This window comes from Enhygromyxa salina, from assembly GCF_002994615.1.
Classification (GTDB): domain Bacteria; phylum Myxococcota_A; class Polyangia; order Nannocystales; family Nannocystaceae; genus Plesiocystis; species Plesiocystis salina_A.
In genome coordinates this window covers 57,672-113,952 of sequence record NZ_PVNK01000108.1, presented here as the reverse complement: position 1 = coordinate 113,952, position 56,281 = coordinate 57,672, and the positions used below count along the sequence as shown (strand labels likewise).

Below are 56,281 nucleotides of genomic sequence, written 5' to 3'. Positions count from 1 at the left end.
GATCGAGCCCGGCACGGTCTACGCCCTCGATCAACACGACAAGCACCTGCTCGAGGCCCGAACCCAGCTGCGCATGGTCTGCGTGTTCAACCCGCCGCTCGCCGGACCCGAGGTCCACGACGCGACCGGCGCGTATCCCCTGATCGACTGAGATCCCACGGTTGAAGTCCAGACCCGGAGCGACCCCGTCATGACAGCAAGCGATCCCTACCGCTCGCGCGGTCACGGGTGGGAGATCATCGAGCGAAGCGACCCGATCTGCTGGGGTCAGCGGCCCGGGCCGCTGTCCTCCGAGCAGCTCGACAGCTTCCGCGCCCAGGGCTTCTTGGTCTGGCCCGAGCTGCTCGGCGCCGACGAAGTCGAGGCCCTGCGCGAGCGAGCCGCCCAGCTGCGCGCGCGACCGGGCCTGCGCGCCCGCGACGACGTGATCACCGAGCCCGACAGCGGGGCGATCCGCTCGATCTTCCGGGTTCATCGCGATCTTCATGGCGATGGGGCGATCTTCGCCCAGCTCGCCGCCGATCCGCGCCTCGCCGACGTCGCCCGCCAGATCCTCGCCAGCGAGGTCTACATCCACCAGTCGCGCATCAACTTCAAGCCCGGCTTCGAAGGCCGCGAGTTCTACTGGCACTCGGACTTCGAGACCTGGCACATGGAGGACGGCATGGCCCAGATGCGGGCCATGAGCGCCTCGGTCCTGCTGACCGACAACAGCTCGATCAACGGGCCGCTGATGCTGATCTCCGGCTCGCACCGCCGCTACGTCCGCTGCGCTGGCGAGACCCCAGCCAACCATTACAAGCAGTCGCTCGTGGCCCAGCGCTACGGCGTGCCTGACCCCCAGGCCCTGACCTCGCTCGCCGAGGCCGGCGAGATCGTCGAGGCCACGGGGCCCGCGGGCACGGTCGTGTTCTTCGACTCCAACACCATGCACGGCTCGACCGGCAACCTCTCGCCCTTCCCCCGCCACAACGTGTTCTTGGTCTACAACAGCGTCGAGAATCGGCTGCGCGCGCCCTACTGCGGCCTGCCGCCGCGGCCCGAGTTTCTGGCCGAGCGCGAGGCAGCCTCGATCGCGCGCCGATGACCACGATCATCGCGAGCTTCGGGCTGTGCCTGCTGGCGTTCACGCTGATCGGCCTGCTCTCGGCTCGGCGCCGGCAACCGACGAGCACCGACTACCTGATCGCCGGGCGCAGCGTGAGCCCGTGGCTGACGGCGCTGTCGAGCGTCGCGACCAACAACAGCGGCTTCATGTTCATCGGCCTGTTGGGCTTCACCTACCGCTTCGGCGTCCAGGCGGTGTGGCTGCAGCTCGGCTGGATCCTCGGCGACCTCGTGGTCTGGATGTGGGTGCACGGCCGGGTCCGCGCGCTCTCGGGTCGGCTCGAGCTCGCCTCGGTCCCGGCCCTGCTCGGGACCCGCGACAACGGCTCGGTCGTGCGCCCGACCGTGGTCGTCACGGGCGCGCTGACCTTCCTGTTTCTGGGCGGCTACGCAGCCGCCCAGCTCGCGGCCGGGAGCACCGCCTTGAACGTGCTGTTCGGCTGGGACCTGCGCCTCGGCGCGAGTATCGGGGCGGTGATCGTCGCGCTCTACTGCTTCTCCGGCGGCCTCCGAGCCTCGATCTGGACCGACGCGGCCCAGTCGATCGTGATGCTGGCCTCGATGGCCTTGCTGCTCGCGCTCGCGATGAACCGGGCCGGCGGGCCGCCCCAGCTGTTCGCAAGCCTCGAGGCCATCGATCCGCCCCTCGTCCGCTGGCGACCGGCCGAGCTCCGCTTCGGGCTCGGGCTCTACTTCCTGGGCTTCGTCGCCGGGGGTCTCGGCGCCGTCGGTCAGCCGCACATCTTGATCCGCAGCATGGCGATCTCGTCTGCCGAAGAGATCCCGCGGGCGCGGAGGATCTACTATCTGTGGTTCGTCCCCTTCAGCGTCGCGGCGGTCGGCGCCGGGCTCTACGCCCGGGTCCTGCTGCCCGACTTGCTCGTCGGCGCGGCGCCCGATGGCCTGGCCCAGGCGGCCGAGAGCGCCCTCCCGCGGCTGACGCTCGCGCTGATGCCCGAGGTCCTCGTCGGCCTGATGCTGGCCGGGATCTTCTCGGCGACCATGTCGACCGCAGACTCGCAGATCCTCGCGTGCTCGGCGGCCGTCACCCAGGACATCGCGCCAACGCTGCGCGACTCCTATCCGGCGTCCAAGCTGGCCACGCTCGCGGTCACAGCCTTGGCGCTGACCATCGCGCTGTCGGCCAGCGACGGCGTGTTCGCCCTGGTGCTCGGGGCCTGGTCGGCGCTCGGGGCGAGCCTCGGCCCGCTGTTGATCTTGCGGGTCATGGGCCGCGTGCCCTCGGCTCCGGTCGCGCTGGTGATGATGGCGGCTGGCGTGCTGACCGTGTTCTCGTGGGGCGCGTCGAGCCTGGCCGACGATGTGTTCAAGCTGCTCCCGGGCCTCGCGGTGCCCCTCGCGATCTACGCGATCTACGAGCTGGTCACGAGGCTCGGGTCGCGGCAGCGTCGCTGACGCCTGTGGGGGTCAAGAACAGCCAGCCCCCTAGCAGCCCGGGGTGCTTGCACCCCGGGCTGCTAGGGCCGCGGCTCGGGGAGCCCGGGGGGCAGGCGCTCGACGAGGAGGGCGCCATGGATCTGGCCGTCGATCGAGCGCAGGCTCAGGTCGCGGGGTTTTTCGCCGAAGCGAAGGCGGCCCTGGTTGCGGGGGGCGAAGTGATCGAGCAGCGCCTCGCCCTCGGCCGAGGTCCGGGCCGGGTAGACGATGAGCATCGGGCCGCAGGGCTCGGGGTCGCCTGTCGGGAGCTCGCCCCCCTGGGCTGGGCTCGGGACGCGGAACAGCGCGGGGGCCAAGAAGCACTGGCCGAGGGCGTCGGCCCGCTCGAGGCGGCCGCCCGGGCACAAGGTGGTCACCTGCTCGCGGGCGCGCCAGGCCGCTTCGACGGCCAAGAAGCGCTCGGCCCGGGGCTCGTCGACGGGGCCGGCGAAGGCGTGCTCGTCATCGACGGGACCCATGCGGGCGCCGATCCACAGCCGTCGCAGAGTCCGCTCGAGCCGCTCGCTCCGGCCGACCACGATCACGCGGTGAACCACGCGAGGGTCGAAGCCGGTTCGGCGCAGGCAGCCCCGCGCGAGCACGTAGGCCGCGAGCTCGCGGTCGGCGTCGGCCTGGACCAACGCGACCCGCTCGCTGCGTCGCCGGACGCCGATCGCCTGCCAATCCGCGTGGGCGTGATCGAGGATCCCCGGCGCCGAGACCGTCAGGACCCCGGGCTCGAGGCGATCCGACATGTTGCGCAGGAGACGAAACACGCCCGGGCACGCCCCGACCTCGGACTCGACGTGGACTCGACGACCCCGCCGCAGCGCTCGCCAGGCCAGCTCGAGCGCCTCGAGCGGCTGCTCGCGGAGCTCCCGAACCAGGGCCGGGTCGCCGCCAAAGCGATGAAAGCGGCGCGCGCGGAGCTCGATCAGTCGGCGCTGCGCCGCCCCAATCTGCTCTTCGCGCTCCCACGCGACCATGCCCAGGCGCTCGGCGAGATCGTCGGCCAGGCTGTCGGCCGCGAGGGCGATCTCCTCGAACAACTCGGGCATCAGCGCGGTCGCGGCCGCGGCGATCTGGCCCGGCGAAACAGCCCCGGCGCCAACCGTGTCACTCGGCATCGCTACGGCGCGAGCCCCCGGTCGAGCTCGATCTTCACTTGCTCACCATCATCATCGTGATCAGCGAGACGACCACGCCGATCACGATCCCGATCACGATTGCGATCGCCCAGGTCTTCTTGCTGGCGGCCGCGGCCTCGCCCCGGGCATCCTCGACGTTCGACGCCGCGGGCTCGGGCGCCGCCGACGGGACCTCGGTCGCGATCTCGACCGCGGCGTGGCGCGGCGGGATCTGCCCGCCGATCCTCGCCGTAATGGCCGGGAGGTGCTCGATCAGCTCCTCGAGGGTTGGGCGGACGTCGGGCCGGCGGCTCATCATCCGGCGGCACAGATCGCTCAGCGGCTCGTCGAAGTTGGCGATCTGGGTCTTGAGCACCGGGCGCTCGGCCTTGAGGTGACGACGGACCACGGCGGTGTAGTGGTCGTCGGCGCCGCCCTTGCGAAACGGCGGGCTGCCCGTGCACATGTGATAGAGCGAGCAGCCGAGCGCGTAGACGTCGGCGCTCGAGTCGACGTCTTCGCCCATGGCCTGCTCGGGCGCGAGGTAGTCGGGCGTGCCGACGAACACGCCGGTCGCCGTGATCGAGAGGTCTTCTTGCAGCGCCTTGGCCAGGCCGAAGTCGGTGACCTTGACCTCGCCGGCCTTGGTCACGACCAGGTTCGAGGGCTTGACGTCGCGGTGGACGACCCCGGCGCGCTTGGCCTCGAGCAAGCCGACCGACGACTGGCGCACGACCTCGGCCGCGTCGCCCGGATGCAGCGGGCCGTTCTTCTTGATCAGCCCGCCGATGTCCTCGCCGTCGAGGAACTCCATGGCCAGGAAGGGCCGGCCTTCGAACTCGCCGATGAAGTAGACCTGAACCACGTTGACGTGGTTCATCGCCGCCAGCGAGCGGCCCTCGCGGAGGAACCGCTCCTTGAACTCCGAAGACTCCTGGTGCTTGCGGCCCAGAACCTTGAGCGCCACTCGACGATCCAGGTTGGGGTCGCGGCCTTCGTAGACCTCACCCATCGCCCCCTTACCCAGAAGGCCCTGGATTTCGTAGTGGCCGATCCTCTCGGGCACTCGCGCCATGCGGCGTGAACCTATCACGGGAGGGCCACGGCGCCCATCGCCAGCCGCGCGTATGTCCGATCGCCTGACGAAAACATCGCGCCATTCGCGCCAGCGACTTTACTCTGAGAGCTTGCACATATGCCGGGGCATACAGCTGCTACGTGCATAGAACCCCCATGATCCAGGACAGAGCACCGCCTTCGAGGCCCCAGTGACAAACTCCCACCAGCTCCTGTGCTTTGCCGCTGCCCCCGCGGCGACCCACAGACTACTCTATCGGACCCGGTCAGCCCCGGTCAGCCATGGCCTCACAGCGCACCCTCCCCCATCGCCCCGAAGCCGAGAACGCAGTCCTCGGCGGCATCTTGTTGCGCGGCCGCGAGGCGCTCAACGACGTGCTCGAGCACGTGACCGAGGACGACTTCTACCAGCCCCGAGCCCAGGCGGTGTTCCGCGGCATGCGGATGCTCGAGGAGCGCGGCGAGCCGATCGACGTGATCACCCTCGAGGCCCAGCTTCGTCGGACCGGCGAGCTCGAGCTCGTCGGCGGGATCGAGGGCCTCGCCCGCCTCGACCGCTACGCCACCGCCCACAACATCAAGGCCCACGCCGAGCTGATCCTCGAGGCCGCCCAGATCCGCAACCTCGTCGTCACGACCCGCGAGATCTACGAGGAGGGCATGGAGGAGCTCGAGGACGCCCGGGCCTACATCGACACGGCCGAGCAGCGGGTCCTCAAGGTCAACGAGCGCGGGCGCAAGAGCACCTACCGAAGCTCGCGCGAGCTGATGCTCGAGGTCTTCCAGGGCATCACCGAGCGCCAGCGCCAGACCGACCCGATCACCGGGGTCTCGACCGGCTTCACCCAGATGGACGAGATGACCGCGGGCCTCCAGCCCAGCGATCTGATCATCATCGCGGCGCGCCCCTCGATGGGCAAGACCGCGTTCGCCCTCAACCTGGCCCAAAACGCCTGCATCCTGCCGGCGAAGTACACCAACGCGCCGCCCGAGCAGCGCCCCGGTCGCTTCCCGGTCCTGTTCTTCTCGCTCGAGATGGGCGCGACCCAGCTGATCGAGCGCGTGCTGTGCAGCGAGGCCAAGGTCGACTACGCCCAGCTGCGCCGCGGCGGCCGGATGATGGAGCAGGACTTCCGCGGCCTGATCGCCGCCGCCGACCGCATCTCCAACGCGCCGCTGTACATCGACGACACCGCCGCGCCGAGCATCCTCGAGGTCCGGGCCCGCGCCCGCCGCTGGCGAGACGACCGGACGATCTTCCCCGACCCCGATCCCGACGATCCGTCCGCCAACCACAAGGGCCTCGGCCTGGTCATGATCGACTACCTCCAGCTCGCGCGCGGCGGCAAGGCCCGCTACGACTCGCGCGAGCAGGAGATCTCCGAGATCTCTCGCGGGCTCAAGGCGCTCGCCAAGGAGCTCAAGGTCCCCGTGATCGCGCTCTCGCAGCTCAACCGCGCCGTCGACTCGCGCGCCGATCACCGCCCCCAGCTCTCGGATCTGCGCGAGTCTGGCGCGATCGAGCAGGACGCCGACGTGATCATGTTCATCTACCGCGAGGAGCGCTACCTCAACGCCGACAGCCCCGAAGAGAAGCGGCGCGAGGTCGAGAACAAGGCCGAGGTCATCATCGGCAAGCAGCGCAACGGCCCGATCGGCACGGTCCACCTGACCTTCATGAAGAAGCACACCCGGTTCGAGAACCCCGCGCCCGAGTACGGCGAGGGCGGCGGCTTCTGACCGAGGCTGCGCTCGAGCGGCTCGTCACGCCACGTGTGTGAGCGTTCGCAGATCGGCGAGCCTGCGCTCGCGCCGTCAACGCGGGTGAAAACGCTACCCTCCGCCCATGCGCGCCCGAGTTCGTTCGCTGCCTCCCGCTGTGTGCGCCCTGCTCCTCGCGCTGGCGCTGACCGTCTCCGCCTGCTCGAAGGACGAGCTCGTCAACGAGACCATCGACGAGGTCACCGAGCTGACCAACGAGATGGTCAGCATGATCAGGGAGGGCGAGGACAAGAAGGCCGCCGTCGCCGAGGCCCGCGCGCTGTTCGAGAGCCGAAAGGCCGAGCTCGAGCCCAAGATGCTCGCGGTCACCGAGGTCCGCGGCTTTCAGGTCAGCGATGAGGCCGTCACGAAGATCAGCGAGGGCCTGCGCGAGAACTCGAACAACATGAGCCTCGTGCAGCTCGACCTCGTCATGGCCGCGGCGAAGGACCCCGAGCTCGACGCCGCGCTCAAAGAGCTGGTCGCCGCCCACACGGCGCTGCTGCATCTGAAATGAGCGAGCTCGATGGCTTCCTGCGACCTGCTCACACCGTGAGCGCGCAGGCCCCAGCCGGGCGGATGACCCACGCCGAGTGCTGCGCCTTCGGACGGGACGCAGCGCTCGAGCACGAGTACTTGCGGGGCGAGGTGTTCGCCATGGCGGGCGGCTGAGATCGCTCGAGTCCCGGGCGGTCACTCGTCGAGGAGCGCGTCGATCTCCCCGCGCAGCTTTCGCTCGCTGACCTGGCCGAGGTGCAGCGAGCGAATGGCCCCGCGCTTGTCGACCAGGACCATGTAGGGGATCTGCTCGACCCCGAACGCCTGCGCGAGCTGGCCGTCGTCGTAGATCTGCGCGAAGTCCATGCCCTTGCTGGCGGCGTAGGGCTCGACCAAGGCCCGGCGCTCCGCCGGCGCGCCGCTGTCTCGGTTGACGCCGTACACGCGGACCTCGCCGCCTCGCTCTGCGTAGCGCTGGTCGATCTCGACGACCGTCGGCATCTCGAGCCCGCAGGCGTGACACCACGTGGCCCAAAACACCAGCAGCGAGACCTGCCCTTCGAGGTCCGCGGAGCTCAGCGAGCTGCCGTCGTCGAGCTGCACGGCGAACTCGGGCAGCGGATCACCCGGCGTAACGGGGGTGTAGCTGGCCCAATTGTCGAGACCGAGCCCGAGGTCGCGGGCGCCCGAGAGCAGCGTCAGCGCGACGACGAGCGCGCCGACGACCAAGCCCAGACGAGATCCTTCGCGCGGGTCACTCATGGCTCACCTCCGCCGCGTCCCTCGAGGTCTCGACCTTCTCCTTGTCTTGGTCCGCGCCGCCCGCGTCCTCGGCGGGCATCGCCTTGCGGATCCAGACCCCGAGCCCGGCGGCCCACGCCGCGCCGAGCATCTCGGGCAGGTAGCGCGGCCCCGGGATGACCACGCCCTGTTGGCGCAAGAGGTTGGCCACCGTCGCGACCAGGACCAGCGCGACCAGGGGCAAGTGGCGATAGCGGCTGCGCGCGGCCCCGACGATGCTCTCGACCACCAGCCCGACCAAGAGCGGGGTCAAGAGCGCGAGCGCGAAGCCGTTGACCAGCAGCCAGAAGCTGCGGAAGACCTGATAGCGCGCGACGGACTCGGCCAGGTGCTCGATCTGGCTGCCGAGCACGAACAACCCCGCGAGCACCCACCAGTCGCGGCGGCCCTCACCCGGACCGAGGCCCGCGAGGGTCGCCCGGGGTCGGACGAGGATGCCCCCGTAGCGTTCGAGGGCCGCGCGAAGAGCTGACACTGACAGGTTCAACGTCGAGCTTGCATCTTACGTTTCGCGGCCGTGGCCAGCGCTGACGGGATGCCCTTGGACCGCGCGACCTTCTGGATGTCGTTGCGGTTGAGGAAGGCCAGCAGACTCATCGAGCGCGCGAGCGGCGTCTTGGGGTTCATCACCAGGTTGAGCTTGACCGTGTAGAGCTTGATCCACTCGCGGCGGTTGGAGATGTAGGTGATGACTTCATGGGGCAAGGAGCGGTTGGCGGCGTAGGCCACGGCCTCGCTGTCGCGGATCTTGGGCGACCGGATCGTCGCCATCGCCACGGTCTTGTTGGAGTCGCGGACGAGCAGCGAGCGGTCGTACTTGTCGCCGAGCAGCGCGGTGCGGATCTTCTCGAGCGGGCGCATCTTCGAGATCTGATGCATGCGGCTCTCCTTGCTCGGGGGCTGCTTGTCCTGCTCGCGGATCTCGGGCTTGGCCTCGGCCTCGGCCTCGGCGCCGTCCTCCTCGCCGGGCAGCGGGCCCTCGTAGATCTCCGCGTCGTCGTCGTCGAGCTCCGGGAGCTCGAGCTCGTCGTCGACGTCGGCGGCGCCGAGCAGGTCGAGGGCCGCGGCCTCGGCCTCGGCGACCTTCTCGGTCGTGTGCAGGGCCTTGAAGGCCTGGTCGCGGCTCTCGTCGACGGGCCCGCTCTCGGCCAGGGCCAGGCGGATCTCCTCCATCGCCGGGAGCCCGAGCTCGACGCCCTGGCGCTCGCCGAGCTCGATCATCCGGTGGATCACGCTCATGCGGCAGTGGCGGTTCTGGTACAGGCCCGAGACGATGCCTGGGGTCGCGAGCCAGCGGGTCTCGTTGTCGGCCAGGATGTCGCAGATCGTCTCGGGGCACACGCGCGAGATGCCGATGAGGGTCTCGTCGTCGACCTTGGGGTGGCGCACGACCAGCGCCAGGACCTTCTCGTTGCGAGCGAATTTGCGGCCGAGCAGGTCGAGGACCCCCGGCGGCAGCAGCTTGTCGGTGAGCGCGCCGTTGAGGACCGCGTCTGGCAGCCCCTCGACGGTCTTGCCGGCCGCGTCGGAGCCCTCGTCGTTGGCGACCCACAGCTGATAGAGCGCGACGAGCATGTCCCGCGGCGGCAGCGGGGCGAGGCCAGCCGCGGCCATCTTGCGCATCTTCGCGGGCGCCCCTTCGCCCACGAACTTCGCGGCGACGGGACCGAGCTGCGCGTCCTCGAGGGGGACATGAGCGAAGGCCATGGTCCGCCAGTGTGCCATGGCCCGGGTGGGAACCCCAGGAGGGTTTGCGTGTGGCCGTGGGCTGCGTACAGTCCCGCCGATGGCCGACGACCCCGACACGCAAGCACCGCAAGCACCGCAAGATCCCGTCGCCAAGCTCGAAGTCCGCGAGCGTGTCGCCAGGCTCGGTGGCGGTCCGATCCAGGCCCGCGCGGGCGCCGAGGCGGTCGCCAAGCTCGAGCAAAAGTCCGCCGCCGCGCTGACCAAGCTCGAGGGCGCCGGGCGTCAGAGCGCCCACGCGCGGATCGAGCTGCTGCTCGACGCTGGCAGCTTCGTCGAGCTCGATCGCTTCGTGACCTCGCAGTGCGCCGACTTTGGCATGCAGCAAAAGCAGACCTACGGCGACGGCGTCGTGACCGGCTACGGCACGATCGACGGCCGGCGGGTGTTCGTGTTCGCCCAGCGCCCCGACGTGTTCGGCGGCAGCCTCGGCTGGGCCCACGCCGAGAAGATCTGCAAGGTCATGGACAAGGCCATGGAGGTCGGGGCCCCGGTGATCGGGCTCAACGACAGCGGCGGCGCCCGCATCCAGGAGGGCGTGGCCGCGCTCGGCGGCTACGCCGAGATCTTCAAGCGCAACGTGCTCAGCTCCGGGGTCGTCCCGCAGATCTCGGTCGTCCTCGGCCCGTGCGCGGGCGGGGCCGTGTACTCGCCCGCGCTGACCGACTTCGTGCTGATGGTCGAGAAGTCGAGCTACATGTTCATCACCGGGCCCGACGTGATCAAGACGGTGACCCACGAAGAGGTGACCAAGGAGGCCCTCGGCGGGGCCATGACCCACAACGAGAAGTCCGGCGTCGGTCACTTCGCGTGCGCCGACGAGGCCGCGGCCCTGGCCCTGACCCGCGAGCTGCTCGGGTTCATGCCGAGCAACAACATGGAGCCGCCGCCGACGCGCGAGACCAGCGATCCGACCGATCGCGTATGCGAGGAGCTGGCCTCGCTCGTGCCCGAGAACCCCAACAAGCCCTACGACATCCGCACGCTGATCGAGTCGATCGCCGACGACGGGGTGTTCCTCGAGATCCAGGAGCACCACGCCAAGAACATCGTCGTCGGCTACGTGCGGATCGACGGGCACCCGGTCGGCGTGGTCGCCAACCAACCGCTGGTCCTCGCGGGCTGCCTCGACATCGACGCCTCGGTCAAGGCTGCCCGCTTCGTCCGGACCTGTGACGCGTTTAACACGCCGCTTTTGACCTTGGTCGATGTGCCTGGGTTCTTGCCCGGGACGGAGCAGGAGTACGGCGGCATTATCCGCCATGGCGCCAAGCTGCTCTACGCGTTTACGGAGGCGACCGTGCCGAAGGTCACCCTGGTTACGCGCAAGGCCTATGGTGGCGCGTATGATGTCATGGCGTCGAAGCACATCCGGGGGGATATCAACCTTGCTTACCCGACGGCGGAGATCGCGGTCATGGGTGCTGAGGGGGCGGTGAATATTATCTTTAGGCGGCAGATCGCGGGGGCTGAGGATCCTGAAGGGGAGCGGGCTCGGCTGATCGCGGATTATCGGCGGCTGTTTGCGAGTCCGTATAAGGCTGCGGAATTTGGGTTTTTGGATCGGGTGATCATGCCGCGTGAGACTCGGCGGGTGTTGGTGGATAGTTTTGGTTTGTTGCGGAATAAGCGGCAGGAGAATCCGCCTAAGAAGCATGGTAATATTCCGCTTTAAGGCAAGGGATCCGGACTGAGAGTCTTTGTCTTCCAAATCCAAGGGATCCGGACTGAGAGTCTTAATGCCCAAGGGATCCGGACTGAGAGTCTTTGTCTTCCAACGCGCTTGCCGAGGTCCGGGCCGGCTCTCAAACCCAGCCGACACTCCACCCCAAGCGCAATATCGCGCGACTCAGCCCGATTTTCGCTAAGGCGCGCCCATCTACACCCGCCTCGCCCCCACCGAACCAATACACGACGCCGGGATGGCCCCACGCGACCCCGCCCTCTCCTATGCCCTGTTCGCTAGGGCGACTGCGCTGCCACGGCGACACCCGCGAAGTGTCGCATCCAGTAGGTCCCCGCAGGGAACACCGCCGACTCGCCCCTTAGCAGCAACGTCCGCGCGGCCGCGTATTGCCGCTCCCACTCGCGGTCCCGCTGCAGTTGCGCCAGCACCAACCACTTGCTCGAGCTCGCCCACCTCGGCGCAACCGTGAATCGCTCCTCGAAGCTCCGCGGCGCCTGATTCCAGCCCTGCCGGGCAAGCTTGCGCAGCCCCATGAATCGGCGTCCCTTTTCGCGGAACTCTCGCTGGAATTCGACCTCGCGCTGACGGACCTGGGTCATCAGCTTGGCGTAGAGTTCTTCGTCGTCGAGCGCGGGGAAGATCGGCGGCCGAACGAGCGTCAACGAGACCTCCTCAGGCATCTCGCCGCCCTCGTCAAAAAGCCAGTCGGGCCGCTTGAAGGTCCGCGTCTCGCCGAAGCGCCAGTCGATGGTCGTAAACCCCGGCCACAGCCGCCCCCACTTCACGAGCCCGTCCTTGACAGGGTTCGTCAGGGTGTACACGAGATCGGCCAGCGACTCGTCATCCGTGGGTCGCCGCGTATCGCAAGCGGCATCACCGCTCCAGAAGGTGTCGTACCGCCCGAGCCGCGCGTTGCGGCCTCGGGCGATCAAGCTGTGCAGGAGCTGCTTGAAGGGCACGAGGTTGCCGTGCGGATCGGTCACATCCGTGTGGTGATGGTTCGACATCCACACGCTCGCGTGAACCTCGATCCCATGGAGCGCGGCCGCGTAGGCGAGGCAATAGCCGATGAAGTTGGCGAGTTCCTCGGCCTTGACACCCGGCGACAGCAGCAGCAAGCGGCCAAGACAGCGCCGGGTGATCTTGCAGCTGCTGCCCGAGTAAATCGGCCGCGCGCGCACCCGCGGGTATGTTCGAGCCTGCCCACGGGCCCGATTTTTGGCCCGGCGGGCGGCGCTGGCTTGTTTTTGCGCGGAGGAGGCCACGCGGAGCTTGTCGGGCCCCGGACTACGGAGTTGCAGGAATTCTTCTGATCGGAGCATCGAAACTAGAACTCGACGTCTAGTTTTGCGAGCACGTGATCTAAAGATCAAAATGAGGACTCTGAGGCCGGTCTTCCTCAGCGAGCACGTGATCTAAAGATCAAAATGAGGACTCTGAGGCCGGTCTTCCTCCGCCGAGTTTTGCGAGCACGTGATCTAAAGATCAAAATGAGGACTCTGAGGCCGGTCTTCATGATCTAAAGATCAAAACGAGGACTCTGAGACGAAAAAACGAGAACCATGAGTCCAGTTTCCACGCCGAACAACGCGTGGCAGAGTCCAGCCCACCAGTGGGGGTCACAAAAAGCCTACGCCACCGCTTCGCACAGCTCGCGCTCCCGAGCATCGCCGCGTCGTTGATGGTCCCAATCGCGAGCCTCGTCGACACCGCGATCCTCGGCCACCTCGACGAGCTCGATCCCCTCGCCGGGGTCGCCCTCGGCGGCGTGATCTTCGATCTCCTCTACTGGTCGTTCGGCTTCCTGCGCATGGGCACGACCGGCCTGACCGCCCAGGCCTTCGGCCGCGAACAGCTCGGCGAGTCCCGAGCATTGCTGCTGCGCGCGGGCGTGCTCGCGCTCGTGTTCTCGACCGTGCTGCTAGCGATCCAAGCCCCGATCGGCTGGCTCTCGTTCGCGCTGCTCGAGGGCGAGGCCGCCGTCGAGCTCGCCGCCCGGGCCTACTACGACGCGCGGATCTGGGCCGCGCCCGCGGTCCTGCTCAACTTCTGCGTGATGGGCTGGCTCCTGGGCCTCCAGCGGACGCGGCCGATCTTGATCATGGCGATCGTGGCCAACGGCGCCAACGTGGTCCTGGACTATGTGTTGATCGTGAAGCTCGGCTGGGGCGCCGCCGGGGCCGGGTGGGCGACGATGGGCAGCCAATACTTGGCGCTGCTGACCGCGGCGCCGATCGTTTGGCGGGCGTGGGCCGAGACCCGCAGCGACGAGCCGACCGGCGCGGTGTTGGGCTGGGCGCACCTGCGGCCGATCGCTAACCTCGGGCGGCACATCTGGCTGCGGACGCTCGCGCTGATCTCCGCGTTCGCGCTGTTCACAAATTTCTCGGCCAGCTTCTCGTCCACGCTGCTCGCCGCCAACGCCGTGCTCTTGCGCGTCCTCGGCCTGGCCAGCTACTTCATCGACGGCTTCGCCCACGCGACCGAGAGCCTCGCGGGGGTGTTCAAGGGCCGCGATGACAAGCCCAGCCTTCGCCGGCTGCTGGCGCTCGCGCTGCGCTGGGGCCTCGCTACCGCGGGCGGCTTCGCGCTCGCGTTCATCGCGTTTCCGCAGCTCTTCGTGCTGCTGACCGACCAGCCCGAGCTACTCGCGGCGGTCACCGACGCGCGCGGCTGGCTGGTCCTCGTGCTGCTGCTCGGCGCGGTCGCCTATGTCCTCGACGGCTACTTCATCGGGCTGACCGCCGGGCCGACCTTGGCGCGGGCGATGTTGCTGTCGTTCGCGCTGGGCTTCTTGCCGCTCGCGCTGTGGGCTCGCTACGGCGGGGGTGGGCCGCAGATGCTGTGGCTGGCGCTGTTGGTGTTCATGGCCGCGCGCGCGCTGACCCTCGGACTCGAGGTGCCCGCGACGCTCAAGAGTTGATCCGGCCCTGACCTTCAAGCCGCCACCATGAGACGCTGGCCGAAGTCGCGAGCCGCCCGAGTGCCCCCTCAGCTCGGGCTCGCCGAGCGACTCTTGCCCGCGAACCGGGCCATCGCCGCGAAGCAGGGCACCGCGCTCTTGCGCGGCCCGGCGCCCGAGAACTCGCGGTAGAGCGTGTCGACGTTGACGACGATCCGCTCCGACTCGCCCCACGCCGCGTAGTCCGTGAGCTCGATGTCCTTCGCGGCCTCGAACACCCCCATGCCCGCGTCGTAGCGCTGCCGGGCCTGATCGTGGACGTAGCTCAGGTACTCGCGCACGCGCCGGACCCCGGCCTTGTCGGTCAGCGGCCCGTGCCCGGGCACGATCGCGTCGACGTCCATGGCCTCGATCCGCTCGCACGCGGCGATCCAGTTGGACACCGGCCCCTCCCACACGATCGGGTGGCCGCCGATGAACAGGATGTCGCCGCAGTAGACCACGCGATCGTCGGGCACGTGGACGATCACGTCGCCCTTGGTGTGCGCAGGCCCGACCTCGATCAGCTCGACGCGCTTGTCGCCGACCTTCAAGCTCAGCGCGTCGTCGAAGGTCCGGGTCGGCAACACCAGCTCGATGCCCTCGAAGTGAAAGTCGCCAAAGACCTCGATCACGAAGGGCGCGGCCTCGACGATCGAGGCGAGCAGCTCGACGCCGAGCTTGCCCGCGACCCAGCCCAGGCCCTTGCCGAGCGCACCCATGCGCATGGTCAGGCGCGCGACCTTGTCGAGCTTGGCCATCAGCGTCGGCGGGATCTCGGACATCTCCGCGGCGCCCCGGCGCGAGGCGATGATCTCGGCCTCGCGGACGAGCTGGTTGCCCCAGCAGTGATCGCCGTTGGCGTGGGTGTTGACGACCGTGTCGATCGACTTCGCCGCTGGGGCCGCGTCGCGCATGGTCGCGAGCATCTGCGCGGTCAGGCGGGTATCGAACAGGGTGTCGACCAGCAAGCTGGCCTCGCCGTCGCAGATCAGCCCCGCGTTGTTCCAGCCCCAGGAGCCGTCGGGTTGAAGGTACGCGTAGCAGCCATCGCCGAGCTCGCTGAGCCCTTTTTCGTAGGCCATGGCCCTGCTCTTACCACGCGCTCGCCGCGATGGGCACGGGGCCGCCGAACGTGGCAGGATAGCGGGGTGGCTTCCGCGACCAAGCTGGTCCTCGCCGCCTCGCTCGCGCTGACGAGCGGGTGCTGGGCCAACGGCTACTTCGCCAACCGCGAGCTCCACTACGTGACCGACGAGGACGGCGAGCAGGTCCTGGTCAAGTCGCCCGCGCCCGCGCCCGCGGCCTACGAGGCCTACCTCCGGGCCCGGCTCGCGCTCGACCGCGACCCCCCGCAGCTCGACGTGGCCCGCGGGCACATCCTCGATGCCCTGCGCTGGCAGCCAAACGAGCCGCAGCTGTGGACGGTGAAGGCGGAGATCGAGTGGAAGGTCGGCGACTTCGCGGCGGCCGAAGACGCGATCGGCAAGGCGCTCGCGCTGCGGCCCGGGTATCCCGAGGCCCAGCGATTGCTCGCGCAGATCCACGAGCCCCTGCCCGCCGCCACCGCCGCCAAGTAAGCCACGCCCAGTTGGTCGTGCCCAGTTGGTCGTGCCAGTTAGTCGTGCTCGAGCTAGAGCGGCCCGCGGTGGTGTGACCTCAGCGACCGAGCGCCCGATAGAGGCGCAGATACTCCGCCGCCGAACGCGTCCAGCTCCAGTCGCGCTGCATCCCCGCCCGCTGGATCGCCCGCCAGCCCTCGGGCTGCGCGCGATACATCCGCACCGCCCGCCCGAGCGCCCAGCGCAACCCCGCAGCCGTCGGATGCTCGAACGCAAAGCCCGTGCCCTCGCCCCGGGCCAACCTCTCGTCGCCCGGATCACGAACCGTGTCCGCGAGCCCCCCAGTCGCGTGGACGATCGGCACTGTCCCGCAGCGCATCGCATACATCTGCGTGAGCCCGCAGGGCTCAAAGCGACTCGGAACCAGCAGCGCGTCGCAGCCCGCGATGATCTTGTGCGACAGCGGCACATCAAACGCGATCTCCGTCCGGACATTGTGCGAGTAGTGCCGCGCCGCGAGCCGAAACGAGTCCTCGAGCCGCGGCCCGCCCGTGCCGAGCACGACCAGTCGAGCCGGGAGGCCGTAGAGCTCGGGCGCGAGCGCTGCGACGAGGTCGAGGCCCTTTTGCACGGTCATGCGGCTGACCACACCAAGCAGCGGGACCTCGGGCAGCTCGGGCCAGTCGCAGATCCGCAGCAAGTCGGCCCGAACCGCCCGCTTGCCGTCGAGGTGCTCGGCGTCGTAGTGCGCGGCAAGATGCGGATCCGTGGCCGGATCCCACTCTTCAACGTCGACGCCGTTGAGCAGCCCGTGGATCCGCTGGCGGCGCAAGAACCCGTCGAGCTTGGCGCCAAACTCCGGCGTCTTGATCTCGCGCGCGTAGGTCGGGCTGACCGTGGTCACGGCGTCGGCCAGGGCGATGCCGCCCTTGAGCAAGCCGAGGTGGTCGTACCACTCGAACGCGTCGAGGTGGAACACGTCCCACGGCAGGCCCGTGAGCGGGAGCAGATCCTTGGAGCACACGCCCTGGTAGACGAGGTTGTGCAGGGTCAGGACCGTGCGCGCCCGCGGGTGCAGACCGCGGGCGTGGGTCGCGACGAGCCCGGGGATCAGCGCGGTGTGCCAGTCGTGCGCGTGAAGGATGTCGATCGGCCCACCCATGAGCTGCGCGCCGACGCCGACGACCGCCTTCGACAGCAAGATGAAGCGCAGGACGTCGTCTTCGTGGCCGTAGATACCGTCGCGATCGAAGGCCGAGTCGCAGGCCGCGAACAGGGTCGGCGCGCGACCGGGCTGATCGAGGCGCAGAAATCGGACCCGCGCCGTGGCCGGGCCGAGCTGCACGTCGGCGACGACGCCCGTGTCGCGCGGGCTCAGGTTGCGCTTGGCCAGCGCCTGCTTGGCCGCGCGGTAGTAGGGCAGCACGACAGCCGCGTCGACGCCCCTGGCGGCCCGCCCGAGCGCGCTCGGCAGCGCCCCGACGACGTCTCCGAGCCCGCCGGTCTTGGCCCACGGGGCGCACTCACTCGACACATGAAGGATGCGCATGGCTATCGATCTTTGTAGCGGGGCCCCGACGATTGGTGGCTGTGGCGGGCGCGATCGAGGAGCTCGTAGCGGCCCTCGAACTTGGCCATGATCGGCTTGGTGTCGGGGTCGCGCTGCATCAGCTCGGCCATGTCGAAGGCCAGCCGGATCGGCCCCTCGCGCGGGACGACCGTGCCCTTGGGCAGCACGACGATGCCCGACTCGCTGACAAAGGGGAAGCGCTCGCGGTCGGCCGCGGTGTCCCAGCCGATCTCGGTTCCGGCCTCGACCGCGCAGTTCTTGTCGAGCAGGACCCGCTTGAGCCGAGCGCCCTCGCCGATGTCGCAGCCCGAGAACACCACGCTGTCTTCGAGCTCGCAGCCGGGGTGGACGAAGGAGTCGTAGCCGAGCATGACCTGGTCGAGGCTGCTGCTCGACACGATCGTGCCCTCGCAGATCAGTGAGTCGACCGCGGCGCTGACCGGGTGCTTGGGCGAGTGCCGGACGAGGCGCGCGGGCGGGTAGTCGCGCTGCGCGGTGCGGATCCGCCACAGCCGGTTGTAGAGGTTGACCGCAGGCAGCGAGCTGCGGACCTCCATGTTGGCCGTGAAGTAGCCCTCGATCGTGCCGACGTCGCGCCAGTAGGGGAGCGTGCCGTCGCGCTCGCCGGGCACGAGGTTGGTGCCGAAGTCGTAGACCTGGATCTGCGCGCCCTCGCGGAGCATCCGCGGGATGATGTTCTTGCCGAAGTCGTGGGCCGAGCTGCCGTCTTCGGCGTCGACGGCGAGGACGTCGATCAGCGCGTCGCGGCGGAAGAAGTAGTTGCCCATGCTGACCAGCGCGCGCGTGGGGTCGTCGGGCATCGAGCGCGGGTGCTTGGGCTTCTCCTCGAAGCCGACGAGGCGCCCGCTCATGTCGACCTCCATGACGCCGAACTGGTGAGCCTCCTCGATCGGCACCGGCCAGCCCGCGATCGTCAGATCTGCGCCGCTGGCCTCGTGGACGTCTTGCATCTGATCGATCGCGAACTTGTAGACGTGATCGCCGCTGAACACGCCGACGTGGGCGCTGCGCGACTCGTGCAGTAAATTCGCGTTTTGCCACACGGCGTCAGCGGTGCCCAAATACCAAGATGGGCCCATGCGCATCTGCGCCGGGACGATCTCGATGAACTCCTGGATGCCGTGGAGGTGCCAGTTGCGGCTGATGTGCTTGATCAGGCTCGAGGCCATGAACTGCGTCAGCAGGTAGATGCGACGATAGCCCGAGTTGACCACGTTGGACAGCACGAAGTCGACGATCCGGTAGCGGCCGGCGAAGGGCACCGCGGGCTTGGCACGATGGCAAGTCAGCGGCGCGAGCCGGGAACCTTTGCCACCGGCGAGGACGAGCAGCGGGGTGTTGTTCAAGGTGAGGCGAGGTTACCAAAAACCGGTGCCCGAGGTTGTCCAGTTCGGTAGAACCTCGGGCGTGACCGCGAGCTTGCCGACCTGTGTGGCGGACGTCGTCGACGTCGAGCTGATCCGAGGCGCGGCCGCGGATCCCGAGGCCGCGCCCGACCTGCTCGTCGAAGTTCCCCATGGCGCCGACGAGCGGCGCCACTACGACGCGCTACGGGGGCGCCTGCGCGGGGACCTGCCCGACGACCTCCACTTGTTCTTCAACCTCAACACCGACGTCGGCGCGTGGGCCTACGGTCGCGCGACGGCCCAGGCAGTCGTCGCGGCCGCGCCGACGCGCTCGGCTGTGGTCCTGCGCAGCCTGGTCCCGCGGACCTTCGTCGACTGCAACCGGCCGTCGGACTACGAAGGCGGGCGCCTCGACGAGGGCGCCCTGACCCCGGGGATCCCCAGCTACGTGCGCGACGAGGGCGACCGCGCGCTGCTGCTCGAGCTCCATCGTAGCTACGTCGACGCGGCTCGGCGGGCGTTCGCGGTCGTGTGCGAGGCCGGCGGGCTCGCGCTGGTCCCCCACAGCTACGGGCCTCGCTCGCTCGGCGTCGAGGCGATCGACGACGACATCGTCACCAAGCTGCGCTGGGCCTGCGCGCCCGAGCGCCACGACAGCTGGCCGCTGCGGGCCCAGCTCGACCTCCTGACCCGCGACGCCGACGGCCAGCTGCTCGCGCCCCCGGGCGTCGAGGCTCGACTGCTCGCCGACTTCGCCGCGGCCGGGTTCACGCCGACGGCCAACGAGACCTACAACCTCCACCCGAGCACCCTCGCCCACGGCTGGTCGACGCGCTACCCGGGCCAGGTCGTGTGCCTCGAGGTCCGGCGGGACCTGGTCGTCGAGGCCTGGACCCCCTTCGAGCCGATGCAGGTGGTCGCGAGCGCGTGTGAGCGGGTCGCGGCCGTGCTCGCGGCCGCGCTCACGGACGCGCTCCGGTAGACAGAGCGAACCCGAGGGTGCGAGCAGCCGTTCCCCTGAGGCGGTATGGACTCCGCTTCTCGAGCGTCGCTCTCGGGCTTGGGCTCGGGTACGGCGCAGAGACTGCTCGCGACCGCTCCGAAGCGATCAACACCTTCGCCGTCAAGCTGCTCGGCTGAGGCGGCCAACGAGCCGTGTCCGGTGTCCTCGACCGGAGCGCTTGTGCTTCACTGGAGGCCCTCGTCGGCCATGCGCAGCTCCGGGAAGGGGTTCTCGAGCTGCGCCCAGGCCCGGCTGTCGGCGGAGGCCAGGGCTTCGTCGAGGAGGCACGCGTCGAGCCGAGCTCGCATCCTCGCCTCGTCCATCTTCTGCCCGATGAACACGAGCTGCTGCACGCGGTCGCCGAAGCGAGGGTGCCAGCTGGGCTGTTGGTCGGGGCGATGTCCTTCCGGGTGCCCCCAGTGCTCACGGGGCACCGCCGCCCACCACATCCCGGCGGGGTTGACGTTGCTGACGCCGCCGGCCTGCGCCCACTCGTAGGCCACCTGGTGGCTCGCCGCGACCCAAAAGAAGCCCTTGGAGCGGAGCACGCCGCGCCAGTTGTCGTCTTCATGCAAAAAGGCCCACAGCTTGTCCGCGTCGAAGGGCTGCGACGTCCGGTAGGTGAAGCTCGAGATCCCGTACTCCTCCGTCTCGGGCGTGTGCTCGCCCTGCAACTCTCGAATCCACCCGGCGGAGCTCGCCGCCTTGTCGTAGTCGAACAGGCCCGTGTCGAGGACGCAGTCGAGCGGCACCTGCCCCCGCGTCGCCATCAGGATCTTCGCGCCGGGGTTCAGCGCCTTGACGATGGCCTCGACCTCCAGGGTCCGGTCATTGCTGACAAGATCGAGCTTGTTGAGCACGATGACGTCGGCGAACTCGATCTGGTCGATGAGCAGGTCGGTGACGGTGCGGTGGTCCCCCTCGCCCAGCGACTCACCGCGTTCTTTGAGGGCCTCGGCCGCGTTGTAGTCTCGCAAGAAGCTCGCGACGTCGACGACCGTGACCATCGTATCGAGGCGCGCCACCTGACTCAGGCTCACCCCGCTCTCGTCCTCGAAGGTGAAGGTCTGGGCCACCGGGATGGGCTCCGAGATGCCGGTGGACTCAATCAGCAGGTAGTCGAAGCGGCCCTCCTGGGCGAGCCGAGAGACCTCCGCCAAGAGGTCGTCGCGCAGGGTGCAGCAGATGCACCCGTTCGACATTTCGACCAGCTTCTCTTCGGTCCGGCTGAGCTCGGCGCCGCCGCGTTCGACGAGCGCCGCGTCGATGTTGACCTCACTCATGTCGTTGACGATCACCGCGACGCGACGGCCCTCCCGGTTGTTGAGCACCTGGTTGAGGAGCGTGGTCTTCCCGGCCCCCAAGAAGCCCGAAAGGACGGTGACGGGGAGGCGCGGAGCAGGGCTTGTTTGCTGATTCAGGGTCATTGAGTTCCTCGTCTGGCTCACTCGGGAATGCACTGCGTCGGGTCCTCGGGGTCGAGCTCGTAGCCCGGGTCGCAGTGGCAGTGCCCGTCGTGCAGGTGGCCGTGACCGCCGCACTCCTCTTGCGCTCCGCCGAGCGCGTCGAGTTGGACGTCGAAGGCCCATGCGTCGAGGTCGAGAAGCTCCCCATCGGCGACGGGCTCGGTCTGCAAATCCTCGCCAATGCTCACTTCCTGGAAGACGAGGTCGAGCAACTCACCGGCGAATTGTTCGCCGGCGTTCGCTCCGAGCACGTGAAGGTGCACCTGACCTTCGGCGCGTGGCATGAAGGTGCGCTCGCAATCGAAATGGTCTTCGTGGGCGACGCAGCCGGTCTGCAGAATCAGGCACGTACCGCAGGTGGCGTAGTTCGTCTCCGCCTCGGTGATGTCGACGACGGCGGGCGAGGTCGGGCCTCCGAACGCTTCGTAGATCTCGAGGGTCAGCACCGCGTCGCCATCCGAGGCCTCGAGCACCCAGACTTGCGTGTCGTCGTCTGCTGTGCCGGTCGCGGCCCAAACATTCGAAGGGGAGAAGCCGAACTCCTCCTCATCTCCGGCGTCGTCACCATCGTCGTGGGCGTCGTCACCATCGTCGTGGCCGTCGTCACCATCGTCGTGGCCGTCGCCAGCCTCGTCGTCGGGCGCGCCTCCCTCTGCATCTTGCTCGGGGACACACGACAGCTCGTCGCTCGAGAGCTCGAAGCCGGGGTCACAGTGGCAATGGTCACCGTGCAGTTCACCGTGACCACCACACGCCGAATCGGCGGTGGTGTCGTCATCGGCGCAACCGACGCTGAATGTGGGCGCGATCAGCAATGAGGCGACCAGGCAGGTTCGAGTGCCAACGAGGCGGCGAAGTGGGGTGGGCGACATGAGCGGCTCCGTGGATCATTTGCGCAAGCAAAATGCTTATGCAATTGAATTGCGCACTAACCTATACGCAAGCGTATTGCAAGTGCAAGTCATCTCGGATAGCCTCTCAACACCGACCCTCTCGTTGCGCCTGAGCGCCGTCATGAGCATCACCAAGGACGAGGCACGACAGCTGCTGCACGAGAGCGCGCTCCGCGTGACCTCTCCGCGGCTCGCCGTGCTGCGCGTCCTCGCCGAGGCCCAAGACCCGCTCTCGCACACAGAGGTGCTCCAGCGCCTCGGCGAGACGGACTGGGATCCCGCGACGATCTACCGAAACCTCGTGAAGCTGAGGGACGCTGGGCTCGCCCCGGTGGTCAGCCGCGCAGACGGCATCAACCGTTACGCGCTCGCGCAGGCCCACGACGATGGCCACCAACACCCCCACTTCGTCTGCGAGGACTGCGGTCGCGTCACCTGCCTGCCGGCGGAGCTCACGGCGTCGATGGCGATGCAGGGGCCCTGGGCGGCATCAATCCAAAAGGCCATGGTCCAGCTTCGCGGAGAGTGCCCGGACTGTCTTCGCCGTCTGAGCGAGGCTCCGCGATGACTAAGCGCGTGCGCAAGCGCATCCCGGTCAACCTCATCGCGGGTCCTCTTGGGGTCGGGAAGACAACGACGATCAACCACCTGCTCCAGCACCGGCCGCCTGACGAGCGGTGGGCCGTGCTCATCAACGAGTACGGGCTCGTTGGTCTGGACGCCGCCTTGCTCGAGAGCAGCGAAGAGCCGGGCGGACGCCCCGGCGTCGAGCTCCGGGAGGTCGCGGGCGGCTGCATCTGCTGCAGCGCCGGGTTCATGTTCGAGGTGTCGCTCGTGCTCCTGCTTCAGCGTCGCCCCGATCGGCTGCTGATCGAGCCAACCGGGCTCGCGGCGCTCTCCGGGATCCTGGATACGCTCGACCGTAAGGGGATCCGCGAGTCTGTTGACGTGCGGTCCGTTGTGTGTCTGCTCGACCCCGGTAGCCTCGATGAGGATCTTCTCCAAGAAGAGGTCCGGGATCAGGTCGACGCCGCCGACGTCTTGCTTGCCAGTCGCAGCGACCTTGCGAGCCCAGAGCGACTCCAGGCCTTCGACTCCTGGGCGCGGAGCCTCTTCCCATCCAAGCGATTCGTTGGGCGTGTCGACTCCGGGACGATGTCGCCCGCGCTCTTGGATCTCGTCTCCCAACGCGAAGCCGCCGTTCGGCGCCGAGGTCATCGACACGAGGCCAGCGATCTGCACGAGCACGCTGATCACGATCACGATCATGATCACGAACACGATCACGATCACGAACACCACGCCCACGATGCCGAACCCGATGTCAGGTGTAACGAAGCGCGTCCGATCGTGCAGATGACTCACCAGGCTTCAGCCGCGTCGACGATCGGCTGGGTCTGCTGGCCGGGGTTGTTGTTCGACGCGAAGCGCGTCTTGTCCTGGCTACGAAGGCTGGCGAGGCTACCCGGCGCTCGGCGAACCAAAGCGGTCCTGAGAACAACCGAGGGCTGGCGCGGCTTCAACTTCGCCGGCGGGGTCGAAGAGGTCACACCGAGCGGCTATCGCAGGGACTCACGACTCGAAGTGATCATCGAGAGCGGGCAGTTTCCCGACCCCGAGGCGCTCGAGCAGGAGCTGCGCGGCTGCTTGTCCCCTCCCCTGAACTCGACTTCTTGACAGTGAGACAACGATGCCGATCGACGCCTGCGAGTTTCGCCCAGACGTCGAGGTCGAACTGAACGGGTTCCGAGGAGCTCTCGGCGTCCTTCACAGCTCGCTCCGCCGAGGCTCAACGGGGACGGTGCCGTCAACACCTCCCCGTTTCCTTTTGGTTACTCGGTAGACCTGGGCCAGGTCGGCCGGTACCGGGGTCGGACTGTGGGAGCTCGAGGGCAGCCGCTCGCGCGAGCCGGATCCTCGCCCGCGCCGACAGCTGCGACGCCGAGACCGACGCGATGTTCGTCATTGCACCACGGGCTGCTAGCCCTAAATCAAGCGCTGAATTTAAAAAGCTGAATGATTTAGGGCTAGTACGAGCCGCAAGGCGAGCGTTTGGGGTGAGCGGAGGGGGCTTTGCCGCCGCAGCGAGGGGCCTTTTCGAAAGGCCCCTTGAAGATTAGAAGGCCTGAGTCGAGCGCGCAGCGCTTGATTCAGGGCTAGCAGCCCGGGGTGCAATGCCTCGCGGCGCCTCGCTTGGCCTTTTCGCCGAGGGCTTTGTCGCCAAAACTTGCAGTACGCCCGGTACAGCGGCGTTTTGGCTTCGCGCCCTCGGCGCAAATTCCGGCGCGAGGCGACACGATGCATTGCACCCCGGGCTGCTAGCTCGTCCACTCGTCGAGGTACTTGGGCAGCATGTTGCGCCAGGTCGGCCAGTCGTGGTGCCAGTCTTCGCCCCACGGGTCGACTCGGTTCGGCACGCCCTGGGCCCCGAGCGCCCGCGCCATCGCCCAGCTCTCGCCCATGTCCTCGGCCCGGCCGGCCCCTGACGCGAGCAGCACGAAGCGCTTGCGCAGCTCGTCGAGGTGAACGCCCGCGAGCGTCGGCACGAATTGCAGCGGCGACGCCACGAAGTAGTCCTCGCTAAATTCCTCGGTCCCAAAGAAGCGCAAGATGTTCCAGGTCCCGCTCATCCCCAGCGCCCGGTGAAACACGTTCGGCCACCTGCACAAGACCGCGACCGCGTGAAAGGCCCCGATCGACGCCCCCGTCGTCCACACGCCAATGTCCTCACTGTTGCAGTCCATCCGGATCGCAGGCACGACCTCGTGGCGCACGTATTGATGGAATTGATTGAGCAGCCACATCCGGTGGCCGGGCGTGCCCTCTTGAACCATCATCGCGTGACCGGCGGTGCTGTCGCACGAATAGACCTTGATCCGGCCCGCCGCGATCAGCGGCTCGAGCGCGCGGATCAGCAAGAAGCGCTCGATCTCCTCGGCGTCGCCGCCCGCGGTCGGGAACACCAGCACGGGCTGCCCGTTGAATCCCCAGCGCGCGAGGGTCGCCTCGCGCTGCATTCGCTCCGAGTACCAGGTGGATTTCTTGAACATTTTCATGTCTCCGGGCTCGGGCCCAGGGCCCGACCCCCTCAGAGATTGGGTCAGTCGCCCTCGCGTCGCCAGGCCTGGATTCGCTGCCAGAACAGCTCGGTGAATTCCTCGATCTCGTGGGCGGGAAACAACGCGGCGACCTTCTGCCGGATCGCGTCGCGGGCCTCGGTCGAGCCAAAAAACTCGTGGGCGACGGCGTCGAGCTCGGTCAGGTGCTCGGCGCAGAAGGCCTCGAAGCGCGCCGTCTCGAGCCGCTCGTCGGCGATCGCGGCGTAGGCGTCGAGCTTGTCCTCGTAGCTGCGATCGCTCCGGGCGATCGCGTAGTAGGGCGCCCAGTCGGGGTTTTGCCGCATCGGCCGCTTGGTCGCGGCACAGTACACGCTCCAGCGGACGTAGGCCTTGACCAGCCACGGAAAGTGGCGATGCAAGCTGGTGACCTGCGAGTCCGGGCAGGCGTTGGCGAAGTCCATCGGGTGCCAGACGCCGTCGCGCCGCAGCGACTCGCAGCTGTTGAGCTCCCAGCCAAAGAAGCTGTTGATCGTCAAGGTGATCTTGCGCAGGACCTCGAGGTCGGCGGCCGCGATCGAGCCGTCGTGACGCTGACAATAGCGATCGTGAAGCGGCGCGTCGGGGTCGTAGCTGACGTGCAGAACTTGGGGGCCAAAGCCGATGCTGCGCACGAAGCCGTCGTAGGGCACGATCCCGGCCTGAACGTGCATGACCTCGGCGCCGCTGTCCTCGTAGGCCTCGCGGAGGCTGGCCTCGTCGTCGACCTTGCGCACCGACCTCCAGCCGCCGCCGTCGTAGGGCTTGACGAAGGCCGGGTAGCCGAGCCGGGGCCCGAGCCGGCCGATGTCGAAGAGCTTGGCGTAGCGCTGCAGGGTCGGCTGAAGATCGGGGTTTTTGGTCGCGTAGGCCTTTGGCGGAAACATCCAGGTGTCGGGCACGGGCATGCCGAGCTGCATCATCGCGCAGTAGGCGGTGTGCTTCTCCATCGACTGCACGGTCCACGGGTTGTTGAACACGTACAGGCCATTCATGATCACGGCCTTTTTGATCCACTCGCGCGAGGTGTTGTACCAGTGCGTCAGGCGGTCGATGACGAGGTCGTAGGAGCAGGGCTGGCGCAGATCGAAGGGCTCGATCATCACCCGCTCGACCTCGAAGCGCAGGGTGTCACCGCCAAGCGGAATCCGCAGATCCAGCTGGCGCATGATCGCCTCGTAGCAAGCCGGCCAGCACAGGTCGGCGCCGAGTGAAAGCCCAATCTTGCGGGTGATCTCTGCCATGGTTCGCTCTGCTCAGCTCGTGCTCGGGTTCGTCACTCGTAGATCATCATCAAGGGCCCGCGGAACAGCCACGACAGGCCCTCGCGGGTGCGGTCGCGCCAGTTCTCCCAGTTGTGACCGTCGCGGGCCTCGACGAAGCGCACCTGCATGCCGGTCTCGTCGAGCAGCGGGACCAGCGAGCGGTTCTCGTAGATCAGCGACTCGTACACGCCGCAGCTGACGAACACCCGCTCGCTGACCGCCGTTGGGGCCTCGCGGAACGCGTTCATGAACCGGACCACGGGGTCGAAGAGCGCGCCGCGGTGGTGCTGGTGGCCGATGTCGGTGAACGCGAACGAGCCCGACTGGAGCAGCAGGCGCCCCCAGTAATTCGGATAGCGGACCGCGGTCGAGAGCGCCGCGACGCCGCCGAAGCTCGCGCCCATCAGGCAGCGGCTCGCGGGCGTGTCGAGGATCGGCAGCGCGCTGCTGATCCGCGGGGCCAGCTCCTCGGTCACGAAGCGAGCGTGACGCTCGTCGTTGGCGTAGTCGTGGAGGCGATCGGGCGAGTCGGCGAACACCGCGATCAGCGGGGGGATCTCGAGCCGCTCGATCAGGTTGTCGAGCACGATCTTCATGCCCGCATAATTGAGATAGTCGGACCCGTCGTGGACGACCAGCAGGGGGTAGCGGCGGGTTCGTCGAAAGCGCGCGGGCAGGTAGACCTTGCAGTGACGGGGCTGACCGAAGGCCTCGCTCGCGATCGTGAGGGCCTCGAGCGTCCCGGGCCGGGCCTTGGGATCGTGGCGGGTCCAGTCGGGGATCTCGTAGCCGGCGCCCTGCAGGACCGAGTTGGCGCCGAAGGGGTCGCGGGCGAGGTGGGGGTTGAGCGGATCGCGGATCCACTTGTTGTGGTCACCGCGGCGAACCTCGAACTTGTACTCGACCCGCGAGCGCGGCGGGATCTCGACCTCGAGGTGCCACAGATCCGTGCCGTCGATCCGCTCGAGCGGCTGCGAGGTCTCGAGCCCGAAGATGAAGTGCCGCAGGCGGACCTCGTCGGCCTCGCCGCGCCACACGAAGGTCGCGCTCTTGCCCTCGACCAGCGGGAAGCTGCGCGCCTTCACCCACGCGTCGAGCTGCTCGCGGATATCCTCGCCCGCGCTGGCCAACAGCGCTCGCAGCTGCGTGGTCACGACGCGACCTCGAAGGGGGTGTGGCTGCCGTCGGTTGCGAGGCGCTCGACGGTCGACGCCCCGACCACGGCGCCGTCGTGGACGTGGACGTGGGCGCCCGCGAACAAGGCCAGGCACGCGGCGGGGTCGAAGCGGCGCGCGAGCAGGCTGACGCGGGCGGCGTCGTCGAGGCGCAGGCGGGTCTCGGGGTGCGGGAGCATGACGATGTCGGACACGAGGCCGAGGCCGGCGTCGAGGACCTCCGAGGCGCCGGGGCCCTGCGGGGGCGAGTCGTGGAACAGCACGACCCGATCGCTCGCGACCATGCCGCCGCCCGACCACGCGAAGATCGCCTGATCGTCGATCAGCTCGCGGAGCCCGAACAGGCGCATGCGGTTGAGCATCGAGGCGACGTGGCCCCCGGCGATCGCGATGCCCTTGCACCCGGCGAGCTGCTCGGCGAGCTGTTCGCGGTGCTCAGCCACGACCGGCCGCGTTGCCAGGCCGACTTCGGCCTCGAACTTCTCGTGGAGCTGGCGGATCTGATCGAGGTGGTAGGCGTCGAGGATCCGGACCGCGGCCAACGACGCGGCCTCCTCTTCGGCGAGGATCTCGGGCGGCGCCCGGCGCTGGCGAATCACGTGGTTGGCCTCGAGCTCGTACTCGAGGCGGATGCGGTAGAAGTCCTGCTTGTGGCGCAGCGTGGTCTGCTTGGCCCGGTGAGCCTGGCGAAGCTCCGGATCCCGCCGCCACACATCCGACGCGCGCTGGTAGAGGTTGAGGTTGACGGTCTCACATTCGAGGTGGGCGCGGAGCTCCCCGTCCTCGTCCTCGCGCTCGCGCCAGCCGGCCGTGATAATTGCGATCGGTCCCTCGCAGGCGATCCCGCGCACGACCGAGCCGAGGGTCGAGTCAAAGCGCTGGGCGCCGAGCAGCACGACGTCGCGCGGGCCTCGAGTAGTTGCTGCCGTCATCACGCCTCTCAGCCCGCGTGGACGCGGATCGTCTCGCCGACGACGTCGAGCATCCGGCGCAGCTCGTGATAGTTGGGGTGTTTCATGCGCAGCCAGGCGTTGGCCATGTAGCCGCCCGAGACTGGCTGGGTCGGCGTGCCCTCGGGCGGCAGGTGGGCGTCGATGATCCACTCGCCGAACGCCCGCTCGATCTCGGCGACGCCCTCGTAGCTGAGCACGCGGCCGTCACGGTCGGGACGCAGGGCGATGATCCCGGTCGAGAAGCGACGCGAGAGCCGCTGCTTGTGCGTGCGCCAGACCACCGCCTCGGCCCACTCGCGGTAGATGTCGACGTCGTTGGCGATGCCGTAGAGATCCCAGGCGCCGACGCCGGGTGGACGGCAGGCGATCTCGCTGAACTTGAGCCCCTTGGGCCCGAAGAACCACTCCATGTGGGTCGCGCTGGTGTCGACCCCGAGCGCGCCGATGACCTCGCGGCCCATCTTCTTGACCTCGGCGTAGCTCGGGACCGTGTCGACCTCGTTGGTGCAGATGAACTGCGGGCTGATCCAGCGCGCGCGCATGGCCTCGAGCACCGTCGGGTAGTAGTGGCAGATGAATTCGTGGACGACGGTGCCGCCGATCGTCAGCGTGTCCCAAAAGCCCTCGTGGCCCTCGATGAATTCCTCGACCGCGACGCTGTGGCCGCTTTGGACCCCGACCTCGGCCAGCGCCGCATGGAGCGAGGCGAGGTCGTCACAGCGGTAGGTCGCGGCCGCCCCCGCGGCGTCGCGCGGCTTGACGATGACCGGAAAGCCGACGCGCTTGGCGAAGTCCTCGATCTGCGCCGGGTCGTCGGAGCCGATCGACTGGGCGCAGGGCACCCCGACCTCGCGCAGGACGTCCTTCATGGCCGGCTTGTCGCGACACAAGAAAGTTGTCTGGACGCTGGTGCCCGGGATCCCGCAGGCCTCGCGGACCTTGGCCGCGCACATGACGTGGGCCTCGACCGTGGCCTCGAGACGGTCAACGCGGACGCGGCTCTGGATCCGGCGGACCGCCTGCTCGACCTGGGCGACGCTGGTCACGTTGCTGACCTGCTCGTAGTGGGTCAGCCACTCGCGCATGTCGTCGTCGAGGTAGTCCTTGGGCCGCTCGCCGATCCCGGTGACGCGGGCGCCGACGGCATGCAGCGCGCGCGCAAACTCCCGCTGGTTGCGGGGGAACGAGGGCTCGAGGAACACGACGTCGACAGGCATGGGCTTGGGGCCGGGAGCAGGAGCAGTGTATCGGGCAAACCCGGGCGGCACGCCAGCCCCAGTCTCGGGAGCCCTCGCAACCACGCCTTCCCTGCCCCAGCGAGGGCTCTACGCGTATCGGACCCGAAGCTTGGCGATGATCGTCTCGAGCGCGTGCTCGACGAGCTCGGTCCGAGGGTCGCGGACGATCGCGTAGCCGTCGCCCTCGTAGCTGTCGCTCTTGGGCGCCCCGGGGGTCGGCAGCTTGGTCTCGACCACGGCCCGGCCGACGGCGTCGTGGGCCTGCTTGACCCCGGTGACCGAGGTGATCCGACCCCGGCCGATTCCGCGCAGGTACGCGCAGCCGACCGAGTAGGCCCGGTCCCAGGGGCCGTCGAAGGCGTCGTCGATGACCGCCCGGGCCCACATCCGGTAGGGGTCCATGTCGAAGGCCAGGCCGATCATCCGCGTGAGGTGGGCGCCCGGGGGCCGCTGGGCAATCTCCCCGATCGCGAGGCTCCCATCGGGCCGCCGAAACCACTCCATGTGAGTGAAGCCCGCGTCGAGGCCGAGAGCTCGGACCGCCCGGGCCCCGAGCTCGCGGATGTCGTCGTAGCCCGGGCCCTGGTCGCGGCGGGGCAGCACGGTGCACCACTGGATCCACGGGTTCTCGAGCGCGGTCAGGCAGCTCGGCCGGTAGTATGAGATCGAGGTCAGGCGCGGCACCCCAGCGAGGGTCAGGGTGTCGCAGCTGCCCTCCTGGCCGTGCAAGAACTCCTCGGCCAGGACCGGATTCGAGGGGCTCGCGCGCAGGCCCGCGACGGCCCGGAGCAGCTCCTCGCGTGAGCCGACGCGGAACGTGGCCTTGGCGCCCATGCCCGCTGGCGGCTTGAGGACCATGGGAAAGCCGACCTCGGCCTCGAAGGCCACGGCGTCTTGGGCTGTGCCGACGAGGCGATGGCGGGCGACCGGGAGCCCGGCGGCGCGGAGCCGATCCTTCATTTTTGCCTTGTCGCGGAACACCTCGGCGGTCTCGACCTCGGTCCCGCGCACGCCAAAGTGGGCCCGGGCCTCGGCGAGCTGGACCTGGAGCGGCTCGAGCACCCCGATGATCCGCGCGGGCGGGCCGTGGCGCCGCCGCAGGAGCTCGACGGCCTCGATGAGCTCCGGAGCCGAGAGCCCGTCGTCGACGCGCACGAGGTCTGCGAAGACCTGGCGGTCGGTGCCGCCCGGGGCCTCCTGCATCACGCCGCACAGCCGCACGCCGGGCAACGCCGCGGCGGCACGAGCGAAGCGCATCGTGGTCTCGAGCAAAAAGGGGGCGACGAAGACGATCGTGCGCATGGGCGCGACAAGCTATCCCGAAGCGGCCGGGACCGGTAGCGCCTCGCCATGCGCGTCGTCTTTCTCGGCCCGGCCTAGCAGCCCGGGCTGCTAGCAGCCCGTGGCGCGATGTCCTACCCCTCGCACTGATCGCCCCAGAGCGCGACCTGGAAGCAGCAGTAGTCCGGGTCCCGGCCGATCTCCTTGGCGTGCTCGATCGTCCGCATGCAACCAAGCTCCCAATGCGCGAGCGTGCACTCGGGCCGGTACTGGGCCAGGTCTTTGTGCAGCTGCTCTTCGACGCCGCGCCTGACCTCGTCGGTCGGGCACACCGTACACTGACCGTCCTCCTCCGGCGACAGACAGACCGGGACCGTCGTGGAGGTCATCTGTCCCTCCCACTGGAGGTTGGTCGGCGAGTACTCGCCATCGCACCACTGCCGCGAGCCAGGGTCACCGAGTTGCTCGTCAACTTCGATGCACTCAACCTCGCCCCCCGATCGGCCGCAGCCGTACGCCGTGAGCAGGCCGATTGAAAACACCATGAGTAGCTTCTTCACGCTCATGACCGTCTTTCAGGGATATCGACAGATCCCATCGGCGCCCGCGTTCCAGCACTCGAGCTGTGAGGGGCAGTCAGCGTTAACGCTGCAACCCGTGTGAGCGAAGGCGTTCGGACGGGGGGTACTCTTGTCGCCGATCTTGGCGACCCATAGTGACCACTGGCTCGTATATTGATAGCCCTGGCCAGGATCCAGGCTTGGTCCAAGTATGGCGTACGGGGGAGCAGGAACGGTCATTTTCATGAATCCGAACTGATTGAAGTGTGGGTCGACGTCGGTATGTGAGAGCCCGAGCAAGTGGCCGAGTTCGTGTGCAATGGGAATGTAGACGAAGTATGATGACTCCACCATACTCGCGCCAAGTCCGCCGGCCATGAGATGTGCGGAGAGTTCACCAACGGGGGCCAAACCAACAATGCCGTCCGTGAGCGATACCGGATCGTCGATGTTGCCCGAGTAGACCCCTGACAACATGGCAACTGGTTTAGCGGTAACACCTTGATCCTCGAGCTTCGCCATGGCCACATCGAACTCGTCCCACAGCGCCCGAAAGTACGCGCGTGACTCCGGGCTATCCGTATCGATAATATGCGTCACGCCGGCGAGGGCGTAATCGGACGGACAGATCGAGCCATCGCTCACACACTCATGAGCGTCTTCGACGGAGTCCGCGAACACACAGTAGGCAAACCGATACCTGACTGTCGCTACGTCTGCGGGAATCTCGTAATCTGGATGTAGGCTGACGGCGGCAGGGATCGCGTTGAGCATTGCGGCGGCGAGCGATGCCTTGGCGTAGAGCTCTGTGTGCCACGGCAGCCCGTCCTCCGCCATCTGCGTGCACCACTCGATGTCGGGCATCTCGGCGAAGTCCTTCGAGTTCTCCCAACGGTGGTTGTGGGGGCCGTATCCATCGCAACCGTAGTCGCTACGGTCCCTGCAGGCGAGGTCCGCGGCGTCGACGTCGGCGTCCGCGTCGTTGTCCACGCAGTCTCCACAGTTGGCCGGGTCCTCCTCGTCGAGGTCGGACTCCCACGCGCAGGTCGTATTGTCGCACTGCTCCGCGGCGAGTTCAATCCAGTGGCTGAGCACGTCGTCGAACCCGGTCGTGTGGAGCTCAGGCTTCGAGATCAACACGCCGCTCCCGTCCGGAGGCAGCACCTCCAGCCAGATTTTGGTCGTGGGCCCGGAGATAAAAAAATCCTGATCGGCGTTGAGACCCTGGATCGCAACTCCACCATGGCTGTCAGCAAACGCAACAGCGAAGACCTGGGTACCCGGCGGGACTCCACGGTGGAGCGAGTCGAGGTTAACCCAGTTGGGCAAGAACATGTGAACCTCAGGCCGAAACGCATCGACAACCGGACCAGCGGGCGCGTCCCGCGAGCTCACATTCCACACGTCCATCTTTGTACGTCGCCTCGTGATGTCGAGGGTCTCGAACTCCAAGCGACCCGTGGTTGTCGCCAACGGGAGCCCCAGGCTCACCGTCCGATCTGTGCCGTTGACCAGCGCATCCACGTTCGCGGCGGCCGACATGATAGTCGTGCCGACAGGCCAACTGTGAACCTCGAGTTCCATCTCCGAGGCATGGCGATAGTAGGTGTCGGAGGTCTCGTGGTGGAGCCAAACCGGGTGCGGTGGCTCGAGCGGCTCGTGTTCGGGGGGCGGCGGACATTCGGGATCGCACCCGAGATCCGCGTAGGACCGATCCATGTCCAGTTTTTCGGTTGCGCCGTCATCTTCGTCTTCGGCGCAGCCCGGCAAGAACAAGCATCCATCGTCACCGATACCTGGCCCTTCGGTGCCATCGAAGCAACCGCTCTCGCCAGTGGCCCCGAAATCTCCATCGCTGGCGGGGTCCGTCACACAGGCCGCAGACGCAATCGCCGCCAACACGGCAAGAGCTCTCGTCGCGGTTTTCGGATCAATTCTCGGCTCCTCAGGCACGCATGCACGCTACCACTGACGAAAGCAAGCAGCGAGATGTCAAACCGCATTCGCATCCGCTACGTATGCGTGCGACTCACCAGCCCCCTTGGATCCCTGCCCAAGCCCCCGACATCCTGGTCAAGGGCGGCGTGGCCGAAGTCGGCCGGGGCCTCACCGTGATCGCCTCGGACGTGTTCGCGTTCGGCCAGTAGGAGAGCCTCCATGGGAGCTCGCCTCTTGGGGCGTCGAACGGCGGCCAGGGGCAGCTCGAACGGTTGATGCGGCTGGCGCGGAAACGCGCGGTGCGCCCCGTGGAGATCGGACCGAGGATGCCAGACTTGACGCGATCACTCCTGCCCGCGCTGGAGCCCTAGAACGAGTCACCGCGCGCGCATATTGCGCCGCCCCGCGGTGGGCGAGGACCGAGCCGACCACGGCGTGGGCGAGTAGGAGCTCGGGCTCGCTCGAGGGGCGAGCCCTTCCCCGTGAGCTTCTCTTGACTCGTCGAGGAGCTCGAGCATCAGGCTCAGTTGGTTGGGGTCGAGCTTCTCGGATTTGCGGCCGACCAGCGAGCGCTTCAGCCGGGCGACCTCGAGGCTGAGACCACCGAGGTTGTCGAGCAGCGACGCGACCAGAGCGAGGACCTCGTCGGTCTGCCCTCGCTCGAGCAGCTTGCGGAGCGCCTCGAGTGTCGCCCGCTTGTTGGTCGCGGCCTCGCCCACGACCCTGAATGTTCACGCATTCGGGCGAAGGTCAAGTGCAGCGCGATGTGATCCAGGTACCCATCGCGGCCGTCGCTTCGCATCGACGAGGTCGATGCCCTCGAGCAGCAGCGCGAGCTCGGCCGCGTCGAGCTCGAGCGAGCGCTGCCCCGGCTCGGGCCGCGCCGGAAGCTTGAAGCTGCCCCGTTCGATGCGTTTGTAGAAGATCACCCAGCCGCTGCGATCCCAGTAGAGGATCTTGACTCGATCACGTCGACGATTGATGAAGACGAACAGCTCGCCGGACATCGGATCTCGACGAAGGGTCTGGCGGACGACCGCGCTGAGACCATCGAAGCCCTTGCGCATGTCGACGGGCTCGACCGCGACCCAGACCTGCACGGCGCCGAGCGGACTCAGCATGCTCCGGCGATCTCGAGCACGACGCGGAGCTGCTCGCGGGTGACGTGGCTTGGGACCTCGACGCGGATCCCGTTGGTGAGCACGACGGTGAGCACCGACTCGGCGCCGGCTGGCTCCGTTGGCTGACGGACCTCGACCCGCACGAGCTTGGCCGTCGAGCAACCCAGACGTCGGCGCCACCGCTTTAGCCGATCGAGGGTAAAGCCGTGGCGTCGGGCGAACTCCGCGAGCTCGAGGCCGCTGGCGTCCGCGAGATCCAGCGCCTCTCGGGCCTCGAGCTCGGACCAGTAGCGGTTCTCGGCGAGCGCTCGCAAGCGATGGGGGTCCGGCATGCTACGAGCATCGTTGGGCGGTCAGCGCGAGGCCAGGTGCGGTTCACCGGACGGTTACCAAGCACCCGCCGGGTGCTCGGCCCTGCCCCCACCCGTCCCGGACAGGTCGCCAATTTCTTTTCGCCCCCCCAGCCGCTTTCGGACCTTACCATGCACGGTCGCTGCGCGGCCGGTCGCTACGTCGCTTGGCTCCTCGGTTCGATGTGCTGGTATGAGCTTCGCTATCTGGGTGCGTGGCCGGCTGGTTCAAGACGGCTCGAGTTCAGGGCTCGAGTTCAGGGCTCGAGTTCAGGGCTCGAGTTCAGGGCTCGAGTTCAGGGCTCGAGTTCAGGGCTCGAGTTCAGGGCTCGAGTTCAGGATAGTGGCGAAAGATCCCGTGCTCGCCGAAATCGAGGCAGCGCGATGAGGCGCGATAAGCCGCGATGTTTGGTAGGGCGTCGACGCGCTCACGCAGGCTGACGAGCCCGGGGAGCTCCGGCACGAGCCTGGCAAAGGCCTTGGGGAAGGCGTGGGCGAGCCCGCGCAGAACCTGGTTGATCGACAGATCCACGTAGCTGAGCTCGCCACCGATCAAGTGGGCGCCGCCACCTCGCTGGAGGACGGTCTCGAAGTAGCGGAGAAACTTCGCCATGCGCTGGTCGACGAAGCCCCGGGCGTAGCGCAGGGCCTCGGGCTTTTGGTCCTCGTAGTAGGCGGCCTTGCTGACCGGGTGGTGGGTGTCGTGGGCCTCGGCGATCAGGTCGGCGAGGGTCAGCTGCAGCTGAAGGGCCCCGACGCGGCCGAGCTCGTCAGCGGGCGCGAGGCCATGACGCGCGCCGAGCCAGGCGCAGATGTTCGGCATCTGGGCCAGGCGCAGCTCACCGTGAACCAGGATCGGCGGCGCGAGGGGCAGCAGGCCTGGGCCCTCAGCCTTGCACTGCGCGACCACGGCCGCCGGTCCGCCGCCTTCGTGTTTGGGCCGGCGCGCGACGTCGTCGTAGGCGACGCCGGCCTGCTCGAGCACCAGGCGCACAAACTCGCCGCGCCCGGGCAAGAAGGGCCAGTAGTAGAGTTGGTAGGTCAGCGCGTCGGTCATGGCGGTCTCAGCTCGGTCGGTACTTCGCGTTCTCGATCGCCTCGTCGACGATCGCGTCATGATGGCCCGGATCGGCCCGGCGCGCGCGGCCGCCCTCGGGCAGAAGATCGATTGGCTCAAAGTAACAGTAGAACGCGTCCGGATCGACGTTGGGGCAGTTCGCCATCCTGCCGGTCATGCGGCGAGCTCGAGCTCGAGCTCCCGGGCACAGCGGGCCGCGGACGCGGTGACCGCCGAGACCCGAGGGCGGTCGGTCCCCGCCCCGGGGCCTCCTGCATCACGCCGCACATCCACACAGCCGCACGCCGGGCAGCGCCGCGGCGGCACGAGCGAAGCGCGTCGTGGTCTCGAGCGCAAAGGGGGCGACGAAGACGATCCTGCGCATCGGCGCGCCAAGCTATCCCGAAGCCGCCGGGACCGGTAGCGTCTCGCCATGCGCGTCGTCTTTCTCGGCCCGGCCTACCCCCTGGAGATGCAGCAGTTCACCCGCGGCCTCGCCGAGGTCGGGGCCGAGGTCTACGGCGTCGGCGACGGCGCGGCGGCGAGCTTGCCTCCCCTCGTCCGCAAGTGCCTGAGCGGGTACCTGCAGGTCCCACGGATCCTCGACGAGGACGACGTGATCGAGCGGACCCGCGTCTGGCTGCGCGGGCGCGAGATCGATCGGGTGCTGAGCGCGTGGGAGCCGACCGTGATCCTCGCCGCGCGCATGCGGGAGCGCTGGGGCATCCCGGGCATGAGCGTCGACACCGTCAACGGCTTTCGTGACAAGCAGCTCATGAAGGAGCGGGTCGCCGCCGCGGGGATCCGGGTCCCGCGGGCCGAGCGGGTCGTCCGGACCAGCCGGGCCGAGCTTGGCGAGGCGACCCGGGCCGCGGCCGAGCGGGTCGGGTTCCCGCTGATCATCAAGCCGATCGCCGGGGCCGGGAGCGCCGACACCTACGCGTGCCGCGACGCCGCCGAGCTCGACGAGGTCATCGCCAAGACCGCCCACGTGCGCGAGCTCAGCGTCGAGGAGTACATCGAGGGCGAAGAGTTCACCTACGACACGGTCTGCGTCGACGGCCACCCGGTCTACGAGAACGTCGCCCAGTATCTGCCCAAGCCGCTCGAGGCCCGGAGCGAGGAGTGGATAAGCCCGGTGATCATCACGGTCCGCGACCTCGACCAGGCCAAGATCCGAGCCGGGGTCGCGCTCGGCCGCCAGGTCCTCGGCGCGCTCGGCATGGGCGAGGGCTTCACCCACATGGAGTGGTTCTACACGCCCGCGGGCGAGGCCGTGTTCGGCGAGATCGGCTGTCGGCCCGGGGGCGCGCGGCTCGTCGATCAGATGAACTACACCAGCGACATCGACCTGTTTCGCGAGTGGGCGCGGGCCTCGTGCTGGAAGTCCTTCGAGGCCGAGGCCGCGCGCAAGTACAACTGCGGGATCATCTTCAAGCGCGCCAAGGGCCGGGGCCGGATCACGGGGATCGCCGGCCTCGAGCGCTTCAAGGCCCAGTTTGGCCCCTGCGTGGTCGAGGACGAGCTCCTGCGCCCGGGCAGCCCGCGGCGCGACTGGAAGGCCACGCTCGTCAGCGACGGCTACCTGATCGTGCGGCACGCGAACTGGGACGTGTGCAGGCAGATCTGCGCGGCCGCGGCCACGGACATCACGATGTTCGCCGAGTGATCGCGGCCCGGCTCAGGCGCCGCCGAACATCTCGTCGTAGGGAAAGTCCGACTCGCGGCGCTCGAGCTCGGCGCGACAAAAGCGGTCGATCTCGGCCCGGGCCTCGGCGTCGAGCAGCTCGTCCGAGGCCTTGCTCTGGCCGCGCCGGATCATCTTGGCTCCCCGGCCGACCAGGGGCAGGCGCGGCGGCTGAAACTGGGCCTCGTGGGCGCGCATGTACGCGAAGCTGCTGCGCTCGATGATCGCCTCGAGCTGCGCGGCGGTCGGCGACACGCCCATGAACGCGGCGATCCGCTCGATCATCCCGACCTGGTCGGCGAGCAGCTCACCGAACTCGATGACCAGCTGGTTGGGCCGCTCACGCACGGCCCAGGCGCTGGCCGTGTGCGCGGCCCAGATCTCACACAGCAGGCCCGGCTCGACGACCAGCGCGGCCCACTGCTGCGCGGAGATCCGGTGCTTGACCCCGAGCAGCCCGAGGATGAAGTGGTAGGCCGAGACCACGACCTCTTTGGGGTCGCGGATGACCGTCAGGTATCGGGCCTGGGCCGCGTAGGGCACCAGCTCGAGCGAGGCGTGGGTCTTGATCACGCGGAGCTTGGTCGGCGAGGCCTCGCACACGCGCATGTCGTCGAGGGCGACCAGCCCGGGCATGTTCGCTTCGGGCCACGGGACGAAGTCGTGAATGTGGTCGAACTCGGCCTCACCGAGGTAGGCGATCTGCTGGGCGATCTGCATCGCCAGGTTGGTCCCGCTCTTGGCGAAGGTTGCGATGAAGACGTCGTGCTTGGTCGCCTCGTAGGTCTCGAACTCGGCCACGCGCCGGGGGTAGGTCGCGCTCAGGAACGCGCGCAGCAGCGGGGTCGCGACGCCGAGGGCTGCGGCGGTCTTGGTCGCGAGGATGAAGGGCGTCATCACGACCGCGAAGGTCGCGGGGTGGATCTTGGCCATCCGACTACAAGAAGCGGCTGAGCCAGACCGCGAGGCAGTAAAAGGGTGTGCCCGCGAGCAGCAAGGCCCGGCGGATCCGCGCCAGCTCCTGCTTGCCGCCGCCGACGATCAAGGCCGCGATGCAGACCAGCCACGAGACGCCCGCGCTTGCGACCGAGTAGGCGAAGATCTTGAGCATCAGCGGCTTGAGCACCGGGACGAACATCCCCGCGGCCGCGACCGCGGTCAGCGCGACCGGGACGAAGCTCGTCCACAGCGCGGCATGCGACATCCACGTGATGCGCGCCTCATCCTCGGCCTTGGGCTTGCGCAGATGAGAGAGGACCCACGCGCCGATGAAGCTCAGGCTCATCGCAAGCGCGAGGCCGACACCACCGAGGACGACCAGCTCGATGATCCGGCGGATCCAGCGGCGGACCGTGTCGAGATCGGGGAGCTCGATCGCCACAGAGGCCCATGCGGCGAGCAGGGCGGCGATCGGGAGGGTCACGCGGGCGGGGAGATTTGCGAAGATCGCGCTACCTCGAGCTCGGCGGTTCATGGCGGGGTGAGCGTAGCACGCTGGTTGTGCCGGGAAGCGAGACGCGAGTGAGGGGCTGAGGGGGTTGCGGTGGGGGGTTGCGTGGGCTAAAGAGGGCGGCCCCGCGCGCGTAGCTCAGCTGGATAGAGCGTTGGCCTCCGGAGCCAAAGGCCGCAGGTTCGAATCCTGCCGCGCGCAGTTTGCTTTGTTCAGGTAGAGGGCGCTGGCTAGCACCCCGGGCTGCTAGCTTGTCCGCGCGTAGCGCGGACGCCGGTCGCGTGCACTCCCACGCTGAGGTCGTCACCGGGATGCGCGCGCGGTTCGTCAAACGGGCGAAGCCCTGACCTCAGAAAACCGGGGCAGACCATCGCTCGCACCAGCCGCGCCAGCCCGGAGCGCTCCTGATCACGAGAGCGCGGCGCGAATCTCTGCGAGTCGCTCACTCTCCTTTGGGGTCTGCTTCCCGTCGGCCAGGACCAAGCTCTCCGCAAGATTGATGATCCACCGCCGCATGTCAGGCGAGGCCGCGGACAGCTCAGCCAACGCCCGTGCTGTCTGCTGCCGATTGGCCCGCAAATTCCGGAACCACTGCGTGAACGCAGCGAGGTCATCAGTGTACCCCGTGAGTTGCCGGTAAACTGTGAACGCGGCTTCGACCTCGCTCGCGTCGATTCTTTTGTCCGCTGCCACGAGATTCCGAAGCACGACCATGAGGGCGGGCGCCACGTTCATGACCGCCGACTGCCCTGCAGAGTCGACTCGAGCTGCGGGAGTGGCTTGCGCCGGACCTTGCGCAGCCGCGGGTTGTACGGGAGGGGACGCGACGGCTCCCGCTGCCGCAAGTGGGGCCCTCGCACGCAAACTCAACTCCGTGAGAGCACGGGCAGCGTGCGTCGCCGCCGGACCGGTCGAAGTCTGGAGAAATACCTGCAGCCCGGTCGCGCTGAGACGAGCGAAACGACCAACCCATGAGTTTACCCGCGCCTTTCGTCGGCTGGCGCGCTCACCGAACTGGAGGAGCTCCGTGCAGAGGTTGCATTGTCGAGTGAGGTTGGGCTTGCGCGACATGCAGGGTGTGTTGCTCGATTCGCATCTGGCACAGCGCGAGCTGTGCCTCGAGCCGGAGCTGAAACGACCTCGTCCTGCCCACGGCTGCACCTAGCAGGCAGCTCAACAAAGCGCCCATGAGCGCGGGCCCGGGTTCGTCAAACATGGCGTAGCTGGCGATGCCGCCGAGCATCGACCCCAACAGCGCGTAAAAGACGATGATCGCGGTAGCATGACTGTACAGCCGGCGTGCGTGCTCGTGGATAATTGCTGATTGGTACTCGACCATTGGTGCATTCCTCTGTCGGCTCTGTGTAGAACAACGAAGGGTGGATCGCAGGTCTCGACCATTCTCCCCGTGAGGATCCTCAGCGCTCACTCAGGTGGGCCTCGAAGGGAGCGCCTGGCACGGCATGCCGGGCCCTCCGCTCGCCTTCGCGGTACGCCTCATCGAAGCTCCGGCCGGCCCCAACCCCGTCGTAGAAGCCCTCGGCGAAGGCGAGGGCTGCCCGATCGTCGAGGGGACCGTGCATGGAGATGAAGGTTGGAACGCGCGGGTTCAATTGATTGACGGCTGTGCTCCAACACGAGTTGAGCAGCACACATCGTAGCGGACCACGAGGGTGGGCATACTCGTCCAACAGCGCGACGAGCTCTGCCGGAGGCAGCCACCTGGACCCCTCGTCGAGCATCAGCCCTTTGGGCGCCCCGTGGCCCGCGAAGTGCAAGATATCGAACTCCCCCTCGAGCAAGGCTCGGGAGAGGTCCACAAACGAGACCGCAGACCGAACCTCCAGCTCAATGCGATCTCGGTGGCGAGCGCGGGTCACAGCCTCGCGAACCACGCGCTGCTCTCGGTCGAGCGCCAGACCTTCCATATCGGGGGGATTCGCCGACACGAACAAGATCCGGATGCGGCCGCGGGATGCTTGGCGGGTTGCCTCGCGCGGCAAAGGTAGAGAGCGGCCAGCCGGCGCGGGCGAGAGTGAGCTGAGGAGCTCGACCCGTTCATCGCTCCCGTCGCAGGTGATCGCTGCGATGCCCGCTTCGTCGAGCTTGCTGCGACCGCCGGGCGTGAGCTCGGCGCGATCGACCAGGGCCCAGTGACGTGGAGGCGCGCCGTCGGCGAGACCTCGCGCGCGATCGACCACGGCGTCGAAGATCGGATCGTCGAGGGTCGTACCGACAAAGAGCACCGGCTTGGCGAGGAACATCGCGCGCATGACCTCGTGGTAGACCGGATCGCGCAACGCTACGCGGGCGTGCTGCTCCCGGGTGAAGACCCAGGTCGCATGATCAGGCAAGGTCCCGTGGAGCTTGAGCAGCCAGCCTTGGCGATGAAGCAAGTTCATCGTTGGCCGGGTGTGGACGACGAACTTTCCTTGCAGCGTGCGCTCGAGCAAGCGATCGAGGTTTGGCGTGACAACGCCGCCGAGGCGTGAGCCCAGGTTTGCGATCGCTCGGGCCAGGGGTGGGAGCTCGACGCCGTCGACGCGGAGGGCTCGCTCGACGACGAGACCAAAGCGGGCGCGAGTCAGGTCGCGCTCGAGCTCCGTGAAGGCGTCGCGGAGATCCGCGCGCTCGATCAACTCCGCGAGCTCTCGATGGCGCCGGTCCGAGACCCGCTCGCTGGCCTCTTCGAGCAAGAGGCCAGCGAGCTCACGACGGGTCGGGAGGCCGGCCGCGCGCGTGAGCTCGGAGCCGACGTAAACGACCAAGGGCGAGGTCAAGGCGCGAAGATCATCCAGGTCGTTCGAGGCCGGCATGGCTCAATCGTCCCTGCGCGAGCAAGCTTTGGGAAGGCCAAGTTCGCCCGAAACTCGAGCGAGCCGCCGACAAGCGAGCTCGACCTGTGCGCGCAGGCCGATCGGCCACGCGTGGACCTGGCCGTCGGAGCAACCGACCCCGAGGAGTTGGCCGTCGGGAGAGAACTGCAAGGCGGTGACGTGACCAGCGCAGGCGCCCTCGATAGAAAAGGTCTCGTCGCCCTCGGCGTTCCACACCGAGATGCTGCCATCCGCGTCATCCCCAGCGGCGATGAGCGCAGGCTCGGTCGAGACGGCGACAGCCTGGACGTTCCTGTCGCCGATGCTCATTTCGACGACGTGGTCCGCGTTCGCAGAGGTCCAAAGCCGCACGAAGCCATCGTTGCCGCCCGAGACGAAGCCGCCTCGATCCGCTCGAAAGGCCACCGCGGTCACGGCCGTCCCGCCTCTGTGTCCGGTGACCCGGTGGGTTTGGATCTCCTTGTCGGGCCCGATGGTCAAGGACTCGACCGCGCCCGCGGATCCGCCGAGCAGCACCCGGTCTCCGCGATCGGAGACCGCGAGCGCGGTCACGCCCAGCTTCGTCGATGTCTCGGTCATGAGTCGCTGTTGAGCCGGATCCCAGATCTGGATGACACCATCGGGGCAAGCGAGCGCGAGCCGAGCGCCGGAGCGGCTCGCGGCGATACGCCTCGACGCGCACGCGCGGGGGACGGGCTCCGGCTCTGCGGCGGCGTCGAGGGCCCAGCTTTGCATGTTGCCCTGGTTCGAGAGCGAAGTGAGCCGGGCGCCGTCGGCCGAGAACGCGAGCGCCATCGTGGCCCCCTCGCGTCGCCAGGCGACGGGTCGCTCTGCTGGGGCCTCGACTGTCCACACCCGCACCATCCCTGCAGAGCTCGCCGAGGCCAGTCGCCAGGGCGAGGTGGGTGAAAACGCGAGCGCCTGGACCGAGCGATCGTGGCGGGCAGGGTCGCGCCAGTGGTCGCGGTCATCAATTGCCCAATAGCTCGCGGCTCCGCTTGCGCTGCCGATGACGAAGCCCTCGGCGGTCGGCGAAAAGCTCAGCACGCTCAAGCCCTCGACCCGAGCGCGGGCGAGCTCGAGGCCAGACCTGGCGTCGCGCAAGCTCGCGCGGCCATCGGCGCTCGCGGTCAACAGCCAGCGTCCATCCGCTGAGAAGACCGGGGGAGCGCTTGGGTCAACATTGTCGCGCCGGCTTGACACACCGCGCTCGAGGTCAATGACATCGATGCTTCCCGCGGTCGCAAGCGTGACCACGGACGAGCCATCTGGGGCGTACAAGACGAAGCTGAGATCCCTGCGTTCTCGGATGTCGACCCGAATTGTCTTCTCTGCTTGCTCAGAGGCTGACTCGAGGTCCCACAAGCGCAGGTAGTTGTCTCCGGCGGCGCTCGCGAGGTGGCGATGATCGGGCGAGACCGCGATGTCGTGGACGTAGTTGGGGACCGACAGGTGGCCGAGGACATCGCCCGTCGCCACCGAGCGCCTCGTCACCTCGCTGCCCCTGCGGGTGCTGGCCGTGTAAAAGAGCTCGTCGGGGGACGACCCAAACGCGAGCGCCGTGGTCGTCCCGTCAGCGGGCGCCGACCACTCGAGAGCGCCGGTCGCTGCGTCGTAGAGGTTGACCTGCTTGGTCTGCCGAGTCGCGAGGACCTGGCCGTCGGGCGCGAAGGTGGGGTCGCTCCCAACGAGGTGCGGGCCGATCACCTCACCCGCGCGTCCTCGCAGCCCTGTCCAGCCATCTGCGTGGGAGCTGAGCGCCACCCGATCTCCGGTCGAGGCGAAGCGAAGATAGTCGACTCGTTTGACGATCCCCTCGATCCTGTCCACGTCCTGGCTGGAGATCTGCCAACGATCGACCTTGCCATCTGCTCGACCCAGCCACGCCTCGCGCCCCGTCGCGTCGATGCCCGCAGCGGTCACAGATCCGCCTCGACCATCGAGCCGCGCGACCTCGCCGATCACGACCTCGCAGCGCACGGCCTCGCTCATCAGCGCGCGCAGCTTTGCGGAGCTGTCGTGCTCGAGCGCGGTCACGGCTCGGTTTAGCGCCTCCCGACACCGATGCTCCCTCGAGCGCGCGTCGATCCCACGCCGAATTTCACTTTGCGCGTCATCGCGCTGCTTCTCGGCCAGCTCGTACTCCTTGGTGTCGAGCTCGTCTTGGAGCTCGCTAGACTCGAGCCGCCGCCGCTCGTCTCGTGACTTCGCGTCTTCCAATTCCAGGACGACGAGGGCCGCGATTGCAGCCAGCCCCGCGACGAAGCTGACCCACCCACCGCCACGCAGCCAGGTCGCCCGGCGCATCGCTCGCTGAAACTCGCGGTGTTGGCCAGCCTCGTGGCCATGGGGTCGGGCGCGCATGAGCTCACGACGCTCGGGGCCCCGCGGCAGGGATCGCCAGGGCCGTCCTCGCCCGGCCCAGGCAGCCGCACGCATGGCCAAGGCCTCGTCGCGGGCGAGCTGTGAGCGGTTGGCGGCGAGCCACCCTCGGAGGGTGTCCCACTCGCGCAGCAAGGCCTCGTGGACGAGGTCGACGACGGCGTCCTCGTGTTCGCCGCGGACCACGAGCAGGCGCGGGCCGTCGCCGCCCGACAGCAGCGTCAGCAGCCTTTGACCCTCGTCGTCTCCGCCAGCGAGGGCCAGCGCCTCGACACGAGTCAGGGTTCGTCGAGCGAGGTGACCACCGTCGAAGCTGGCCATGCGAAGGAGCAAGGCCTTGACCCTCGCCAGCTGCTTGTTGCTGAGCCCCGCGAGCAGCATGTCCGCGTTTCGGCTGAGCGCCCCCGACACACCGCCCAGGGCCCGGTACTCAGTGAAGCTGATCGGGCCGTCGCGGGTCGAGCGAAGATCCCAGAGCCCTCGCAAGACGTGGGCGACCAACGGCAGCGCCGCGTCGTCGGTCCGGACCACGCCCTCGGCCGCGACCACGCCGTCCGCGTCGCCCGGGGTGTTGCGGTGCTGCTCCGCGTCACTTGCGATCCGCTCGACGAGCTCGGCCTCGAACTCCACGCCGAGCTGCGCCGCGGGCTCGGCGATCGCCAGGCGCAAGCCGACGCGTGAGATCGGCGCGAGGGTGTAGCGCTCGGCCTGGTCGTTGAGCAGGCGAGCGAGCGCGGGCGAGGCCCCAGCGAGGGCGGCGTTGAAGTCGGAGCGCAGCGTGGTGATCAGGTAGATGAGTTGTTGCTTGAGCAGCAACACGAGGCAGGCGGCGAAGCGCTCGCGCTCGCCCGCGCCAGCCAGGGTCACGACCTCTTCGAGCTGGTCGACGACCACCAACAACGCGACACCGTCGCGGGCCCGCTCGCGCACGAAGCTCGCGACGGCCGCGGCCGTGATCGCGGGGTCGAGCGCGGCCTCCTTGGTCTGGCCGAGCTCGTCGAAGGCCGCCGTGAGCGGGCTCGGGTCGTGTTCCATCACCGCCCCCAAGGCATGGACGAGCGCGCGCAGCGGGTGACGGCCCGGACGCATGGACGAGACCAACCACCTCGCGGGGGTCGCTTCGGCGAATCCGCGACGCAAGGCGGGGATCAGCCCGGCGTGAACGAAGGAGGTCTTGCCAACACCGCTCGACCCATCAACCGCCAGCCATCGACGATGGTTCGCCTTGGGCCCGCCGAGGCGTGCGGCGGCCAGGCTGATCTCCGCGCGACGGCCATGGAAGACCTCCGCGAGCGAGTCGTCGAAGGCGTGGAGCCCGGGGTAGGGACACGGGGGCAGCTGAGCTCCGCGCGCTGTGCTTTGAGCCTCGTCGTCACCCGCGAGCGCGCGGATCGTCGCGACCGAGTCGCCCACGATCACGTGGAGGCCACGTCGCTCGAGCAAGGTCCGAGCCTCGAGCCCGCAGTGCTCGAGCGCGACGAAGTGGCTCGGCAGCTGAGCCTCCCGGCTGTCGGTGTCGACGATCGAGAGCAGCCGCCGGGTCATGGCCTTCGCAGGGTCGAAGCCGACGAATAGCAGGCAGTGGGCTCGAAGGGCGGCCAGCAGCAGCTGACGCCGGAGCGAGCGCTCGCCGAACTCCCGCTCGTACGCCGCCTGAGTCAGCACCCAAGTGTCAGGAAATTCCAGCGTTCCGCACAGCTTGAAGATCAGCCTGCTTCGGCGCGCGATGTCGGGTCGCGGTGATGTGAAGCTCGGCCACGCGTCCGCGAAGGCGCGCTCGAGGAGGCGGTCGATGCCTGTGGTGTAGACGGCGCGCAGACCGGAGAGCGAGGCGATTGCCCTGGCAAGCGGCGGCAGCGGGCGGCCACGGTCGGCGAATTCCCGCTCGGCGACTCGTTGAAAACGCGTGCCCATTCGTCGCTCGAGGACCTCGAGCGACTCCATGATCCGGCCTCTTGCGATCCACTCTCGCAAGGTCGGGGCGTCGATCTCGAGCCCGAATGACTCGGCGTCGGCGAGCAACGCGAGGGCGAATTGCGACGCGTCAGGGAGTCCTGCGCGTCGCCCCAGATCGGGTCCGACGCAGATAATCAGCTCCCCACCTTCGTACGCCTCGCGCAACTCGATCGGGATCTTCGGATCAACTCTCGTGCCCATGGATTAGCGCATGATACTGGAAGGACGATGCGGGCTCGTCGAGAATGGAGCGTCGAGCGAGCGGAACTGCGCATCAGGCCACACCAAAGAGAAAGCTCACGACAACAATCACTCAATCCTGCGAAGAGCACTCCGATGAATCAGCCAATCCATTCATGCGCGCGGTCATTACCCGTAGTCGCTAGCAGCCCGAGGTCGTGGATCGAGCTCGTAGGGGATCGACGCCGCGAACCACTCTTGGGTCAGCTCGGGGCCCGTTCGCGGTCGCGGCTGGGCGAGGAAGCCACGGACTCGAGCCCGGCGCGGGCGTGGGGCATCGCGCGGGAGCGCGAGGTCGCAGGCGCGACCGCGAACGAGGTGGCCCAGCTGGATCGGCCGGCGGCTCGCAAGCACGATGATCGTTGCGACTCGGGCACGATCGGGCGCGACCCCTTCGGGCCAGCTGCGTTGGATGCCCTGGACCCGCCGATGCGAACGCTCGCCGATCGTCGCGCGCTCACCAGCGAGGAGCTCGCGCCCGTCCGGCTCGCTCGCGTCGAGCAGCGCGGGTCGACCCGCGACGTCAACCTCGACGGCGCTGATGAACCACCCGGAGCGCCCACCAACATGGGCGACACGAACAAAGAATCGGTCACCGTCGTGGAGGCGCGGGCAGCCTCCCGAAGGGCTCGAGGTCCGCGGCCGTAGCCGACCGCGAACAACCTGGTAGCGACCGAACTCCACCGACAAAGGTGGTGACGCCCGAGCTACATAGGAGCTCGACACGGACAACAAGACACGCGCCCGTGCCCAGTCTTCGAGGCGCGTGACGGCCGCAGACCGGCCGGACCGATCCGCGCAAAAGCGAGCGGGTGCATGGACCTCACCCGCGGCGTAGACGTCGATCCAATCGTCGCCAATACACAGCTTGGCGGCGGCCTCGCTGTCGACGGGGGTCGAAACCAGCCACGCGGAGCGGGCGAGAACATCTTCGCCCGAGGGCGGAGCTTCGACGAACACGGGCATGCGCTCACGCGCGCGGAGCAACATCGCGCTCGCCCCCGGCGGGGCCGAGTCGGCGCCGCGGACCGGCTCGAGCTCAGCCCGGTTGAGACCGACCGCCGCGACGCGAAATTGGCCGCGAAGCTGGGGCTGACCATCGCTTTGGAGCTGGAGGTCCGCGAGCGCCCACTCGTCTCCCACCTGCACCCCCTGCAACGCCCCCGCGCGAATCCACCCGCCCGACTGATTCTCCCGCGGCACGAAGCCCACGGTCCTCGGGAGCTCGACCTCGCGGCGCGAGAACAAGAGCCGCTGCCGCGGCCCGACCAGGCTCACCCATTGCTCCTCGCAGCCGAGCCGCCAGATCGCTCGCTCGCGCACGCGGTGAGCGAGCGCGTCCCAGGTCAGCCTCTCGAGCTGGAGCTCCGCCTCCCGAACTGTCTCGTCGAACATTCGCGTCAAGCGGCCGAGGTGCCCGTCCGGTTGAGGATCTGCGAAGGTCTTGCGCAGCGACGACGACGCGGCCAGCCGGACAATTCGGGGGTGGCTGGTCACGCTCAAGAGCGAGTCCACGTCTTGCAGCCCGAGCTGCGCGGCCACCTCGCGGACCCACTGTGGCGACTCATGGAGTTGCCACAGTGGACCTCGGATCGCCCGCGCCGAGTAACAAGAGTCGAGGATCGCAGTGACGTTGCCGCAGACCCGGTCGATCTGCGCGAGGTGAATCGACAATTCGACGTCGAGGATCCCCTCGAAACTCCAGCTTGGGCTCGGGCGAGCGGCGCAGACGTAGAACACCGGGCGACGACCCAGCGGCGGCGGCAGATCCATGATCTCGACGATGCCCCCGTGGCCGATGAAGTAGACCAAGCAGGTGTCCTTTGGCTGGACGGTCCGCGCGAGCTCGACGAGCGCGGCCAAGATCCCCGCGCGGTCTGCTGAGGGGCCGTCGACCCGTGTGGTGGTCCAGCCGCCGAGCTCCTCGAGCAGGTCCTCCATGACGACCAAGCTCGGCTCCGGCAAGAACGGGTGCTCGGGGTCCTTGTCCGCCACGCCGATCAGCAGTGCGCGCTTCATCCTGCCCACGGTGACCTGTCATGCCGCTGCGATCCCCCCTCGCAGCGACAATTCCCGTGAGCTTGTTCACTTGCGCATTTCGATCCCCCCCTGACTCGGCGCCACCGTTTTCGTGAATGTCGAAGCGAGTCCAGCGGCGGACGCCTCGGTCGAGGTCCCAAAGAACCCGCGGCGATCGTACAACGGATCCCGCGCAGACCGTGGACGACAGCATGATCGAACTCGCCGAGCAGACCATGCCCGAGCAGATCGCCGACCTCGATATCGAGGTTCAGGCGATGTACGACCGGGTCCGGACCCGCCTCGGTCTGCAACCTGAGCGGCGAGAGCAGATCGGACGCTACGAGCTCCGAGGTCCGAAGATCGGCTTCGGTGGGATGGGCTCGGTCTACCGGGCCTTCGACACACAGCTCCAGCGCGACGTCGCCATCAAGCTCGTGTCTCCGCGCTCGTTGACAAGGGTCGACAAGCTCCGCGCGCGTCTTCGTCGTGAGGCCATCGTCTTGGCCAAGCTCGATCATCCCAACATCGTCACGGTCTTCGATAGTGGCGTCGACAACGGACGAGTGTTTCTGGCCATGGAGCTCGTCGATGGCCAGACCCTGCGCGGGCGCCAGTCCCGGCCGGACTGCTCGATGCGCGACCGCTTGCGATTGTACATCGACGCCGGGCGGGGGCTCGCGGCCGCGCACAGACAGGGCATCGTTCATCGCGACTTCAAGCCCGACAACGTGTTCGTGGGCGAGGACGACCGCGCGCGCGTCGGCGACTTCGGCCTCGCCCATGTCCTCGGGGAGCACGACATCGAGCTCGCGGAGGGGTCCGCGAACGCACTCGGCAGCGCGGAGCGCATGACCCAGACCGGGGAATTCCTGGGCACTCTGGGCTACTCGGCGCCCGAGCAACTGCGCGGCGACCGACCAGACGCGCGCTCCGATCAGTACGCCTTTTGTGTCGCCTTGTGGGAGTCGCTGTGCGGCGAGAAGCCCTACTCGGGGACCACGCGCGACGAGCTGCTCGATGCGATTCAGGGGGCCGAGCCCCATCAGGCCGCTCGACTCCCGAGCCGACTCCGACACGCGCTCCGCGTGGGCTTGTCAGCGCAACCCCAAAGACGCCACCGTCACATGGAGGCGGTCGTCGAGCTGCTCGAGCGCGAGCTGAACCGGCCCGAGCGGATGCTTCGGCGGACCGGCTGGGTCGCGGCTGCGCTCATCAGCCTCGCGGGGCTCGCTTCACTGTGGTTCGCGTATCAGACGACGAGCCCCGACTGCCCCCTCGCGGACGAGCTCGCCGCCACAACCGCGACCGAGCAGTGGGCCGTCTTTCACGAGGCCCACCCCAGCTTGGCGGCTCGCTTCGCGGTCCACGTCGACAAGCTCGAGGCAGACGCGCGCGCCCTGTGCCTGGCCGAGGACCCCGCCCGCAGGCAGCAACTGCAGGCCCTCCTGCGCAGCTTGAACCGCCTGTCCGACTACGAGCCCTCGCGCTTCCCCGAGTTCGCGCGCGAGTTCGAAGCTGCGCTCGTCGCCGGGCCGACGCGCGCGCTGTCGCCAGAGGTCGAGGAGCTCGTGGCGAGCACCCTCGAGCCCCTCGACATCCAGGCAGCGCACGAGCAGGTCATCGCCGCGAGCGACGAGGCCCTCGCTGGAGTCGCCGAGACCCCCGTTGATCGCGCAGAGCTGCGGCTCCGACGCGGGCGGGCGTACTCCGTCTCGGCCGAGTACGACCTCGCCGTCGCTGACTTCAAGCAGGCGCGGCGGCTCGCGGAGATTTCCCACGACCAAGAGCGCCGGCTCCAGGCCAACATCGAGTCGGCGAAGACCCTCGTCATGAGGTCCGAGGAGCTCGAGCGAGGCGATGTCTGGATCGACAACGCCAGGGCGATCTTGGCGGGCTCCGACGAGTTGTTGCTCAGCCCGCGGCGCTCGGCCCTCGACGAGGTCGAGGCCTCATTCGCGCGGCGAGAGGGTGACCTGGAGTTGGCGCTCTCGCTGCAACGAAGGTCCGTACTTCGTGACATCCTCGGCGGCCGCACCTTTGACGTCGTACAGCGCGTCGTCAACCTCGGGAACATCTACGAGCAGCTCGGACGGCCTCGCGCCGCCGAGAACTGTCATCGCGCCGCGCTCACCCTGGAGCCGGAGGATCCCGAGGCGCTCGTGAACCTCGGGCGCTTGCTCGTCAACGAGACCGAGCTGCTCGCGGACCCCGATGAGGCGCGTCGACTGCTGACCAAGGTTCTCCAGTCCGACCGCCGAGACGCCCACATCGCGGCAGCGGTCAGCGCGCTGCAGCTCGAGTTTCAGCTCGACGAGTCCGTCGAGCTCGAGCGAGCGCGTCGCGCGGAGCTCGTCGAGCTCCTCGCGGTCGGCCACCCCGGGACCCCGACCCACGTCCGCGAGGGCTGGGTCCTCGTCGTCTACAGCTACGCGGCCACGGGTGACTTTGGTCCGGACTTCGACGCGGCCCTCGAGGTCTCGCTGCCCCTGCTCAGCGCCGAGCAACAAGCCGAGCTCGCCCTCAACTTGGCGACGCTCGCGAGTTCGACGCGGCCGGACATCGCCGCGCGCGCGCTCGCTGCGGCTCAAAGCCGCCTCCGCGACCAGGCGCCCTCGCCCGCGCGCGATCAGCTACTCAGCGATCTGCAGGACGCCGAGCTCGAGCTCGAGCCACCTGCGACCCCTTAGCTTGCGAACCCCACTCCCTCGAACCTCGAGAACTCTAACCACGCATCCCTTGGATGCGACGAAGCCCAAGGAGCACCATGACCGACCCCCTGTACGTGTCTGAACAAGACCCCGTCGTCCTCGACGGGACAATCGACGCAGCCAGCACCCTCCAGATGGTTCACAGCAGCGACAGCCTCGATGACTACGACCAGAAGCTTCATGCCGAACACCGCGACCTGAACTCCCCGAGCGGGATCATTCGCTGCAAACTGATGGACTTCAGCAGCGGCGGCGACAACTGGGAGATCACCGCGACGCACGACCCCGGCTCGGGCAGCGTGACCTGGTCGCGCGGAACCGACCACGCCTACTACGACTTCGGCCCGACGAGCACCGAGCTGCCAGTCGAGATCACGGCAACGAGCGACGCCTCGCCCCCGGCGACCAAGCGCAGGACGATCAAGGTCAAGACCTCGCCGCTCGACGCCCAGCCTGACCGACCCCGCCGCTGAGCTCGACGGCGGACCCGGGTCCATCACGTGGTACAACCCGCGAGATGGACCCGGACCTCGAGCTGCTCGAACAGTGGCGCAACGGTGACAGCGACGCGGGCGGACGGCTGCTCGCGCAGTACTTCAACAGCCTTCGCGTCTACTTCGTTCAGCGCGTCTCGGAGGCTGATCCCGAGGATCTCATTCAGGAAGTGTTCAGGCGGATGGTCGAGGCTCGCGACCGCTTCGAGGGTCGCTCGCGCCTGCGGACCTACCTGTTTCACATCGCGCAGAACGTCTACTACGAGACCGTCCGCAAGCTCCACCGACCAAACGGGAGCTTTGATCCCCTGACGGAATCGATCGCGAGCGTGAGCGGGCGGAGCCAGTCTTCGCTGCTCGCCGAGGACGAGCGCCAACAGCTGCTCCTCGCTGCCCTCCGGAGCCTCACCGCGACCGAGCAAGACATCATCGAGCTGCGCCACTTCCATGGGCTCAGCTCGGCCGAGCTCGCGGAGCACTTCGGGATCCCGCAAGGTACGGCGAAGTCGCGGCTCGCCGTGGCCCGTCGGCAGCTCGGCCGAGCCTTCCTCGAGGCCTTCAAGGCGGGTGGAGAGCTGAGCGACGAGTCGATCGCACGAGACCTCGATCAGGTCCGCGAGGTCGTCTGGCGAGGTCGAGCCGGGGCCCCTGCTTGAGTCACTCGCCCGGCGAGAAGACTCACGCATCGAGCTCGCTCGTCGGCGCTGCAGTCACGCGCCAGCTTCACTGGGGGGAAGAACGCATCCCCTGACGGCGGGTCTGCTACAGACCCCCCGATGACCCTCGCCGCGCTGCCCTTCGACAACTCCTTCGTCCGCGAGCTCCCCGGCGATCCCGAGCCCGAGAATTTTCGCCGCGCCGTCCACGGCGCCTGCTTCTCTCGGGTCGCGCCGACGCCAGTCCGCGCGCCCAAGCTGCTCGCCTGGGCCCGGGAGGTCGCGGCCCTCGTCGGCCTGCCCGCAGACCCCGGCCCCGACTCGGACGAGCTCGCCGAGGTCCTCGCGGGCAACCGCGTGGTCCCGGGCATGGATCCCTACGCGGCCTGCTACGGCGGCCACCAGTTCGGCAACTGGGCCGATCAGCTCGGCGACGGCCGGGCGATCACCCTCGGCGAGCTGCGCGGCGAGGGCGGCCTGCGCTGGGAGCTGCAGCTCAAGGGCGCGGGCCCGACCCCCTACTCGCGACGAGGCGACGGCCGGGCCGTCCTGCGCTCGTCGATCCGCGAGTTTTTGTGCAGCGAGGCCATGCACCACCTCGGCGTCCCGACCACGCGCGCGCTCTCGCTGGTCGAGACCGGCGACGCGGTCGTCCGCGACATGTTCTACGACGGCCACGCCAAGCCCGAGCCCGGCGCGATCGTGTGTCGGGTCGCGCCCTCGTTCCTGCGCTTCGGCAACTTCGAGCTGCTCACGGCCCGCGGCGAGCACGAGCTGCTCGCGCGCCTGGCCGACTACACAATCGCCACCCACTTCCCGGAGCTGGTGTCCGCGAGCGGCCAAGCCTCGGCCCAGACCTACGCCGCATGGTTCGCCGAGGTCTGCCGCCGGACGGCCGAGATGATCGCCCACTGGATGCGCGTCGGCTTCGTCCACGGGGTCATGAACACCGACAACATGTCGATCCTCGGGCTCACGATCGACTACGGGCCCTACGGGTGGATCGACGACTACGACCCCGACTGGACCCCAAACACGACCGACGCGATGCGCCGGCGCTACCGCTTCGGCAACCAGCCGCGGATCGCCGTGTGGAACCTGATCAAGCTAGCGACGGCGCTGCAGCCCCTCGTCGGCAGCGGCGAGCCCTTCGAAGACGGGATCCGTGCCTTCGCCGAGGCCCTCGATCACCACACCCGCTCGATGTTCGCGGCCAAGCTCGGGCTCGAGCCGATCTCGGCCGACGAAGATCCTGAAGATCCGAGCAGCGGCCTCGGTCTGGCCAGCGCCGCGCTGCGCGTGCTCGGCAGCACGCCGACGGACATGACGATCTTCTACCGCGCCCTCGCCGAGGTCCCGCTCGGCCGCGAGCAAGCCAGCGACGACGAGCTGCTCGCGCCGCTGTGGCCGGCCTACTACGAGGCCGAGCCCGGCGAGCTCCCGGCGACAGCGCGCTCACTCACGCTCGCGTGGCTGCGCCAGCTCGGCGAGCGCGTGCGCGGAGAGAACCTCGATCCCGATCGGCGACGTGCACGCATGTTCGCGGCCAACCCCAAGTTCGTGCTGCGCAACTACCTCGCGCAGCTGGCGATCGACAGGGCCGAGGCCGGCGACCCCTCGCTGGTCGGCGAGCTCCTCGACCTGATGCGCCGGCCCTACGACGAGCAGCCGCGACACGAGCAGTACGCAGGCAAGCGGCCCGACTGGGCCAAGAACCGCCCCGGCTGCTCGACGCTCTCGTGTAGTTCCTAGCAGCCCGGGGTGCTAGCAGCCCGGGGTGCTAGCAGCCCGGGGTGCAATGCCTCGCGCCGCCTCGCTTGGCCTTTTCGCCGAGGGCTTTGTCGCCAAAACTTGCAGTACGCCCGGTACAACGGCGTTTTGGCTTCGCGCCCTCGGCGAACATTCCGGCGCGAGGCGACACGATGCATTGCACCCCGGGCTGCTAGCACTCAGCTTCTTCGACTCAGCGCTTGATTTGGGAGAACCCCAGCGCGGCCCAGAGTACGTCACTCACCCGTTTGAGTTCACGCCGCCAGGCACATCTGGGCTCGCCGAGGCCCACGCCGAGCGGGCGGGCGGGTGCCTCGCCGCCAGGCACTTCTGGGGTCGCCGAGGCCCACGCCGAGCGGAGTCGGGACGATCGTCGCGGCCGAATCCTGGCCGGCCGAGTTTTCGCCCTGACCTGTCACCGAGACGCAAGTGAGCGGATCTGAGGAAATCTGCCCCGTAGCGGCAATGTGCCCGTTTCCGCTGTTCCCCATTCACGACAGTCGCAGGAAACTACGCTGATTTACGTGCCAAAGGACATGTCCGATGGTACAGGAACTGTCCATCAGCACGTTGGCCACTTTGGTCGCCAAAGCCTCGCTTGGGCGCAAATATTTTGGACTCTACCCCGGCGCCGCAGACACCGAGAAGCGAGGCCCCAGACGCTGCAGCAGACCCGAGGCTGGGCGTTGGAACACCGATTTGAACCAATGGTCACACCATGAGTTCGATTACAAACAGACCGGCTGTTATTGATCTCCCGACCAGTTCCGCCAGCGTCGATATCGACTAAGGTCCTTGCAAATTGTCACCCCTTGACCACTCGCACGCGCTGAGCCTCATCCCGGCGGCGTCGCTCAACACCTGGTACGACCCGCAGCTCGAGTCGTTCAGCGGGTTGTCTGCGGCGCCCGCGATGAAGCTCGCCGATCGCGTGGCCCGCGGCCACGAGCCGGTCCTTGGCGAGCTCCTTGGTGACTATGAGCTCGAGCGGCTCGTCGGCGCCGGGTCCATGGGTCAGGTGTTCGCGGCCCGCTCGCGCGCGACCGGTGAGCGGGTGGCCCTCAAGGTCCTCCGCCCCGACCACGGCCGGGCGCTGCTGCGCCTCGAGCAAGAGTTTCGCGCGCTCGAGAGCGTCGAGCACCCAAACTTCGTCAAGCCGCGCGAGCTGGTCATGCCCGCCGAGGGCGAGGCCTTCTTCACGATGGAGCTGATCGACGGCGTGCCCTTCGTCGAGTACGTGCGCCAGCAGACTCGCGCCGGTCAGCTGCCCAACCAGCTCCGCCTCCGCCGGGCGCTGCGCCAGCTGCTCGCGGCGCTCGAGCACCTCCACCAGCGCGGCTACGTTCACCGAGATCTCAAGCCCTCGAACGTGCTCGTGACCCCAAGCGGGCGCGTCGTCGTCCTCGACCTCGGCCTGGTCTGCGACGCGGACGCGGGCGACCCGATCGAGCGCGGGCTCGTCGGAACGCCGGCCTACATGGCCCCAGAGCAAGCTCGCCAGGGTCAGACGGGCCCCGCCGCCGATCTCTACGCCGTCGGCGTGATGCTCTACGAGTGCCTGTGCGGCGCGTGGCCATTCATGGGCGCGGCTCAGGACATCCTCGCGGCCAAGGTCGAGGACCACGCGCCCGATCCAGCCCTCCGCACATCACAGGCCGACGCCGACCTCCTCGAGCTGTGTCGGACCATGCTCGCTGGTGATCCCGAGCAGCGCGGGACCGCGAGCCAAGCCCTCGCGCGGCTCGCCTCCCCCGCCAGGCTCGCGCCGGTGCGGTCCTTCCTTCGTGGTCGAGCTCGCGCCGACGGCCGAGCAGGCCTCTCTCCATGGACCTCATGGACCTACCCATGGGGAGCGAGGAGCCGAGCCCTCGCGGCTCTCTCCTGGCCTGCGCTCTCCTGGCCTGCGTGCATGCGCGCACGGGCGCGGCGCCAGAGCGGCGACCCGCGCCGCGCGCCCCCGACGGGCGACAAAGGCAGCGGCGGGGCTACTTGGGTCGAGCGCG

At 68.2% G+C, this 56,281-nt stretch carries 52 protein-coding genes and 1 tRNA gene (3 of these 53 cut by a window edge); 21 read left to right on the top strand and 32 right to left on the bottom strand.

Translation table 11 applies throughout. From position 1 onward, the window contains the following. The 3 genes in view from ENSA5_RS09845 to ENSA5_RS09835 are tightly spaced (at most 39 nt apart) and all read left to right on the top strand, a layout consistent with a single transcriptional unit that may run on beyond the window. A protein-coding gene (locus tag ENSA5_RS09845) for an ectoine synthase (RefSeq protein WP_106391374.1) crosses the window boundary here: on the top strand, positions 1-151 show its 3' end. The gene continues 230 nt to the left of window position 1, outside the view; the window shows 151 of its 381 coding nt (coding positions 231-381); its start codon lies off the left edge, out of view; its stop codon occupies positions 149-151. A 39-nt stretch (positions 152-190) separates the two neighbouring features. After that, positions 191-1,087 (top strand): ectoine hydroxylase, encoded by an 897-nt coding sequence (gene thpD, locus ENSA5_RS09840; protein WP_106391373.1) that lies wholly within the window; start codon positions 191-193, stop codon positions 1,085-1,087. Beyond that, entirely contained in the window at positions 1,084-2,523 is a 1,440-nt protein-coding gene (locus ENSA5_RS09835; RefSeq protein WP_106391372.1) for a sodium/proline symporter, read from the top strand. Before thpD ends, ENSA5_RS09835 begins: the two co-directional genes overlap by 4 nt. Before the next feature lie 62 nt (positions 2,524-2,585). Here the strand turns inward: ENSA5_RS09835 and ENSA5_RS09830 are convergent, their stop codons facing one another. Continuing rightward, a complete protein-coding gene (locus ENSA5_RS09830; RefSeq protein ID WP_106391371.1) occupies positions 2,586-3,671 on the bottom strand; it encodes an aldehyde dehydrogenase family protein in 1,086 nt (361 codons plus the stop codon). Between the two features lie 34 nt (positions 3,672-3,705). Next, positions 3,706-4,746: a serine/threonine-protein kinase gene (locus tag ENSA5_RS09825; protein ID WP_106391370.1), complete on the bottom strand. Its 1,041-nt coding sequence runs from the start codon at positions 4,744-4,746 to the stop codon at positions 3,706-3,708. 284 nt (positions 4,747-5,030) lie between these two features. Between ENSA5_RS09825 and dnaB the strand changes: the two genes are divergently transcribed. The 3 genes from dnaB (at position 5,031) to ENSA5_RS37375 (ending at position 7,181) form a co-directional block, all read left to right on the top strand. Next, entirely contained in the window at positions 5,031-6,488 is a 1,458-nt protein-coding gene (gene dnaB, locus ENSA5_RS09820; RefSeq protein WP_106391369.1) for a replicative DNA helicase, read from the top strand. 106 nt (positions 6,489-6,594) lie between these two features. Further along, a complete protein-coding gene (locus ENSA5_RS09815; protein ID WP_146155524.1) occupies positions 6,595-7,026 on the top strand; it encodes a hypothetical protein in 432 nt (143 codons plus the stop codon). Beyond that, positions 7,023-7,181: a hypothetical protein gene (locus ENSA5_RS37375; RefSeq protein ID WP_181197580.1), complete on the top strand. Its 159-nt coding sequence runs from the start codon at positions 7,023-7,025 to the stop codon at positions 7,179-7,181. The genes ENSA5_RS09815 and ENSA5_RS37375 overlap by 4 nt, the downstream gene beginning before the upstream one ends. A gap of 21 nt (positions 7,182-7,202) precedes the next feature. Here ENSA5_RS37375 and ENSA5_RS09810 read toward each other — a convergent pair whose 3' ends face one another. The 3 genes from ENSA5_RS09810 to ENSA5_RS09800 are packed head-to-tail and all read right to left on the bottom strand — an operon-like array spanning position 7,203 to position 9,515. Next, a complete protein-coding gene (locus ENSA5_RS09810) occupies positions 7,203-7,769 on the bottom strand; it encodes a TlpA family protein disulfide reductase (protein WP_106391367.1) in 567 nt (188 codons plus the stop codon). After that, positions 7,762-8,283 (bottom strand): hypothetical protein, encoded by a 522-nt coding sequence (locus ENSA5_RS37370; protein WP_181197579.1) that lies wholly within the window; start codon positions 8,281-8,283, stop codon positions 7,762-7,764. Before ENSA5_RS37370 ends, ENSA5_RS09810 begins: the two co-directional genes overlap by 8 nt. 8 nt (positions 8,284-8,291) lie before the next feature. After that, positions 8,292-9,515, bottom strand: coding sequence for a hypothetical protein (locus ENSA5_RS09800; protein WP_146155523.1), 1,224 nt, complete (start codon positions 9,513-9,515; stop codon positions 8,292-8,294). Positions 9,516-9,594: 79 nt separating this feature from the next. Between ENSA5_RS09800 and ENSA5_RS09795 the strand changes: the two genes are divergently transcribed. Beyond that, a complete protein-coding gene (locus tag ENSA5_RS09795) occupies positions 9,595-11,229 on the top strand; it encodes an acyl-CoA carboxylase subunit beta (RefSeq protein ID WP_106391365.1) in 1,635 nt (544 codons plus the stop codon). Positions 11,230-11,516: 287 nt separating this feature from the next. Here ENSA5_RS09795 and ENSA5_RS09790 read toward each other — a convergent pair whose 3' ends face one another. After that, the gene (locus ENSA5_RS09790; protein ID WP_146155522.1) at positions 11,517-12,506 is read right to left on the bottom strand and encodes a hypothetical protein; all 990 of its coding nucleotides are present in this window, start codon (positions 12,504-12,506) and stop codon (positions 11,517-11,519) included. A 326-nt stretch (positions 12,507-12,832) separates the two neighbouring features. Between ENSA5_RS09790 and ENSA5_RS09785 the strand changes: the two genes are divergently transcribed. Then, on the top strand, positions 12,833-14,164 hold the full coding sequence (locus ENSA5_RS09785; RefSeq protein WP_308726538.1) for an MATE family efflux transporter: 1,332 nt from the start codon (positions 12,833-12,835) through the stop codon (positions 14,162-14,164). Positions 14,165-14,232: 68 nt separating this feature from the next. On the opposite strand, the gene ENSA5_RS09780 is transcribed toward ENSA5_RS09785, so the two are convergent. Then, entirely contained in the window at positions 14,233-15,267 is a 1,035-nt protein-coding gene (locus ENSA5_RS09780) for an MBL fold metallo-hydrolase (protein ID WP_106391362.1), read from the bottom strand. 66 nt (positions 15,268-15,333) lie between these two features. Between ENSA5_RS09780 and ENSA5_RS09775 the strand changes: the two genes are divergently transcribed. Continuing rightward, positions 15,334-15,762: a tetratricopeptide repeat protein gene (locus tag ENSA5_RS09775; RefSeq protein ID WP_106391361.1), complete on the top strand. Its 429-nt coding sequence runs from the start codon at positions 15,334-15,336 to the stop codon at positions 15,760-15,762. A gap of 79 nt (positions 15,763-15,841) precedes the next feature. Here the strand turns inward: ENSA5_RS09775 and glgA are convergent, their stop codons facing one another. Next, positions 15,842-17,293 carry a glycogen synthase GlgA gene (gene glgA, locus ENSA5_RS09770; protein ID WP_106391360.1) on the bottom strand — a complete coding sequence of 484 codons (1,452 nt, stop codon included), beginning with the start codon at positions 17,291-17,293 and terminating at the stop codon, positions 15,842-15,844. A gap of 2 nt (positions 17,294-17,295) precedes the next feature. Then, positions 17,296-18,681: a glucose-1-phosphate adenylyltransferase gene (locus ENSA5_RS09765; protein ID WP_106391359.1), complete on the bottom strand. Its 1,386-nt coding sequence runs from the start codon at positions 18,679-18,681 to the stop codon at positions 17,296-17,298. A 61-nt stretch (positions 18,682-18,742) separates the two neighbouring features. On the opposite strand from ENSA5_RS09765, the gene ENSA5_RS09760 reads away from it, so the two are divergent. After that, positions 18,743-19,663, top strand: a complete 921-nt coding sequence (locus ENSA5_RS09760) for an N-formylglutamate amidohydrolase (protein ID WP_106391358.1) — start codon at positions 18,743-18,745, stop codon at positions 19,661-19,663. Positions 19,664-19,869: 206 nt separating this feature from the next. Here ENSA5_RS09760 and zigA read toward each other — a convergent pair whose 3' ends face one another. Both zigA and ENSA5_RS37365 read right to left on the bottom strand, forming a co-directional pair. Then, positions 19,870-21,111, bottom strand: coding sequence for a zinc metallochaperone GTPase ZigA (gene zigA, locus ENSA5_RS09755; RefSeq protein ID WP_106391357.1), 1,242 nt, complete (start codon positions 21,109-21,111; stop codon positions 19,870-19,872). A gap of 17 nt (positions 21,112-21,128) precedes the next feature. Next, positions 21,129-21,623 (bottom strand): hypothetical protein, encoded by a 495-nt coding sequence (locus tag ENSA5_RS37365; RefSeq protein WP_181197578.1) that lies wholly within the window; start codon positions 21,621-21,623, stop codon positions 21,129-21,131. 6 nt (positions 21,624-21,629) lie between these two features. Here ENSA5_RS37365 and ENSA5_RS37360 point away from each other — a divergent pair, with 6 nt between their 5' ends. The 3 genes from ENSA5_RS37360 to ENSA5_RS09740 all read left to right on the top strand — a co-directional run bounded on the left by ENSA5_RS37360 (position 21,630) and on the right by ENSA5_RS09740 (position 23,720). Then, positions 21,630-21,968 (top strand): hypothetical protein, encoded by a 339-nt coding sequence (locus ENSA5_RS37360; RefSeq protein WP_181197577.1) that lies wholly within the window; start codon positions 21,630-21,632, stop codon positions 21,966-21,968. Positions 21,969-22,164: 196 nt separating this feature from the next. Continuing rightward, the gene (locus ENSA5_RS09745) at positions 22,165-22,611 is read left to right on the top strand and encodes a Fur family transcriptional regulator (protein WP_181197576.1); all 447 of its coding nucleotides are present in this window, start codon (positions 22,165-22,167) and stop codon (positions 22,609-22,611) included. Next, positions 22,608-23,720, top strand: a complete 1,113-nt coding sequence (locus tag ENSA5_RS09740; protein WP_106391354.1) for a CobW family GTP-binding protein — start codon at positions 22,608-22,610, stop codon at positions 23,718-23,720. The genes ENSA5_RS09745 and ENSA5_RS09740 overlap by 4 nt, the downstream gene beginning before the upstream one ends. Before the next feature lie 641 nt (positions 23,721-24,361). On the opposite strand, the gene ENSA5_RS09735 is transcribed toward ENSA5_RS09740, so the two are convergent. The 8 genes from ENSA5_RS09735 to ENSA5_RS09705 all read right to left on the bottom strand — a co-directional run bounded on the left by ENSA5_RS09735 (position 24,362) and on the right by ENSA5_RS09705 (position 33,563). Continuing rightward, a complete protein-coding gene (locus ENSA5_RS09735; RefSeq protein WP_106391408.1) occupies positions 24,362-25,093 on the bottom strand; it encodes an esterase family protein in 732 nt (243 codons plus the stop codon). Positions 25,094-25,143: 50 nt separating this feature from the next. Continuing rightward, a complete protein-coding gene (locus tag ENSA5_RS09730) occupies positions 25,144-26,382 on the bottom strand; it encodes an ATP-grasp domain-containing protein (protein WP_106391353.1) in 1,239 nt (412 codons plus the stop codon). A gap of 32 nt (positions 26,383-26,414) precedes the next feature. Beyond that, positions 26,415-27,557: an alpha/beta hydrolase-fold protein gene (locus ENSA5_RS09725; RefSeq protein ID WP_219906759.1), complete on the bottom strand. Its 1,143-nt coding sequence runs from the start codon at positions 27,555-27,557 to the stop codon at positions 26,415-26,417. After that, the gene (locus ENSA5_RS38885; RefSeq protein WP_219906758.1) at positions 27,554-28,510 is read right to left on the bottom strand and encodes a type 1 glutamine amidotransferase family protein; all 957 of its coding nucleotides are present in this window, start codon (positions 28,508-28,510) and stop codon (positions 27,554-27,556) included. Before ENSA5_RS38885 ends, ENSA5_RS09725 begins: the two co-directional genes overlap by 4 nt. An 8-nt stretch (positions 28,511-28,518) precedes the next feature. After that, positions 28,519-29,748: an ATP-grasp domain-containing protein gene (locus tag ENSA5_RS09720; RefSeq protein ID WP_106391351.1), complete on the bottom strand. Its 1,230-nt coding sequence runs from the start codon at positions 29,746-29,748 to the stop codon at positions 28,519-28,521. A gap of 108 nt (positions 29,749-29,856) precedes the next feature. Further along, positions 29,857-31,071: an ATP-grasp domain-containing protein gene (locus tag ENSA5_RS09715; RefSeq protein WP_106391350.1), complete on the bottom strand. Its 1,215-nt coding sequence runs from the start codon at positions 31,069-31,071 to the stop codon at positions 29,857-29,859. A gap of 113 nt (positions 31,072-31,184) precedes the next feature. After that, complete coding sequence (locus ENSA5_RS09710) at positions 31,185-31,610, bottom strand: hypothetical protein (protein WP_146155520.1); 426 nt, start codon at positions 31,608-31,610, stop codon at positions 31,185-31,187. A 15-nt stretch (positions 31,611-31,625) separates the two neighbouring features. Beyond that, entirely contained in the window at positions 31,626-33,563 is a 1,938-nt protein-coding gene (locus ENSA5_RS09705; protein WP_146155519.1) for a hypothetical protein, read from the bottom strand. A 65-nt stretch (positions 33,564-33,628) separates the two neighbouring features. Here ENSA5_RS09705 and ENSA5_RS39135 point away from each other — a divergent pair, with 65 nt between their 5' ends. Continuing rightward, complete coding sequence (locus ENSA5_RS39135) at positions 33,629-33,757, top strand: hypothetical protein (protein ID WP_258182804.1); 129 nt, start codon at positions 33,629-33,631, stop codon at positions 33,755-33,757. 168 nt (positions 33,758-33,925) lie between these two features. Here the strand turns inward: ENSA5_RS39135 and ENSA5_RS09700 are convergent, their stop codons facing one another. From ENSA5_RS09700 to ENSA5_RS37355, 5 genes are all read right to left on the bottom strand, one after another. Beyond that, on the bottom strand, positions 33,926-34,267 hold the full coding sequence (locus ENSA5_RS09700) for an IS66 family transposase (RefSeq protein WP_106391347.1): 342 nt from the start codon (positions 34,265-34,267) through the stop codon (positions 33,926-33,928). Between the two features lie 12 nt (positions 34,268-34,279). Continuing rightward, complete coding sequence (gene tnpB / locus ENSA5_RS09695) at positions 34,280-34,669, bottom strand: IS66 family insertion sequence element accessory protein TnpB (RefSeq protein ID WP_106391346.1); 390 nt, start codon at positions 34,667-34,669, stop codon at positions 34,280-34,282. Next, positions 34,663-35,001: an IS66 family insertion sequence element accessory protein TnpA gene (gene tnpA / locus ENSA5_RS09690; RefSeq protein WP_106391345.1), complete on the bottom strand. Its 339-nt coding sequence runs from the start codon at positions 34,999-35,001 to the stop codon at positions 34,663-34,665. Before tnpA ends, tnpB begins: the two co-directional genes overlap by 7 nt. Positions 35,002-35,341: 340 nt before the next feature. Then, positions 35,342-36,076, bottom strand: coding sequence for a glutathione S-transferase (locus ENSA5_RS09685; RefSeq protein WP_106391344.1), 735 nt, complete (start codon positions 36,074-36,076; stop codon positions 35,342-35,344). Positions 36,077-36,083: 7 nt separating this feature from the next. Next, the gene (locus tag ENSA5_RS37355) at positions 36,084-36,254 is read right to left on the bottom strand and encodes a hypothetical protein (protein WP_181197575.1); all 171 of its coding nucleotides are present in this window, start codon (positions 36,252-36,254) and stop codon (positions 36,084-36,086) included. 255 nt (positions 36,255-36,509) lie between these two features. On the opposite strand from ENSA5_RS37355, the gene ENSA5_RS09680 reads away from it, so the two are divergent. Continuing rightward, positions 36,510-37,745 carry an ATP-grasp domain-containing protein gene (locus tag ENSA5_RS09680; RefSeq protein ID WP_106391343.1) on the top strand — a complete coding sequence of 412 codons (1,236 nt, stop codon included), beginning with the start codon at positions 36,510-36,512 and terminating at the stop codon, positions 37,743-37,745. A 12-nt stretch (positions 37,746-37,757) separates the two neighbouring features. On the opposite strand, the gene ENSA5_RS09675 is transcribed toward ENSA5_RS09680, so the two are convergent. Together ENSA5_RS09675 and ENSA5_RS09670 are read right to left on the bottom strand one after the other, a co-directional pair. After that, positions 37,758-38,696 (bottom strand): sulfotransferase domain-containing protein, encoded by a 939-nt coding sequence (locus tag ENSA5_RS09675; RefSeq protein WP_106391342.1) that lies wholly within the window; start codon positions 38,694-38,696, stop codon positions 37,758-37,760. 4 nt (positions 38,697-38,700) lie between these two features. Continuing rightward, positions 38,701-39,237, bottom strand: coding sequence for a hypothetical protein (locus tag ENSA5_RS09670; RefSeq protein ID WP_146155518.1), 537 nt, complete (start codon positions 39,235-39,237; stop codon positions 38,701-38,703). A 103-nt stretch (positions 39,238-39,340) separates the two neighbouring features. Here ENSA5_RS09670 and ENSA5_RS09665 point away from each other — a divergent pair. Beyond that, positions 39,341-39,414 (top strand) — tRNA-Arg (locus ENSA5_RS09665). A gap of 207 nt (positions 39,415-39,621) precedes the next feature. Here the strand turns inward: ENSA5_RS09665 and ENSA5_RS37350 are convergent. The 5 genes from ENSA5_RS37350 to ENSA5_RS09645 all read right to left on the bottom strand — a co-directional run bounded on the left by ENSA5_RS37350 (position 39,622) and on the right by ENSA5_RS09645 (position 48,647). Beyond that, on the bottom strand, positions 39,622-39,948 hold the full coding sequence (locus tag ENSA5_RS37350) for a TerB family tellurite resistance protein (protein WP_181197574.1): 327 nt from the start codon (positions 39,946-39,948) through the stop codon (positions 39,622-39,624). Positions 39,949-40,219: 271 nt separating this feature from the next. Then, positions 40,220-40,552: a hypothetical protein gene (locus ENSA5_RS37345; RefSeq protein ID WP_181197573.1), complete on the bottom strand. Its 333-nt coding sequence runs from the start codon at positions 40,550-40,552 to the stop codon at positions 40,220-40,222. Between the two features lie 79 nt (positions 40,553-40,631). Next, on the bottom strand, positions 40,632-42,029 hold the full coding sequence (locus tag ENSA5_RS09655; protein WP_106391339.1) for an SIR2 family protein: 1,398 nt from the start codon (positions 42,027-42,029) through the stop codon (positions 40,632-40,634). 3 nt (positions 42,030-42,032) lie between these two features. Next, positions 42,033-46,589: an nSTAND1 domain-containing NTPase gene (locus ENSA5_RS09650; RefSeq protein ID WP_106391338.1), complete on the bottom strand. Its 4,557-nt coding sequence runs from the start codon at positions 46,587-46,589 to the stop codon at positions 42,033-42,035. Between the two features lie 168 nt (positions 46,590-46,757). After that, positions 46,758-48,647, bottom strand: coding sequence for a caspase family protein (locus ENSA5_RS09645; RefSeq protein ID WP_106391337.1), 1,890 nt, complete (start codon positions 48,645-48,647; stop codon positions 46,758-46,760). A gap of 212 nt (positions 48,648-48,859) precedes the next feature. Between ENSA5_RS09645 and ENSA5_RS09640 the strand changes: the two genes are divergently transcribed. From ENSA5_RS09640 to ENSA5_RS09620, 5 genes are all read left to right on the top strand, one after another. Further along, entirely contained in the window at positions 48,860-51,337 is a 2,478-nt protein-coding gene (locus ENSA5_RS09640; protein ID WP_181197572.1) for a protein kinase domain-containing protein, read from the top strand. Positions 51,338-51,414: 77 nt separating this feature from the next. Then, a complete protein-coding gene (locus ENSA5_RS09635; protein WP_106391335.1) occupies positions 51,415-51,831 on the top strand; it encodes a hypothetical protein in 417 nt (138 codons plus the stop codon). Positions 51,832-51,875: 44 nt separating this feature from the next. Beyond that, entirely contained in the window at positions 51,876-52,508 is a 633-nt protein-coding gene (locus ENSA5_RS09630; protein WP_106391334.1) for an RNA polymerase sigma factor, read from the top strand. A 120-nt stretch (positions 52,509-52,628) separates the two neighbouring features. Further along, positions 52,629-54,260, top strand: a complete 1,632-nt coding sequence (locus tag ENSA5_RS09625; RefSeq protein WP_106391333.1) for a protein adenylyltransferase SelO — start codon at positions 52,629-52,631, stop codon at positions 54,258-54,260. Between the two features lie 820 nt (positions 54,261-55,080). Beyond that, on the top strand, positions 55,081-56,281 hold the 5' portion of the coding sequence (locus ENSA5_RS09620) for a serine/threonine-protein kinase (protein WP_106391332.1). Its footprint extends 71 nt past the window's final position; 1,201 of the gene's 1,272 nt are visible here — the first part of the coding sequence; the start codon lies at positions 55,081-55,083; its stop codon lies off the right edge, out of view. Beyond that, positions 56,264-56,281, bottom strand: partial view of a hypothetical protein gene (locus tag ENSA5_RS09615; RefSeq protein WP_146155517.1) — the end only. Its footprint extends 471 nt past the window's final position; only the last 18 of its 489 coding nucleotides appear in the window; the start codon falls outside the window, past its right edge — the gene reads right to left on this strand; the stop codon is at positions 56,264-56,266. The genes ENSA5_RS09620 and ENSA5_RS09615 overlap by 89 nt on opposite strands.

Excerpts from the sequence above, each read along its gene's own strand:
- ENSA5_RS09795 (WP_106391365.1), top strand. The coding sequence starts at position 9,595 with ATGGCCGACGACCCCGACACGCAAGCACCGCAAGCACCGCAAGATCCC.
- ENSA5_RS09635 (WP_106391335.1), top strand. The coding sequence starts at position 51,415 with ATGACCGACCCCCTGTACGTGTCTGAACAAGACCCCGTCGTCCTCGAC.
- ENSA5_RS09810 (WP_106391367.1), bottom strand. The coding sequence starts at position 7,769 with ATGAGTGACCCGCGCGAAGGATCTCGTCTGGGCTTGGTCGTCGGCGCG.
- ENSA5_RS09730 (WP_106391353.1), bottom strand. The coding sequence starts at position 26,382 with ATGGCAGAGATCACCCGCAAGATTGGGCTTTCACTCGGCGCCGACCTG.
- ENSA5_RS09745 (WP_181197576.1), top strand. The coding sequence starts at position 22,165 with ATGAGCATCACCAAGGACGAGGCACGACAGCTGCTGCACGAGAGCGCG.
- ENSA5_RS09740 (WP_106391354.1), top strand. The coding sequence starts at position 22,608 with ATGACTAAGCGCGTGCGCAAGCGCATCCCGGTCAACCTCATCGCGGGT.
- ENSA5_RS37350 (WP_181197574.1), bottom strand. The coding sequence starts at position 39,948 with ATGAACGTGGCGCCCGCCCTCATGGTCGTGCTTCGGAATCTCGTGGCA.
- ENSA5_RS09720 (WP_106391351.1), bottom strand. The coding sequence starts at position 29,748 with ATGCCTGTCGACGTCGTGTTCCTCGAGCCCTCGTTCCCCCGCAACCAG.
- ENSA5_RS37345 (WP_181197573.1), bottom strand. The coding sequence starts at position 40,552 with ATGGTCGAGTACCAATCAGCAATTATCCACGAGCACGCACGCCGGCTG.
- ENSA5_RS09825 (WP_106391370.1), bottom strand. The coding sequence starts at position 4,746 with ATGGCGCGAGTGCCCGAGAGGATCGGCCACTACGAAATCCAGGGCCTT.
- ENSA5_RS09830 (WP_106391371.1), bottom strand. The coding sequence starts at position 3,671 with ATGCCGAGTGACACGGTTGGCGCCGGGGCTGTTTCGCCGGGCCAGATC.
- zigA (WP_106391357.1), bottom strand. The coding sequence starts at position 21,111 with ATGACCCTGAATCAGCAAACAAGCCCTGCTCCGCGCCTCCCCGTCACC.
- ENSA5_RS09815 (WP_146155524.1), top strand. The coding sequence starts at position 6,595 with ATGCGCGCCCGAGTTCGTTCGCTGCCTCCCGCTGTGTGCGCCCTGCTC.
- ENSA5_RS09650 (WP_106391338.1), bottom strand. The coding sequence starts at position 46,589 with ATGGGCACGAGAGTTGATCCGAAGATCCCGATCGAGTTGCGCGAGGCG.
- tnpA (WP_106391345.1), bottom strand. The coding sequence starts at position 35,001 with ATGCCGGACCCCCATCGCTTGCGAGCGCTCGCCGAGAACCGCTACTGG.
- ENSA5_RS09685 (WP_106391344.1), bottom strand. The coding sequence starts at position 36,076 with ATGACCGACGCGCTGACCTACCAACTCTACTACTGGCCCTTCTTGCCC.
- ENSA5_RS38885 (WP_219906758.1), bottom strand. The coding sequence starts at position 28,510 with ATGACGGCAGCAACTACTCGAGGCCCGCGCGACGTCGTGCTGCTCGGC.
- ENSA5_RS37355 (WP_181197575.1), bottom strand. The coding sequence starts at position 36,254 with ATGACCGGCAGGATGGCGAACTGCCCCAACGTCGATCCGGACGCGTTC.
- ENSA5_RS09670 (WP_146155518.1), bottom strand. The coding sequence starts at position 39,237 with ATGAACCGCCGAGCTCGAGGTAGCGCGATCTTCGCAAATCTCCCCGCC.
- ENSA5_RS09675 (WP_106391342.1), bottom strand. The coding sequence starts at position 38,696 with ATGGCCAAGATCCACCCCGCGACCTTCGCGGTCGTGATGACGCCCTTC.
- thpD (WP_106391373.1), top strand. The coding sequence starts at position 191 with ATGACAGCAAGCGATCCCTACCGCTCGCGCGGTCACGGGTGGGAGATC.
- ENSA5_RS09835 (WP_106391372.1), top strand. The coding sequence starts at position 1,084 with ATGACCACGATCATCGCGAGCTTCGGGCTGTGCCTGCTGGCGTTCACG.
- dnaB (WP_106391369.1), top strand. The coding sequence starts at position 5,031 with ATGGCCTCACAGCGCACCCTCCCCCATCGCCCCGAAGCCGAGAACGCA.
- ENSA5_RS37375 (WP_181197580.1), top strand. The coding sequence starts at position 7,023 with ATGAGCGAGCTCGATGGCTTCCTGCGACCTGCTCACACCGTGAGCGCG.
- ENSA5_RS09640 (WP_181197572.1), top strand. The coding sequence starts at position 48,860 with ATGATCGAACTCGCCGAGCAGACCATGCCCGAGCAGATCGCCGACCTC.
- ENSA5_RS09645 (WP_106391337.1), bottom strand. The coding sequence starts at position 48,647 with ATGAAGCGCGCACTGCTGATCGGCGTGGCGGACAAGGACCCCGAGCAC.
- ENSA5_RS09625 (WP_106391333.1), top strand. The coding sequence starts at position 52,629 with ATGACCCTCGCCGCGCTGCCCTTCGACAACTCCTTCGTCCGCGAGCTC.
- ENSA5_RS09715 (WP_106391350.1), bottom strand. The coding sequence starts at position 31,071 with ATGCGCACGATCGTCTTCGTCGCCCCCTTTTTGCTCGAGACCACGATG.
- ENSA5_RS09800 (WP_146155523.1), bottom strand. The coding sequence starts at position 9,515 with ATGGCCTTCGCTCATGTCCCCCTCGAGGACGCGCAGCTCGGTCCCGTC.
- ENSA5_RS09780 (WP_106391362.1), bottom strand. The coding sequence starts at position 15,267 with ATGGCCTACGAAAAAGGGCTCAGCGAGCTCGGCGATGGCTGCTACGCG.
- ENSA5_RS09655 (WP_106391339.1), bottom strand. The coding sequence starts at position 42,029 with ATGCCGGCCTCGAACGACCTGGATGATCTTCGCGCCTTGACCTCGCCC.
- glgA (WP_106391360.1), bottom strand. The coding sequence starts at position 17,293 with ATGCGCATCCTTCATGTGTCGAGTGAGTGCGCCCCGTGGGCCAAGACC.
- tnpB (WP_106391346.1), bottom strand. The coding sequence starts at position 34,669 with ATGCTGAGTCCGCTCGGCGCCGTGCAGGTCTGGGTCGCGGTCGAGCCC.
- ENSA5_RS09735 (WP_106391408.1), bottom strand. The coding sequence starts at position 25,093 with ATGTTCAAGAAATCCACCTGGTACTCGGAGCGAATGCAGCGCGAGGCG.
- ENSA5_RS09680 (WP_106391343.1), top strand. The coding sequence starts at position 36,510 with ATGCGCGTCGTCTTTCTCGGCCCGGCCTACCCCCTGGAGATGCAGCAG.
- ENSA5_RS39135 (WP_258182804.1), top strand. The coding sequence starts at position 33,629 with ATGCGTGCGACTCACCAGCCCCCTTGGATCCCTGCCCAAGCCCCCGAC.
- ENSA5_RS09630 (WP_106391334.1), top strand. The coding sequence starts at position 51,876 with ATGGACCCGGACCTCGAGCTGCTCGAACAGTGGCGCAACGGTGACAGC.